Source organism: Devosia ginsengisoli (genome assembly GCF_007859655.1).
In the GTDB taxonomy this organism is placed as follows: Bacteria; Pseudomonadota; Alphaproteobacteria; order Rhizobiales; family Devosiaceae; genus Devosia; species Devosia ginsengisoli.
Map to the genome: position 1 here is coordinate 2792501 of NZ_CP042304.1, position 56959 is coordinate 2849459.

The 56959-nt window shown below is 63.9% G+C and carries 49 protein-coding genes and 1 pseudogene; 18 read left to right on the top strand and 32 right to left on the bottom strand.

Annotation, left to right across the window (positions count from 1 at the left end; genetic code table 11):
* The first annotated feature begins 688 nt into the window (after positions 1-688).
* A complete protein-coding gene (locus tag FPZ08_RS13585) occupies positions 689-2656 on the top strand; it encodes a M23 family metallopeptidase (protein WP_186767001.1) in 1968 nt (655 codons plus the stop codon).
* On the opposite strand, the gene FPZ08_RS13590 is transcribed toward FPZ08_RS13585, so the two are convergent.
* The 9 genes from FPZ08_RS13590 to FPZ08_RS13630 form a co-directional block, all read right to left on the bottom strand.
* Positions 2653-4122: an MFS transporter gene (locus FPZ08_RS13590; protein WP_246132652.1), complete on the bottom strand. Its 1470-nt coding sequence runs from the start codon at positions 4120-4122 to the stop codon at positions 2653-2655. The two genes, FPZ08_RS13585 and FPZ08_RS13590, sit on opposite strands and share 4 nt — an antisense overlap.
* A gap of 30 nt (positions 4123-4152) precedes the next feature.
* The gene (locus tag FPZ08_RS13595; protein ID WP_146290510.1) at positions 4153-4491 is read right to left on the bottom strand and encodes a VOC family protein; all 339 of its coding nucleotides are present in this window, start codon (positions 4489-4491) and stop codon (positions 4153-4155) included.
* Positions 4492-4585: 94 nt separating this feature from the next.
* The gene (gene clpB / locus FPZ08_RS13600; protein ID WP_146290511.1) at positions 4586-7201 is read right to left on the bottom strand and encodes an ATP-dependent chaperone ClpB; all 2616 of its coding nucleotides are present in this window, start codon (positions 7199-7201) and stop codon (positions 4586-4588) included.
* Positions 7202-7988: 787 nt separating this feature from the next.
* Complete coding sequence (locus FPZ08_RS13605) at positions 7989-8723, bottom strand: DUF4167 domain-containing protein (protein ID WP_146290512.1); 735 nt, start codon at positions 8721-8723, stop codon at positions 7989-7991.
* 339 nt (positions 8724-9062) lie between these two features.
* Positions 9063-9986, bottom strand: coding sequence for a N5-glutamine methyltransferase family protein (locus FPZ08_RS13610; protein ID WP_210246802.1), 924 nt, complete (start codon positions 9984-9986; stop codon positions 9063-9065).
* Between the two features lie 44 nt (positions 9987-10030).
* On the bottom strand, positions 10031-11107 hold the full coding sequence (gene prfA, locus FPZ08_RS13615; RefSeq protein ID WP_146290513.1) for a peptide chain release factor 1: 1077 nt from the start codon (positions 11105-11107) through the stop codon (positions 10031-10033).
* Between the two features lie 199 nt (positions 11108-11306).
* The gene (gene ptsP / locus FPZ08_RS13620; RefSeq protein ID WP_146290514.1) at positions 11307-13574 is read right to left on the bottom strand and encodes a phosphoenolpyruvate--protein phosphotransferase; all 2268 of its coding nucleotides are present in this window, start codon (positions 13572-13574) and stop codon (positions 11307-11309) included.
* 67 nt (positions 13575-13641) lie between these two features.
* Complete coding sequence (locus FPZ08_RS13625) at positions 13642-14907, bottom strand: aspartate kinase (RefSeq protein WP_146290515.1); 1266 nt, start codon at positions 14905-14907, stop codon at positions 13642-13644.
* Positions 14908-15010: 103 nt separating this feature from the next.
* Positions 15011-15568, bottom strand: coding sequence for an AAA family ATPase (locus tag FPZ08_RS13630; RefSeq protein ID WP_246132653.1), 558 nt, complete (start codon positions 15566-15568; stop codon positions 15011-15013).
* A gap of 133 nt (positions 15569-15701) precedes the next feature.
* On the opposite strand from FPZ08_RS13630, the gene ubiG reads away from it, so the two are divergent.
* On the top strand, positions 15702-16442 hold the full coding sequence (gene ubiG, locus FPZ08_RS13635) for a bifunctional 2-polyprenyl-6-hydroxyphenol methylase/3-demethylubiquinol 3-O-methyltransferase UbiG (protein ID WP_210246803.1): 741 nt from the start codon (positions 15702-15704) through the stop codon (positions 16440-16442).
* Here the strand turns inward: ubiG and FPZ08_RS13640 are convergent.
* Complete coding sequence (locus FPZ08_RS13640) at positions 16439-17161, bottom strand: DNA alkylation repair protein (protein ID WP_146290517.1); 723 nt, start codon at positions 17159-17161, stop codon at positions 16439-16441. The two genes, ubiG and FPZ08_RS13640, sit on opposite strands and share 4 nt — an antisense overlap.
* A gap of 173 nt (positions 17162-17334) precedes the next feature.
* Between FPZ08_RS13640 and ilvD the strand changes: the two genes are divergently transcribed.
* Positions 17335-19188, top strand: a complete 1854-nt coding sequence (gene ilvD, locus FPZ08_RS13645) for a dihydroxy-acid dehydratase (protein ID WP_146290518.1) — start codon at positions 17335-17337, stop codon at positions 19186-19188.
* A 15-nt stretch (positions 19189-19203) separates the two neighbouring features.
* Here the strand turns inward: ilvD and FPZ08_RS13650 are convergent, their stop codons facing one another.
* The 6 genes from FPZ08_RS13650 to FPZ08_RS13675 form a co-directional block, all read right to left on the bottom strand.
* On the bottom strand, positions 19204-20214 hold the full coding sequence (locus FPZ08_RS13650; protein WP_246132654.1) for a hypothetical protein: 1011 nt from the start codon (positions 20212-20214) through the stop codon (positions 19204-19206).
* Between the two features lie 320 nt (positions 20215-20534).
* A complete protein-coding gene (locus tag FPZ08_RS13655; RefSeq protein WP_146290519.1) occupies positions 20535-21404 on the bottom strand; it encodes an aldo/keto reductase in 870 nt (289 codons plus the stop codon).
* 174 nt (positions 21405-21578) lie between these two features.
* Positions 21579-22001 (bottom strand): DUF1178 family protein, encoded by a 423-nt coding sequence (locus FPZ08_RS13660; protein WP_146290520.1) that lies wholly within the window; start codon positions 21999-22001, stop codon positions 21579-21581.
* Positions 22002-22061: 60 nt separating this feature from the next.
* Positions 22062-22892, bottom strand: a complete 831-nt coding sequence (locus FPZ08_RS13665) for a carbon-nitrogen hydrolase family protein (RefSeq protein ID WP_146290521.1) — start codon at positions 22890-22892, stop codon at positions 22062-22064.
* A gap of 6 nt (positions 22893-22898) precedes the next feature.
* Positions 22899-23153 (bottom strand): glutaredoxin 3, encoded by a 255-nt coding sequence (gene grxC / locus FPZ08_RS13670; RefSeq protein ID WP_146290522.1) that lies wholly within the window; start codon positions 23151-23153, stop codon positions 22899-22901.
* Positions 23154-23188: 35 nt separating this feature from the next.
* Positions 23189-23908 (bottom strand): ComF family protein, encoded by a 720-nt coding sequence (locus FPZ08_RS13675; RefSeq protein ID WP_246132655.1) that lies wholly within the window; start codon positions 23906-23908, stop codon positions 23189-23191.
* Between the two features lie 120 nt (positions 23909-24028).
* Here FPZ08_RS13675 and FPZ08_RS13680 point away from each other — a divergent pair, with 120 nt between their 5' ends.
* Positions 24029-24877: a class I SAM-dependent methyltransferase gene (locus FPZ08_RS13680; RefSeq protein WP_146290523.1), complete on the top strand. Its 849-nt coding sequence runs from the start codon at positions 24029-24031 to the stop codon at positions 24875-24877.
* A gap of 136 nt (positions 24878-25013) precedes the next feature.
* Here FPZ08_RS13680 and FPZ08_RS13685 read toward each other — a convergent pair whose 3' ends face one another.
* The 6 genes from FPZ08_RS13685 to FPZ08_RS13710 all read right to left on the bottom strand — a co-directional run bounded on the left by FPZ08_RS13685 (position 25014) and on the right by FPZ08_RS13710 (position 32589).
* Positions 25014-25583 (bottom strand): CarD family transcriptional regulator, encoded by a 570-nt coding sequence (locus FPZ08_RS13685; RefSeq protein WP_186767002.1) that lies wholly within the window; start codon positions 25581-25583, stop codon positions 25014-25016.
* Between the two features lie 698 nt (positions 25584-26281).
* Complete coding sequence (fdxA, locus tag FPZ08_RS13690) at positions 26282-26620, bottom strand: ferredoxin FdxA (protein WP_146290525.1); 339 nt, start codon at positions 26618-26620, stop codon at positions 26282-26284.
* A 121-nt stretch (positions 26621-26741) separates the two neighbouring features.
* A complete protein-coding gene (locus FPZ08_RS13695) occupies positions 26742-27245 on the bottom strand; it encodes a GNAT family N-acetyltransferase (RefSeq protein WP_146290526.1) in 504 nt (167 codons plus the stop codon).
* A 128-nt stretch (positions 27246-27373) separates the two neighbouring features.
* Positions 27374-27778, bottom strand: a complete 405-nt coding sequence (locus FPZ08_RS13700; protein WP_246132656.1) for an RNA-binding S4 domain-containing protein — start codon at positions 27776-27778, stop codon at positions 27374-27376.
* A gap of 3 nt (positions 27779-27781) precedes the next feature.
* Positions 27782-30757 (bottom strand): helicase-related protein, encoded by a 2976-nt coding sequence (locus FPZ08_RS13705; protein WP_146290527.1) that lies wholly within the window; start codon positions 30755-30757, stop codon positions 27782-27784.
* Between the two features lie 1037 nt (positions 30758-31794).
* Positions 31795-32589, bottom strand: a complete 795-nt coding sequence (locus tag FPZ08_RS13710; protein ID WP_186767003.1) for a DUF3108 domain-containing protein — start codon at positions 32587-32589, stop codon at positions 31795-31797.
* 198 nt (positions 32590-32787) lie between these two features.
* On the opposite strand from FPZ08_RS13710, the gene rpmB reads away from it, so the two are divergent.
* Both rpmB and FPZ08_RS13720 read left to right on the top strand, forming a co-directional pair.
* Positions 32788-33072: a 50S ribosomal protein L28 gene (rpmB, locus tag FPZ08_RS13715; RefSeq protein ID WP_146290529.1), complete on the top strand. Its 285-nt coding sequence runs from the start codon at positions 32788-32790 to the stop codon at positions 33070-33072.
* 328 nt (positions 33073-33400) lie between these two features.
* A complete protein-coding gene (locus FPZ08_RS13720; RefSeq protein WP_146290530.1) occupies positions 33401-34036 on the top strand; it encodes a VUT family protein in 636 nt (211 codons plus the stop codon).
* A 171-nt stretch (positions 34037-34207) separates the two neighbouring features.
* Here the strand turns inward: FPZ08_RS13720 and FPZ08_RS13725 are convergent, their stop codons facing one another.
* The 4 genes from FPZ08_RS13725 to FPZ08_RS13740 all read right to left on the bottom strand — a co-directional run bounded on the left by FPZ08_RS13725 (position 34208) and on the right by FPZ08_RS13740 (position 39073).
* On the bottom strand, positions 34208-35200 hold the full coding sequence (locus tag FPZ08_RS13725; RefSeq protein WP_146290531.1) for an esterase-like activity of phytase family protein: 993 nt from the start codon (positions 35198-35200) through the stop codon (positions 34208-34210).
* Positions 35197-37086, bottom strand: coding sequence for a cobaltochelatase subunit CobT (gene cobT / locus FPZ08_RS13730; RefSeq protein WP_146290532.1), 1890 nt, complete (start codon positions 37084-37086; stop codon positions 35197-35199). The genes FPZ08_RS13725 and cobT overlap by 4 nt, the downstream gene beginning before the upstream one ends.
* A gap of 135 nt (positions 37087-37221) precedes the next feature.
* Complete coding sequence (cobS, locus tag FPZ08_RS13735) at positions 37222-38205, bottom strand: cobaltochelatase subunit CobS (protein WP_146290533.1); 984 nt, start codon at positions 38203-38205, stop codon at positions 37222-37224.
* 241 nt (positions 38206-38446) lie between these two features.
* Positions 38447-39073, bottom strand: a complete 627-nt coding sequence (locus tag FPZ08_RS13740; protein WP_146290534.1) for a J domain-containing protein — start codon at positions 39071-39073, stop codon at positions 38447-38449.
* A gap of 44 nt (positions 39074-39117) precedes the next feature.
* On the opposite strand from FPZ08_RS13740, the gene FPZ08_RS13745 reads away from it, so the two are divergent.
* The gene (locus FPZ08_RS13745; protein ID WP_146290535.1) at positions 39118-39393 is read left to right on the top strand and encodes a BolA family protein; all 276 of its coding nucleotides are present in this window, start codon (positions 39118-39120) and stop codon (positions 39391-39393) included.
* Between the two features lie 151 nt (positions 39394-39544).
* Here FPZ08_RS13745 and aroB read toward each other — a convergent pair whose 3' ends face one another.
* Positions 39545-40672, bottom strand: a complete 1128-nt coding sequence (aroB, locus tag FPZ08_RS13750) for a 3-dehydroquinate synthase (protein WP_146290536.1) — start codon at positions 40670-40672, stop codon at positions 39545-39547.
* A gap of 7 nt (positions 40673-40679) precedes the next feature.
* Positions 40680-41264: a shikimate kinase gene (locus tag FPZ08_RS13755; RefSeq protein WP_146290537.1), complete on the bottom strand. Its 585-nt coding sequence runs from the start codon at positions 41262-41264 to the stop codon at positions 40680-40682.
* A 202-nt stretch (positions 41265-41466) separates the two neighbouring features.
* Between FPZ08_RS13755 and FPZ08_RS23045 the strand changes: the two genes are divergently transcribed.
* The 5 genes from FPZ08_RS23045 (at position 41467) to FPZ08_RS13780 (ending at position 45859) form a co-directional block, all read left to right on the top strand.
* Positions 41467-41679: a histidine kinase gene (locus FPZ08_RS23045; RefSeq protein ID WP_425457545.1), complete on the top strand. Its 213-nt coding sequence runs from the start codon at positions 41467-41469 to the stop codon at positions 41677-41679.
* Positions 41676-42587, top strand: a complete 912-nt coding sequence (gene xerD, locus FPZ08_RS13765) for a site-specific tyrosine recombinase XerD (RefSeq protein WP_146290538.1) — start codon at positions 41676-41678, stop codon at positions 42585-42587. Before FPZ08_RS23045 ends, xerD begins: the two co-directional genes overlap by 4 nt.
* A 271-nt stretch (positions 42588-42858) precedes the next feature.
* Entirely contained in the window at positions 42859-43812 is a 954-nt protein-coding gene (locus FPZ08_RS13770) for an acetyl-CoA carboxylase carboxyltransferase subunit alpha (protein WP_146290539.1), read from the top strand.
* A 290-nt stretch (positions 43813-44102) separates the two neighbouring features.
* Entirely contained in the window at positions 44103-45128 is a 1026-nt protein-coding gene (locus tag FPZ08_RS23050; protein ID WP_186767004.1) for a L,D-transpeptidase family protein, read from the top strand.
* A 119-nt stretch (positions 45129-45247) separates the two neighbouring features.
* Positions 45248-45859: a hypothetical protein gene (locus FPZ08_RS13780; RefSeq protein ID WP_146290540.1), complete on the top strand. Its 612-nt coding sequence runs from the start codon at positions 45248-45250 to the stop codon at positions 45857-45859.
* 226 nt (positions 45860-46085) lie between these two features.
* Here the strand turns inward: FPZ08_RS13780 and secA are convergent.
* A pseudogene (gene secA, locus FPZ08_RS13785) lies at positions 46086-48870 on the bottom strand (preprotein translocase subunit SecA).
* Between the two features lie 387 nt (positions 48871-49257).
* On the opposite strand from secA, the gene FPZ08_RS13790 reads away from it, so the two are divergent.
* Positions 49258-50193, top strand: coding sequence for a peptidylprolyl isomerase (locus FPZ08_RS13790; protein WP_146290541.1), 936 nt, complete (start codon positions 49258-49260; stop codon positions 50191-50193).
* Between the two features lie 144 nt (positions 50194-50337).
* Here the strand turns inward: FPZ08_RS13790 and FPZ08_RS13795 are convergent, their stop codons facing one another.
* Positions 50338-50949 (bottom strand): TetR/AcrR family transcriptional regulator, encoded by a 612-nt coding sequence (locus tag FPZ08_RS13795; RefSeq protein WP_146290542.1) that lies wholly within the window; start codon positions 50947-50949, stop codon positions 50338-50340.
* 100 nt (positions 50950-51049) lie between these two features.
* Here FPZ08_RS13795 and FPZ08_RS13800 point away from each other — a divergent pair, with 100 nt between their 5' ends.
* From FPZ08_RS13800 to FPZ08_RS13820, 5 genes are all read left to right on the top strand, one after another.
* Entirely contained in the window at positions 51050-51289 is a 240-nt protein-coding gene (locus FPZ08_RS13800) for a putative antibiotic biosynthesis monooxygenase (protein ID WP_146290543.1), read from the top strand.
* A gap of 194 nt (positions 51290-51483) precedes the next feature.
* Positions 51484-52716 carry a bifunctional glutamate N-acetyltransferase/amino-acid acetyltransferase ArgJ gene (gene argJ / locus FPZ08_RS13805; protein WP_146290544.1) on the top strand — a complete coding sequence of 411 codons (1233 nt, stop codon included), beginning with the start codon at positions 51484-51486 and terminating at the stop codon, positions 52714-52716.
* Positions 52717-52850: 134 nt separating this feature from the next.
* Positions 52851-53600: a GNAT family N-acetyltransferase gene (locus FPZ08_RS13810; protein WP_146290545.1), complete on the top strand. Its 750-nt coding sequence runs from the start codon at positions 52851-52853 to the stop codon at positions 53598-53600.
* Positions 53597-54004 (top strand): 8-oxo-dGTP diphosphatase MutT, encoded by a 408-nt coding sequence (gene mutT, locus FPZ08_RS13815; RefSeq protein ID WP_146290546.1) that lies wholly within the window; start codon positions 53597-53599, stop codon positions 54002-54004. Before FPZ08_RS13810 ends, mutT begins: the two co-directional genes overlap by 4 nt.
* Before the next feature lie 78 nt (positions 54005-54082).
* Positions 54083-54286, top strand: a complete 204-nt coding sequence (locus tag FPZ08_RS13820) for a Flp family type IVb pilin (protein WP_146290547.1) — start codon at positions 54083-54085, stop codon at positions 54284-54286.
* Between the two features lie 37 nt (positions 54287-54323).
* Here the strand turns inward: FPZ08_RS13820 and FPZ08_RS13825 are convergent, their stop codons facing one another.
* Positions 54324-55787: a M48 family metalloprotease gene (locus FPZ08_RS13825; RefSeq protein WP_186767005.1), complete on the bottom strand. Its 1464-nt coding sequence runs from the start codon at positions 55785-55787 to the stop codon at positions 54324-54326.
* A 23-nt stretch (positions 55788-55810) separates the two neighbouring features.
* Entirely contained in the window at positions 55811-56620 is an 810-nt protein-coding gene (locus FPZ08_RS13830; RefSeq protein WP_246132657.1) for a thermonuclease family protein, read from the bottom strand.
* Positions 56621-56959: the final 339 nt, after the last annotated feature.

The window sequence follows — 56959 nt, forward strand, 5'->3', positions numbered from 1 at the left end:
GGCTTGACCCGAGGGCTCTGCACTTGCGGTGCGTAGGGTAAGTGAAGTGTCCTCGGGTCAAGCCCGAGGATGACGATCTATGGAAGTGGCACGATGTTGCCCCACCCTCGATGTCATCCCGGCCTCGAGCCGGGACCCATCTCGAGATCACGCCGCCGCCGCAAGGTGGATCGTGCAACCACCGAATATGCCCACCATTTCAGGATGGATCCCGGCTCAAGGCCGGGATGACACCGTGGTTGGGGAAACGACAGCGAACCTATCCATCTTATCCCCCTCCCCAAAACCGAGCGTATCATCCTCCCATCCCTCCGCATGGGCGGCCTGCAGGCGAACAGTGGCGGAAGGAGCCGGGTGCGGCTTCGCTGCTCGCACAGGTCCGAGTCCGGGCGGAAGCGTGTGCGCGACTCCCCGTGCTGCTCCAAAAACCGGCACCCCGAGACGGTGAGCGTCTCACTAATAAAATTACTCAGGGGCGTAAGCCGTCTCGGGGTCCGCTCGTCTTCGATACCCGCATTACAGGCGGCGCTTGTGCACATCTGCACCTCCCCCCGCAGTTTTGCCGCATTTTTTTTGGATCAGCGCAGTTGATTGATATAGAACTCCGCGCGCGCAAGCCACGAGCTGCATGCGCAGCCGGCTGCAAGACCGGAACGGGGACTGCCGTGACACATCAAAGGATGAGGCGTTGAACGCAGCGCAGAGAAACCGTCATGCCGCGCTGCTCAAGGCCACCGGCTTCGAAGACAGCCCCGCGCTGACGGTGCAGTCGACCGACGGTGAAATTCCCCATGGGCGCGAGCTGAGCTTTGCCTGGCTGAGCGGCACTGTGATGACCGGCCTGACCAGCGTGCTGCTGATGGGTGCGGCGCTTTATGTCTCCTTCCAGGGCCAGGACACTTTCTCCACCGCCTATGAGGCACTGCAGCTTTCGCGCCCGGAAACCGAGGCGCTGACCCCGACCGATCTTTCCGCCAAGTCGTCGCGCCTGCGCCCGGTCACGGCCACCCGCTCGGACCTTGAAGTCATCGAAGCCTCGATCCGCGAGACGGTCGATGGCCGCGACATGATCCGCAACCAGCCGTTCGTGCGCATCCGCGCCACGCTGGCCACCGCCCCGACCTCACTGTCCGAGGGCGTTCCCGATTACGATCCGGTGGCAATTCTCAATGCCACCCAGCCGATCCCGGCAACCGCCAATATCGACGTCAACACTGATGTCTATGGCGCCGAGGTGGAAGGCGAAGTGGCCGTTCGGCTGGCCGCCATGCCGATGACCCTCGTGCCGCCACGCGCCATTTCCGATCAGTCGGCAGCCGAATATGTGCGCAGCGTCGTCGAGGCGACCTTCTTCAGCGACAGTGCGCCGACCATGGCCTATGCCGCGCTCGGCCCCAGTATCCGCGACCTGGGCCTGGTACCGGGCAGCAATACGCTGGCCGGCGTCGCCGAAAACGTCACCGTCGTGCCCCAGACCACAAGGGCAGCCGATGCGGCCCTCGGCCGTTCGGAGCGCTTCCTCACCCTGCGCGAGGCGGCCAGCCTCGATGAGGTGCTGGGCAAGAACGGCTTCTCTCCCAATCAGGCGATCCTGGTCACCGACGCGCTGCGCAATGTTCTGCGCAGCACGGATCTGGCGGCCCTCACCCGGTTGCGCATTCTCTATGGCCCGCTCAGCCACGAAGCGACCAGTCTCGTTCCCTATCGCCTGAGCCTTTATCTGCCGCGCAGCGATGGCAGCTACGAATACAAGGCCACCGTGGCCCTGACCGATACCGGCCAATATGTGCTCGGCATCGAGCCCGACTTTGTCGAATTCCCCGAAGGGGACACCGAAGAGGTCAACGTCGCCAACCTGCCCAGCGTCTACCGCTCCATCTGGGAGACCGGTCGCAAGCATGACCTGGACGATGCCACGATCGAGCGCATCATCGGCATGTATGCCTATGACGTCGACATGACCAAGAAGATCGCGGCCGGCGATTCCATCGAGATTCTGGAAACCACCCCGGATGCCGAAGGCCGCACCGAGCTGCTCTATGTCAGCCTGACCCTGGGCAGCACGACTCGCCAGCTCTATCGCTTCGCCACGGCGGACGGCGTGATCGATTTCTATGATCCCGATGGCGAAACCGGCAAGCGCTTCCTCACCCGCCGGCCGCTCGAAGGCGGCGGCACGCTGCGCTCGCGCTTCGGCTATCGCGTCCACCCCATTTTCAAGACGCGCAAGCTCCATACCGGCGTCGATCTGGCCTCCCGTTCGGGCACGCCAATCTATGCTGCCGGCGACGGCGTCATCAAATATTACAAATGGCAATCGGGCTACGGCAACAAGGTCGAAATCCAGCACGTCAACGGCTACGAGACGGCCTATGGCCACATGTCACGCTATGCCGATGGGCTGGGCGTCGGCAGCCATGTGCGCCAGGGCCAGATCATCGGCTATGTCGGCTCGACCGGCCAGTCGACCGGCCCGCACCTGCATTTCGAGATCAAGATCAACGGCAATCTGGTCGATCCGCTGAGCGTGAAGCTGCCCAAGGACAATGTCCTGCCCCAGCAATATGAAGCCCAGTTCGCCCAGACCATGGCGCAGATCAATGACCTCATGGCCCGCGATCCCGCCCCGATCACCGTCGCCGACGTCAACCACTAAAATTTGCGCTCCAGCGTGAGCCAGGCAACCGCGGCGGAAACCACGCTGAGCGCCGCGGTGATATAGGCGACCGCGGCAAAAGCCGCATCGGTCGCCGCCAGTCGCAGCGCATCTTCCTCGCCGCTCAGCCCGTCGGTGACCACGCCGAAAAATATCGGCAGTTCCGCCGCGCTATCCAGGTTCTGCTCGAACACCGAAGCCACCACCGCCCCGAGCAGGGCCACCGCCACCAGTCCGGCGACCCGGGCCACCGCGTTATTGACCCCCGAGGCGACGCCGGTATCGCCATCGTCCACCGACGTCATCACCGCCGCCGAGAGCGGCGACACGACCAGCCCCATGCCCAGCCCCAGCAGCACGATCGAGGGCAGCACAGCCAGCCACGGATCGTGCAGCGGCGCGGTCAGGCCCAGCGCGGCAAAAGCGGCAGCCACCAGCAGGGAACCCGCTGCAATCAACGGCGCGGGCCCGAACCGGTCGGCCCACTTGCCGCTCAGCGATGACAGCAGTGTCAGGCTGATCCCCAGGGGCAGCAGCACCAGCGATACGGTAGCCGGGGATTCTCCCCAGCCGCCAATCATGGTCATGGGCAGGTAGAACATGGTGCCGCCAAGCGCGAAATAGAGCGCGAAGGTCAGGGCGTTGGCGCCGGAAAAACCGATATTGGCGAAAAGCCCGAGCGGCAGCATCGGATGGGGGCTGCGCGCCTCCCAGACGATGAAGCCCGCGGCCAGCACCAGCCCGCCCCCGCACCACAGAATAGTGTGCGACAACGGCGGTACGCTTTCGCTGCCATCGCCGGTAAGGCCATAGGCGATAAGCATCAGCGCCAGCGTCGCCAGCACCGCCCCGATTACATCGAGCTTCCGCCCCACTTCCGGATGGTCCGGCGCCACGCGGAACCACAGCAGCGCCAGGGCCAGCAGGCCCAGCGGCAGATTGATGGCAAAGACCAGCCGCCAGCTCCAGTCGCCCAAAGCCGTCAGCACGAAGCCGCCGATGATCGGCCCGGCGATCGTGGTCAGTGACGAGGCGGCCGCCCACATGCCGATGGCCTTGCCGCGCTCTTCGCGCGGATAGGCCTTGGCGATGATGGCCAGGCTCCCCGGCACCATGAAGGCCGCGCCTATGCCCTGCACCGCCCGCGCGATGACCAGCACCAGCGGCGTCGGCGCCAGCGCGCAGACGATGGAAGCCGCCACGAAGACCGCAATGCCCAGCCCGAACACATTGCGCAACCCGAACCGGTCGCCCGTGGCGCCGCCCAGCAGGATCAGCGCCGAGAGGAACAGCAGATAGCCATTGCTCACCCATTGCGCATCGGCCAGCGTCGCCCCGAGATCGGCGCGAATGGCCGGAATGGCGATTGATATCACCGAGCCATCGATGAAGCCCATGCTCGAAGCGAGAATGGCGGCGACCAGCACGAAGCGCCGGCTTTGCGGGGCAGCGATATCCTGGGTCATGATGGGTCCAGCAGCGGTTTCCCGGCGAGATTATTCTTTCGCTACATAGACCGCCATCTCATTTCCGCCCGGCTCGCGGAAGTGAAACCGCCGTCCACCCGGAAAATCATACTGCGCCCGGGTGATCGAGCCGCCGGCGGCAATCACCCGGCGCTCGGCGCCATCGAGGTCATCGGTGCGGATCACCGCCATGGTCGCGGCCACCTTGCCCTGGCTCTGATCGATGCCGCCATCGATGCCGGCATTTTCGATGCCATCGTAATCAGGCCCATAGCTGGTAATGCCCCAGCCGAACGCGGCGCGGAAGAAAGCGCTTGTCGTCGCGCGGTTGCTGGACGGGAACTCCACATAGTCGATCTTGTCGGTCATCGCTTCACCTCAATGTTCTCTTTTTGTTCTAAACGATCGAAATCGGCGGTGCAATGAAAAAGGCCGGTCCAAGGGACCGGCCTCCGAAGAGAAGTTATGCCGCCGCTTCGGCTTCTTTCTTGCCGTCAGGCAGCAGCACGATGCCATCGTCATTGGCATCGACCACCACGTTGGAACCATCGCTGACGCGGCCGGCCAGGATTTCCTCGGCCAGCTCGTCCTGCACGGTCCGCTGGATCACGCGCTTCAGCGGCCGGGCGCCATAGGCGGGATCATAGCCTTCATTGGCCAGCCACTCGCGGGCGCGCGGCGTCAGTTCGAGACTGATATCGCGATCCCGCAGCAGCTGCGTCAGCCGGCCGAACTGGATATCGACGATGGAACCCATATGCTCGCGGCCCAGCCGGTGGAACAGCAGGATTTCGTCGATCCGGTTCAAGAATTCCGGCCGGAAGGCCGCCTTGACCATATCGAGCACCTTGCCGCGCACCAGTTCGACCGATTCCCCATCCTTGAGCTCGACCAGATATTCGGCGCCCAGATTGGAGGTGAGGATGATGACCGTATTGCGGAAATCGACCGTGCGCCCCTGCCCGTCCGTCAGCCGCCCATCATCGAGCACCTGCAGCAGGACATTGAATACATCGGGATGCGCCTTCTCGATCTCGTCGAACAGCACGACCTGATAGGGCCGGCGCCGCACCGCTTCGGTGAGCACGCCACCTTCGTCATAGCCGACATAGCCCGGAGGCGCGCCGATCAGGCGGGCCACCGAATGCTTTTCCATGAACTCGCTCATGTCGAGCCGCACCATGGCGGTCTCGTCATCGAACAGGAACTGGGCCAGGCTCTTGGTCAGCTCGGTCTTGCCGACGCCGGTTGGCCCGAGGAACATGAACGAGCCGATCGGCCGGTTCGGATCCTGCAAGCCGGCACGCGAACGCCGCACCGCCTTGGCCACCGCGGCCACCGCCTCGGCCTGCCCGATGACGCGAGCGCCGAGCGAGTCTTCCATATGCAGCAGCTTTTCACGCTCGCCTTCCAGCATGCGGTCGACCGGAATGCCGGTCCAGCGGCTCACCACCTGGGCGATGTCGCTCGAATCGACGGTTTCCTTGGCCATGACCGGATCGGGCTTGCCGTCGCCACCGACATCGTCGGCCGCCTTGAGCCGCTTTTCGAGATCGGGAATGACGCCATAGGCCAGCTCGCCGGCCTTGGCCAGATCACCCTGCCTCTGCGCGATTTCGAGCTGGCTGCGCGCGGCATCGAGCTCTTCCTTGACCTTCTGGCTACCCTGCAGGCGCTCCTTCTCGGCCAGCCACTTGGCCGACAGAGCCTGTGCCTGGTCTTCGAGATCGCCCAGTTCGGTTTCGAGCCGCACCAGCCGCGTCTTGGAGCCGTCGTCCTCTTCCTTGCGCAAGGCCTCGCGCTCGATCTTGAGCTGCATGATGCGGCGATCGAGTTCGTCCAAAGCCTCGGGTTTGGAATCGACGGCCATGCGCAGCCGCGCCGCCGCCTCGTCCATCAGGTCGATGGCCTTGTCAGGCAGGAAGCGGTCGGTGATGTAGCGATTGCTGAGAGTCGCCGCACTCACCAGCGCCGAATCGGAAATGCGGATGCCGTGATGCAGCTCGTATTTTTCCTTGAGCCCGCGCAGGATCGAGATCGTGTCTTCCACGGTCGGCTCGTCCACAAAGACCGGCTGGAAGCGCCGCGCCAAAGCCGCGTCCTTCTCGACATGCTTGCGATATTCGTCAAGCGTCGTCGCGCCCACGCAGTGGAGTTCACCGCGCGCCAGAGCAGGCTTCAGCAGATTGGACGCATCCATGGCGCCATCGGCCTTGCCGGCGCCGACCAGGGTATGCATTTCGTCAATGAACAGGATGATCTGTCCCTCGGCCGCCGTCACTTCCGACAGCACCGATTTCAGGCGTTCCTCGAACTCGCCGCGATATTTCGCGCCGGCAATGAGCGCGCCCATGTCGAGCGACAAGAGGCTCTTGTTCTTGAGGCTCTCGGGCACGTCGCCATTGACGATGCGGATGGCCAGGCCCTCGGCAATGGCGGTCTTGCCCACGCCGGGCTCACCGATCAGCACCGGATTGTTCTTGGTACGGCGGCTCAGCACCTGGATGGTGCGGCGGATTTCCTCGTCGCGCCCGATGACCGGGTCGAGCTTGCCCTCGCGCACATCCTCGGTCAGGTCGCGCGCATATTTCTTGAGCGCATCATAGCTGTTCTCGGCCGAGGCCGAGTCGGCCGTGCGACCCTTGCGGATGGCTTCGATGGCGGCATTGAGCGTCTGCGGCGTCACGCCGACCGAGGCCAGGATCTTGCCGGCATCACTGTCCTTTTCGACCACCAAAGCCAGCAGCAGGCGTTCGACGGTGACATAGGAATCGCCCGCCTTCTGCGCCGCGCTTTCGGCGGTGTCAAACACCCGCGCCAATTCGCGGCCCAGATAGAGCTGGCCGGCATCGCCGGACACGGTGGGGATTTTGGCGATCGCCGCTTCCACGGCCGCCCGCGCCGCCTTGGGATCGCCCCCGGCCTGACTGATCAGCCCATTAGCCATGCCCTGATCGTCATCGAGCAGGACTTTGAGCAGGTGGATGGGCGCAAATTGCTGATGCCCCTTGCCCAGCGCCATGGTCTGCGCGCTCTGGATGAAACCCCGGGCCCGCTCGGTATATTTCTCGATATTCATGCAACTCTCCTTGTCTCGCCCGCTGTCCGGCCCATCGAGGCACCTGAACATGCGGCGGAAGCGTCGTCTGGTGGAACGCCTGACACGCAGCACTGCTCCATCACGAGCAGTATATGGGGAGCATTTGGCGAGGGAAAAGAGGGCGTGCGCAAGCGCCGCCTGCAACGCGGTTGCCGATAGACGAACGCATGCCAGGACTGGCAGCGAGCGGATCCCGAGACGGCCTTCGCCTCTGGTAAATTTAATAATGAGACGGAAGCCGTCTCGGGATGCCGGGACTTGCTCGGACGGCGCGATCGCAGACCCTAGCGGTTAGCCGTAGCACCCCACCCAAACGCCTCGTCCGCTCGACCCGGAGCGGAGCGCGACCTCCACTCCCCCGGCTGGCTTCCGGACACCCGTCGCTGCAGCGCCGCCCGTATCCCGGAAGATGGGGAGGATGATACGCGCGGTTTTGGCGAGGGGGATAAGATGGATAGATTTGTGCGTGTGGCTTACCCCCACCCTCATTCCCTCCCCACAAGGGGGAGGGAAGCCTGCTCCATGCTTGCGGAAACATTTGAGATGATCCTTGAGGGTCGCTCTGGCGCCTCCCTCCCCCTTGTGGGGAGGGACTGAGGGTGGGGGTGGTTTGGCCCCGATATCCGGCATGACCCATCCACCTTGCGGCTGTGGCGTGATCTCGGGATGGGTCCCAGCTCAAGGCCGGGATGACATCGGGGGCGGGGCGGGATCGTGCCGCCAGCGTCGACAAAAAGGCCGGACATTGCTGCCCGGCCTTGAAACTTTACTCGGCGGCGGTGCTGCCGGCCGTGAGGAATGCCGGCAATTCGCCGACATCGGGCTGATCGGCCCCGGCGAGATCGCCACTGTCACCCCCCGCCGGACGGCGGCGGCGCGGACGGCGCTCACGCGGCTTGCGGGCCTCGCCCTCGGCCTCGACCGGCTGCTCGCCGGACGCTTCGACCGCCTCGGTTGCCGCAACGGGCTGGGCTTCCTCGCTGGCAGAAACCGGCTGCTGGACTTCGCCTTCGGGGCGGAAGCGTTCGCGATTGCGCTGGCGGTCGCGACGATCACCGCGCTGCTGGCGCTCGCCATCCTGGCGCGGCTGGCCCTGACCCTGTTCGCCTTCGCCAGCCTGTTCCTCGCCTTCAGCCTGCACATATTGCTGCTGCGGCGGGGGCTGGGGCGAAGCGAAACGCGAGTTCATGTCGGGCATGTCGTCGTCGAAATCGTCGTCCTGACCTTCCGGCCGCTGGCCGTTCTGGGCCTGCTGGGCGCTGGAAACGATGCGGAAATAATGCTCGGCATGCTGGAGATAATTCTCCGCCATCACCGAATCGCCTGATGACTGGGCGTCGCGGGCAAGCTGGAGATATTTCTCGGCGATATGGGCCGCGTTGCCGCGCACCTTCACGTCGGGTCCATTGCTCTCGAAATTGCGGGACAACGGATTGACGTGCTTGCGCCCGCCGTTGCGGCCACGCTGCCGGTTCTTGTTATTCTGGTTGTTGGGTCTCATCTGGTCGCTTTATCTAACTCTAGAAAAATAAGCGTCACACTGCTGGCGGACCGGCTTACTGCCTGGTCGGGCCAATTCCGGAACAAAGCACTCTGGGCTCTCGAACCGGCTCTATCTGGCTTCATGAAGACCGAAACCGTCGAACGGCGCTCCGAACCTGTCCCGCGTCGTTCCCGCCTCTGCCGGAACCGCGCTGCGCATCGCAGCCAATGAATTTGTCGGGTGGCTAGTCGCCGTGGCGCTCATGAAGCACCGTTGACAGCGAGGCCAAACTATAACGTTCGGGTCGTCTTTGCCAGCATTAATTGCGATTTTCACCGCGTGATGCAGGGAACTGCCTTACAAATGGTGCGCGCCGACCACACGGTCAAGCCCGTTGAGATCACGATGCACCGCCACATCCTCGAACCCGGCTTCGAGGAACAAGGCGCTGACAGCGGCGCCCTGGTCATAGCCGATCTCGACCAGAACCCAGGCACCAGGCTTCAGCCAATTGGCAGCCTGGGTGGCGATGACCCGGTAGGGGGCAAGGCCATCCGGCCCACCATCGAGGGCCAGGCGGGGGTCGAAATCCCGCACCTCGGGCGCCAGCGTTTCGACCACGGCCGAAGTAATATAGGGCGGGTTGGACACGATGAGGTCGAAGAATGCCGCATCAGACCTCATCCTGAGCTTGTCGAAGGACGAGGTCGTGGCGCTATCGGCGGCACGCCCTCGTTGGTTCCCGGTGCGCAACTTGCGCACCTGAACAGGCTCACCATGAGGGCTGTCATTGGTCAGTGGCTCGAACCAGCTCCCAGGCAGCAAGCTGAGGCGGGTGGCCACACCATGGCTGATGGCATTGGCCTGCGCCGCTTCCAGCGCCAGCGCGCTCAAATCCACCGCGACCGCTGTCGCGTCGGGCTGATTGGCCAGGATGGCAATCGGGATGCAGCCGCTGCCGGTGCCCAGATCCAGCAGGCGCCCGCCCGCCGGCAGCGCGCCCAGGGCCATATCGACCAGCAATTCGGTTTCCGGTCGCGGTTCCAGCGTGGCGGCATTGAGCGTGAAGCCCAGCCCGTAGAATTCCCGGATACCGATGATCCGCGCCACCGATTCCCCGGTCATGCGCCGTTGCAGCAGTTCGGCCACGCGCGTCGCGGCGTGGCCGTCGACAGGCTCATTTTCCCGCACGGCCAGGTCCAGCGCGCTCAATCCCAAGGCATGCCCGGTGAGCAATTTGGCGTCCAGCGCCGCGCTGTCGAAGCCGAGCCGCCCCAGCACATCGCGCCAGCCGCGCCAGAGGGCGCCGATGGTGGGCGCCTGGGTCAGTTGCCCGTCTCCATGGCCGCCAGCTGCTCGGCCTGGCTGGTGGTGATCAAGGCCTCGATCAGCTCATCGAGCGCTTCACCCGATATGACCTTGTCGAGCTTGTAGAGGGTGAGGTTGATGCGGTGGTCGGTCACCCGCCCCTGCGGGAAATTGTAGGTGCGGATGCGCTCGGAGCGGTCGCCCGACCCCACCTGGCCCTTACGCTCGGCGGAACGAGCACTGTCGCGCTCCTCGCGCTGCATCTCGTAAAGCCGCGAACGCAGCACCAGCATGGCCTGCGCCCGGTTCTGGTGCTGGCTCTTCATCGCCGAAGTCACCACCAGCCCGGAGGGAATATGGGTGATGCGCACCGCCGAATCGGTGGTGTTGACGTGCTGGCCGCCGGCACCCGAGGCGCGCATCGTGTCGATGCGGATATCCTCGTTGCGGATTTCGATGTCGATATCTTCCACCTCCGGCAGCACGGCCACCGTGGCAGCCGAAGTATGGATCCGGCCCGACCCTTCGGTTTCGGGCACGCGCTGCACCCGATGCACGCCGCTCTCGAATTTCATGCGGGCATAGACGCCCTTGCCCGCCACATTGGCGATGATTTCCTTGAAGCCCCCCATTTCGCCGGGGCTTTCTTCCATCACGGTGACCTTCCAGCCGCGATTGGCGGCATAGCGCTCATACATGCGGAACAGGTCGCCCGCGAATAAAGCCGCTTCATCGCCGCCGGTGCCGCCGCGGATTTCAAGGATGATCGATCGCTCGTCGGCTTCGTCCTTGGGCAGCAGCAGGACGCGGATGGACTGGAACAGCGTCTCGATCTTCTCGTCGAGCTCGGCGATCTCCGCCTCGGCCATTTCGGCCATGTCCTTGTCGCCGCTCTTGAGCAGGTCCTCGGCCTCGGCGCGGTCGCTCAGCGCCTTGTTATAGGCCCGGATCTCCCCGACAATCGGCGCCAGTTCGGCATGTTCCTTGGAGAATTTGACGAATTCATCCGGCCCGGCCCCACCCGACAGCGCCGCCTCGACATACTGGAACCGCGTCTCGAGCGCGTCGAGCTTGTCCTGGGGAAGAGATGCCATGGTCGAGTCTTTCGGGTCTGGAAGAGGCACGCTTTAGGGATAAGACCGCAAAACCGCAAGGGTTGGCACAGACACCAGCCCATCCACCGGCGCCTCCCCCGGACTTGATCCGGGGGTCTCTCGCCACTTGTACCGTGTTGAGAGTGACCCGCGGATCAAGTCCGCGGGAGGCGATTGTGGGTGGGGAATCATTCCGGCCTTAAACCGGCAGGTTCTGCTTTTCGATCCATTCCTGCAGCAGGGCGCGGATCGTCACCCCATTGGCCCCATCGCTCAACGCCGCGCCGACCGATTGCTGGATCGGCTTGAGGTCGAGATTGAGCACCAGTTCCTTGATCGGCCCGATCGAGGCCGGCCCCATGGAGAGCCGGGTCATGCCCACCGCCATGAGGGCGAGTGCCTCAAGGGGTTTGCCGGCCAGCTCGCCGCACATGGTGATCGGGATATTGTAGCGCCGCGCGGCATCCACCACCATGCGGATGGCGCGCAGGCGCGGCATGCCGATGGGGTCGTAATTGGTGGCAACGCGCGGATTGGCCCGGTCCGATGCGGTCAAAAACTGCACCAGGTCATTGCTACCGATGGAGACGAAATCGGCCTGGGGCAGTAATTGGTCGAGTTCGAACAGCAGTGAAGGCACTTCGACCATCACGCCCAGTTCCAGCCGGCTCGGCAGGGGCTTGCCCTGCCGCCGCAGCCGCTCGACTTCCTTCTGCACTACCATCCTGGTCTGGGTGAATTCGAAGGTCTCGGTGACCATCGGCACCAGGATCTTGAGCGGCCGCCCGTTCGCCGCCAGCAGTAGCGCCCTGATCTGCGTGCGCAGCAGGCCCGGTCGCTCCAGCCCCAGCCTGATCGAGCGGAAGCCCATGGCCGGGTTTTCCTCGGTCATCGAGCGCTGATAGGGCAGCACCTTGTCGCCGCCGATATCGAGCAGGCGGAACACCACCGGCCGCCCCCCGGCAATCTCCATGGCCTCGGCGTAAAGCTCCTGCTGCTCCTGCAGGCGCGGGAGCTTGGAGGCGATCATGAACTGCAATTCGGTGCGGAACAGCCCGACGCCCGACGCCCCGGTATCGTCGAGCATGGGCAGGTCGGCCACTAGCCCCGAATTGTGCAGCAGCGTGATTTCGACGCCGTCTTTGGTGACGCTGGGCTTGTCCTTGAGCGCTGCATAATGCGCCCGGCGCCGCGCTGAAACGCGCACCTTGTCGACATAGGCCTGCTCGATATCGGGCGTCGGCCGCAGATGCACCACCCCGCTCGGTCCATCCAGAATGATGTCGTCGCCGGTTTCGCTCATCGAGACGATGGACTGCGCCTGCCCCACCGCCACAATGCCGAGCGAGCGCGCGACAATGGCCACATGCGCCGTCGTGCCGCCCTCTTCCAGCACCACGCCGCGCAGCTTCTTGCGGTCATATTCCAGCAGTTCCGCCGGCCCCATATTACGGGCCACCAGAATGGCATTGTCCGGCAACGCCTTGCGGGCCAGCGCCTGCCCGTCTCCGGTCAGCACGCGCAGCAGCCGGTTGGCCAGATCGTCCAGATCGTGCAGGCGGTCGCGGATATAGGGGTCGGTCTGGCGCAGCATGCGGGCGCGGGTATCATTCTGCACCCGCTCCACCGCCGCTTCGGCCGAAAGCCCGTTGTCGATTGCCTCGGCCAGCCGGTTCACCCAGCCCCGGTCATTGGCGAACATGCGGTAGGTTTCGAGGATTTCGCGATGGTCGGTGCCACCAACCATGTCACCATGGTCGAGCATGGCGTCGATGGAAACGCGCATCTTTTCCAGCGCCGTTTCCAGCCGCACCTTTTCGGCGTCGGTATCCTCGGCGATGAAGTTGGACACCACGACGCGCGGGTCATGCAGCACCACCGTGCCCAGCGCGATGCCGTCGGTAAAACTTACGCCGTTGAACATGCGGGGACGCCTGAGGTCGATGTCGGAACCAGGCTTGATCAGATTGTCGAAGTCGCTGGTGGCGATCATCTCGGCCAGGATTGTGGCCGTTGTCAGCATGGCCTCGGTTTCATCCTCGCCATAATGGCGGCGCTCGGCATTCTGCACCACCAGGACGCCCAGCGTCTGGCCGGCCCGCAGCACCGGCACGCCGAGAAAGGCATTGTATTTTTCTTCGCCGGTTTCGGGGCGATAGACAAAGCCGGGATGACTGGGGGCGTTTTCGAGGCTGAGCGGTTCGGCTTCCGCCGCGATGAGGCCGACCAGGCCCTCGCCCAGCCGCAGCGTCGTCATATGCACGGATTCGGCGGCTAGGCCCCGGGAGGCAAACAGTTCCAGCGCGCCGTCATCGCGCAGCACGTAGAACGAGCACACATCGGCGCGCATGTTGTCGGCGATGAGGCCGACAATCTTGTCGAGCCGCTCCTGCGAAGCCAGCGGCTCCGCCATTGTCTCACGTAACTGCCGCAGCAGCACTCTCGGGCCGCCGATGCTCGTGACCATACCCCTTTAGACGGCCGCCACAGCCGCCCCCCTTTCCTGAGGAGCGACCAGGACCGTCCGAGCGGTCCTAGGCGTCCTTCTTGTCCAACCCGTAATAAGTATGGAGAGCGCGAACCGCAAGCTCAGCATATTGCTCATCGATCAACACCGAGGTCTTGATTTCCGAGGTGGTGATCAGCTGTATGTTGATGCCCTTGTCGGCCAGCGCCTTGAACATCGAGCTCGCGACGCCCGCATGGCTGCGCATGCCCACCCCCACGACCGAGACCTTCGCCCCGCCCTTGGAGCCGGAAAGCCGCGCGTATTCGATGCGGTCGCCGGCATTTTGCAGCGTCTTGACCGCCTTGTCATATTCGCTGTCGGGCACGGTGAAGGTGATGTCGGTGGTCGCGCCGTCATCGGCAATATTCTGCACGATCATATCGACGATGATGCCCTGATCGGCCAGCGTGCCGAAAATGGCCGCCGCCACGCCCGGATTGTCCTTGACGTCGCGCAGGGTGATCTTGGCCTCGGCCTTGGCGAGCGTCACGCCCGAAACGATCTGCTTTTCCACGATCTCATCCTCATCGCAAACCAGTGTGCCGGGCACGCCCGGCGTCCCGTCGGGCGCCACCTGCAGCGCATCGGGGTCATCGAAACTCGAGCGTACCAGCAGCGGCACTTTATAGGCCATTGCCATCTCGACCGAACGGATCATCAGCACCTTGGCGCCGAGCGAAGCCATTTCCAGCATTTCCTCGAAGGAAATCCGGGTCAGCCTTTGCGCCTTGGGCACGATGCGCGGGTCGGTGGTATAGACGCCATCGACATCGGTATAGATATCGCAGCGGTCGGCCTTGACCGCCGCCGCCACGGCCACCGCCGACGTGTCCGAGCCGCCGCGGCCCAAAGTCGTCACCCGGCCACTGGGCGAAATGCCCTGGAAGCCGGTAATGACAGGCACCCAGCCATCCGCGAACCGCTTGTTGAGCTCGGTCGGGTCGATCTCGGTGATCCGCGCCGCGCCATGCGCGCCGTCGGTGCGGATCGGCACCTGCCAGCCCGAAAAGCTCCGCGACTGGATGCCCATTTCTGATAGCACGATGGCCATCAACCCGGCCGTCACCTGCTCGCCCGACGCCACCACGGCATCATATTCGCGCGCATCATGCATGGGGCTGGCTTCATTGACCCAGCCGACCAGCTCATTGGTCTTGCCCGACATGGCCGAAACCACGACGGCCACTTCATGGCCGGCATCGACCTCGCGCTTCACATGGCGCGCTGCCTGGCGGATACGCTCGACACTGGCCACCGAAGTGCCACCGAACTTGACGACGATACGGGCCAATTTCTTCCCCGGAACCCCGCCGAACCCGGCGGTACGCTTTTGTTGAGCGGGGACATGCCACAAAGGCGGGGCGGGATCAATGGGAATGGCATAGCTGGAGCGGTTAGGCCGCTCCAAGCACCGAAGTTATCATTTCCACGCGCTGGGCTCGGGGGCCTGTCACTTCGAGAATGCGCGGCCCGTCATGCAATAGCCCCAGATCGTCCTCGCGGAGCATGGTCTTGAGGCGCCGGTCTACGCGGCTCCGCAATCGGGGAAGTTCGATCCGGATCGGGATGTCATCGGGAGACGTGAGCGGGACAAAAACCACCATATCAAGCGTGGCGAGAGCCTTGCTTACGTCCATCAGTTGGCGGCTGCTCGGCAGCCACTCAAAGCCTTCGCTGGCACTGACGACCTCCAGATAGGCGAGAAAATCGAGCGGGCAGCGGTCAAAGATCACATCACGGTCACCGCCATGATTGAGGATCAGCCGGCAGCTTGCGACAAGCTGCTCTTCAAGGTCGTCTACCGTTGCGACATTGGCAAACGGCACGCCTTGCTGATCGAGCAGCCAATAGGGCTCCGGCACGCTTTCATGGGCCCGTTGGACGGCAATGAAATCGTCGATCAGCGTCGTCTTGCCGCTGCCATGCGTCCCTGTCACCGCAATGCGCATCATGCCCTCCCGTCCAGGACGCATCTACGACGACGACCCTGCCCCGACAAGACAATCCCTACAGGCGAATGCGACAGCTCGCGCCTTGCTCCCGCCGCCCTGCTGCAGTCATATGGCCCAACTCTGGAGCCGAGCCATGACCGCTACCACGATCAACGACGCCGAAATCGCCAAATTCACCGCGATGGCCGAGGAATGGTGGGACCCCAAGGGCAAGTTCAAGCCGCTGCACAAGTTCAATCCGGTGCGGCTTGGCTATATCCGCGAGCATCTGCTGGCCCATTTCGGCCGCGACGGCACGGCCATGCGGCCTTTCGAGGGCTTGACCATTCTCGATGTCGGCTGCGGCGGGGGCCTGCTCTGCGAGCCGCTGACCCGGCTCGGCGCCACTGTCACCGGCATTGACGCCGCCGAGCGCAATATCGCCATTGCCCGCATTCACGCCGAAAAATCGGGCCTAGCCATCGACTACCGCGCCACATCAAGCGAAGCCCTCGCTGCCGAAGGCGCGCAATATGACATGGTACTCAACATGGAAGTGGTGGAGCATGTCGACAATGTGCCGCTCTACATGAAGAGCTGCGCCGACCTGGTAAAGCCCGGCGGCCTGGCGCTGACCGCCACGCTGAACCGCACGCTCCGCGCCCGCGCCTTTGCCGTCTTCGCCGCCGAACACATCCTGCGCTGGCTGCCGGTCGGCACGCATGACTGGAACAAGTTCCTGACGCCCGACGAGATCAAGACCCTGCTGACCCGCAATGGCCTGCGCGTCATCGGGGAAACCGGCGTGGTCTTCCACCCGCTGGGCGACGAATGGCGCCGCTCGCGCGACATGGGCATCAACTACATGGTCATGGCCGAACGGCCCAAGGCCTAGCGCGCCTTCCGCCCCAGCCAGCCGGTCCGTTCCTCGGGCGGGAAATGTTCGATGGCGTAGCGCAGGGCCGTGCGCGGCATGGTCGCGGCGTGGCGGGCAAGGAAGGCCTCCACCAGCGGCTTGTCATGCATGGCGACGGTGCGCAGCATGCCGCCGACCACCTTGTTGATGAGGTCCTGCGGATCATCGACCAGTATTTCGGCGATGGCCATGATGTCGTCGAACTGGCGCAGCCGGATGAATGCCATGGTGGCGAACATGGCCGTTCGCCTCTCCCACAGCATGTCCGAGCGGGCCAGTTCGTAAAGCACGGCGCGATCCTTGTCGCGCAACCAGGCGCCCAATACCTGTGGTGCGCCGAGATCGACCAGGTCCCAATTGTTGATCCGGTCATGCCGGCGCAGATAAAGCGCGGCCAGTTCTCCGCGCCGCGCCTCGCTGGTTTTCTTCAACCCATATTGCTTGGCCATGATCGAGACGGCGCCGGCTCGCGCCTCGTGGATGTCGCTTTCCAGCAGCGTCTCGATCTCGTCCGGCGCCATGGCGACAAACTGCTTGGCGAGCTGGAACACCGTGCCCATGCGCACGCCGATGAAGCGGTCGCCCTCGCCATAGTCGCCCCTGCCGGATTTGAAATAGCGCCCGATCTTTTCCAGCTCGATATCGGACTGGTTGTCCCACAGCGCAGCGATGAAGGCTTCGGCGGTCAGCTCGCTCATGCCCGCAGGCTGCGGGGATCGCAACGCGCCGTCAAGCCGGAGCGGTAGCTGCAAATCTCCGTCCAGTACCGTACGGTACGGTACGCATTTTGATTGATCCCGTTCTGGAATGGGTCTAAGAAAGATCAACCGCGCTTGTGCAACGGGCGCAATGACTTCCGAGGATATTCGCCATGCCAGCCTATCGTTCCCGCACCACTACCCATGGCCGCAACATGGCCGGCGCGCGTGGCCTCTGGCGCGCGACGGGCATGAAGGACGGCGATTTCGGCAAGCCGATCATCGCCGTGGTCAACAGCTTCACCCAGTTCGTGCCCGGCCATGTCCATTTGAAGGATCTCGGCCAGCTCGTAGCCCGCGAAATCGAGGCAGCCGGCGGCGTCGCCAAGGAATTCAACACCATCGCGGTCGATGACGGCATCGCCATGGGCCATGACGGCATGCTCTATTCGCTGCCATCGCGCGATATCATCGCCGACTCGGTGGAATACATGGTCAACGCCCACTGCGCCGACGCCATGGTCTGCATTTCCAATTGCGACAAGATTACCCCCGGCATGCTGAATGCCGCCATGCGCATCAACATCCCGGTCGTCTTCGTGTCGGGCGGCCCGATGGAAGCCGGCAAGGCCATGCTCAAGGGCAAGCTGCAGGCGCTCGACCTGGTCGACGCCATGGTCATCGCCGCCGACGACCACTATACCGACGCCGAAGTCCAGGCCGTCGAGGAAGCCGCCTGCCCCACCTGCGGCTCCTGCTCGGGCATGTTCACCGCCAATTCGATGAATTGCCTGACCGAGGCTTTGGGCCTCTCCCTGCCCGGCAATGGCTCGACCCTGGCCACCCACTCCGACCGCAAGCGTCTGTTCCAGGAAGCCGGTCACCTGATCGTCGACCTGGCCCGCCGCTGGTACGAACAGGACGACGCCTCGGTGCTGCCGCGCTCCATCGCCACCAAGGCGGCGTTCGAAAACGCCATGAGCCTCGATATCGCCATGGGCGGCTCGACCAATACGGTGCTGCATATCCTGGCCGCGGCCTATGAAGGCGGCGTCGATTTCACCATGGACGATATCGACAAGCTGAGCCGCAAGGTGCCGGTCCTTTCCAAGGTCGCGCCGGCCAAGGCGGACGTGCATATGGAAGACGTGCATCGCGCCGGCGGCATCATGGCCATTCTCGGCCAGTTGGACCGCGCGGGCCTGATCAATCGCAAGGAACATACGATCCATTCTGCCACGATGGGCGATGCCTTGGATAAGTGGGATATCTCCCGCACCAATTCGGAAGCGGTGCGCAATTTCTTCATGGCCGCCCCCGGCGGCGTGCGCACCACGCAGGCCTTTTCGCAGTCCAACCGCTGGGCCGAACTCGATCTCGACCGCCAGAACGGCGTGATCCGCTCGGCCGAAACCCCCTTCTCCAAGGATGGCGGCCTGGCGGTGCTCAAGGGCAATGTCGCCATCGATGGCTGCATCGTGAAGACGGCGGGCGTCGATGAATCCATCCTCAAATTCACCGGCCCGGCCCGCGTGTTCGAGAGCCAGGACGACACCGTCAAGGCGATCCTCACCAACCAGATCAAGGAAGGCGACGTGCTCGTCATCCGCTACGAAGGCCCGCGCGGCGGCCCCGGCATGCAGGAAATGCTCTATCCGACGAGCTATTTGAAGTCGAAAGGCCTGGGCAAAGCCTGTGCCCTCCTCACCGATGGCCGCTTCTCCGGCGGCACGTCGGGCCTTTCCATCGGCCACGTCTCGCCCGAAGCGGCGGAAGGCGGCACGATCGGGCTGGTGCGCGAGGGCGACACGATCGAGATCGACATCCCCAATCGCAGTATCACGCTGCTGGTGAGTGACGATGAGCTGACCCAGCGCCGGCATGATCAGGACAAGGCGGGCTGGAAGCCGGCCCATCCGCGCAAGCGCAATGTCACGACGGCCCTCAAGGCCTATGCGGCCTTCGCGACATCAGCGGCACGCGGTGCCGTGCGGGATACCGAGGCGATCGACAAGCTCTGGAACTGAGGCGGCGCCACCGCCTCACTGCGCCCAGTCGAACTTCATATCCCTGAAGTCGAGCTGGGCAATGCCGAAGCCGAAATTGTAACCCCCGAAGGCCTCGTCGAATTCGATGTAATAGGGGCTGAAATCGGGAATGGCCTGCGCTGGCATCATCGTGCCGCCGATATGGTTGCCGGCATGGCCCTTGGTCCATTTATGCCAGCGGAAGGTTTCGGCTGACGGCTTGCCCTCGTAGTAATAGGGCATCTGATAGGCGGTTTTCTTGCCAAAATATTCCTCGCGCGGCGGCACGCCGGCATTGGGGTCGTGGCGGCGCGGCTCCAGGCGGAGCAGCCGGTTCCAGCCGAGCCCTTTCTCGGGCATAGCGCCCATCAGGCCGACGAAATAGCTCGTTTCGGCCGCATCCACGCCGTCGGCCGACCCTTCGAAGGCAGCATAGGCATGCCCCGCACCCGAGGCCAGCCAGGCCGGTGCCGGCACATCCCGCAAATGGGGGTTGCCCGCAAGGTCGGGTGGCTGCGCCAGGCTGCCGGAAAGCTCCGTCTCGGTGAGCAGGATGACGGCATATTCGAGATCGAGAATATCGCGCATGCGATAGAGGCGCGGATGCGAATTTTGTCGTGCCGTCCAGAAAGCGAGAAGGTCGGGATCCTCGGGGCGCGTGTCATCCTGGGCATCGAATAGCGCCCGCACCGCCGGGGCCACCATCGGAGCGCCGTCATTGTGATCGAAGGCAGTGGAGAAAAAGCTCAACCCCACAATGTCATCGCCATGGACGCGATAGTCCGCGGGCAGCCTCATGGTGAAGCCATGCTGAAGCGGATAGCCGTTATTGGGATCGAGCGGCCACTGCGCCGTTGTGATCCCCGGCGGCAGGCCGAAAATCCAGCCATCGCCCCGATCGCCCTCGGCCATGCCGTGCTGCAAAATCTCGATATTGTAGGCGCGCAGGGGCGTTTCCGCACGAGCCGGCCCCGCCACGATAGCGGCACCGACAAGGCCCAGAACATGGCGGCGTGAGAAAAGCATACCGCATGGGCTACCAGCTTTGTGACAGGAAAACGACTGGGCGCCGCGCGGGCCCAGGCAAATTGCTTCGCTCAGCCATGCAGGGCACGCTGGCCGGCTTGGCGCACACCAGGACAGAGCGTGACAAGACTGTCATGGAGTGCTACAGCCGCGCCAGCCGCCCGGTGATCTGCCAAGGTTGCCGGTCCGGTCAGGTTCGATAGCGGGGATTCCACCCTCCCTATCGAACCGACCCTAATCCCCACTCATCGCAGACCTTGCAGCCGGCACCTGAGCCGGGGCGCTTCTTCACCTCTCCCCCAAGGGAGAGGTCAGAAAGATCAGCCTTTCCGACCGATCCGATCCAGCGTGGCGAAATCGTCATCGCTGAGTTTGATCGCGGCTGCCGCTACATTCTCTTCGAGATGCTTGACCTTGCCGGTACCCGGAATGGGCAGCATGACCGGCGAGCGCTTGAGCATCCAGGCCAAAGCCAGCTGGCTGGCCGAGGCGCCGTGCTTGTCCATGATCGCCTTGAACTCGGCGCTTGTGGATTCGAGGTTCCCGCCATCGATGGGACGCCAGGGAATGAAGCCGATGCCATTGGCTTCGCAATAGTCCAGCACATCCTCGGCCCGGCGATTGACCAGGTTGTACATGTTCTGGACGGTGGTCACCTTGAAGTATGTGCTGGCTTCCTTGATGTCGGCGACGCTGACTTCGCTGAGGCCGACATGGCGGATCAGCCCATCCTGCTGCATCTGCGCAATGGCGCCGAACTGGTCCTCCCGCGGCGTCCCGCTCTCGATGCGGTGCAACTGCCAGAGATCGATGACGTCGAGCTTGAGCCGGCGCAGGCTCTGGATGGCGCCCTGGCGCAGGAATTCCGGGCGACCGAGCTGGTGCCACTGGTCCGGCCCGGTGCGGGTCAGCCCGCTCTTGGTGGCGATGATCGTGCCCTGCGCATAGGGCGCCAGCACCTCCCCGATCAGCTCTTCGCTGACATAGGGGCCATAGCTTTCCGCCGTGTCGACAAAATCGACATTGAGCTCGGGCAGGCGGCGCAGCGTCGCCTTGGCTTCTTCCGGATTCTCGGGCGGACCCCATATGCCCCGACCGGTAATGCGCATGGCGCCGAAACCCAGCCTGACGACCTTGAGGTCGCCGCCAATGGCAAACGTGCCCGAAAGGGCTGCGTCGAGTGTGGTCATCTTAATATCTCCGTTTGGTCGCGCCGGGAACGGCGCTCGGAACTAGTGGGGACAGAACGTCCCCTGAGGGCACGACCTCGTGGTTCGACAAGCTCACCATGAGGTCTACTTTGAATTCGGTCTTTCAACAGACCTCATCCTGAGCGTGTCGAAGGACGAGGTCGTGGCAAGATTTCAGTTGTCGTCGGCGACGTCGGGCAGCGGCAGGAAATCCACGCCGTCATCGAGCAGGCCGGCGACTTCGTCGCGCGTGGCTTCGCCATAGATGCCGCGGGCTTCCACTTCCTCGAAATGGATCTTGCGGGCCTCTTCTGCGAATTTATCGCCGACATAATCGGCTTCGCTGGTCACCTTCTGGCGATAGGCGCGGACCATTTCGCGGAATTTCGCCGCATCGGGATGGGCCGAACTGAGCGAAACCTTGTCGCCATCGGTCCGCGCCACCGCTGGCGCCATCGGCGCTTTCTCGATTGCCCCATCGCCACAGACGGCGCAGCTCACGATGCCGCGCGCCTGCTGCTCATCAAACGCGGCGGCGCTTTTGAACCAGGCGTCGTAGGTGTGGCCCTTGGAGCAATGGAGGGAATACTGGATCACGGCAAAACGTTTCTGGGGCCTGACGGCCCGGTTGGTTGCACAAGGATATAGGGCGATTGCCTAAGGCTGCAACGCCCCCGGCAGGGCAAAGTTTCGCGCATTGGCCAGAGCGGGGATGCGCTGGCGTGCGTCGGCGACCTGTTCGGGAGCAATCTCTGCCACGAGCACGCCGGGCCGATCATGATCGAGCTCGGCGACGATCCGCCCCCAGGGGTCGATGATGAGCGAATGGCCATAGGTGGCCCGCCCATTGGGATGCTGGCCGCCCTGCGCCGCCGCGATGACCCAGGAGCCGGTCTCGATGGCCCGCGCCCGCAGCAGTATATGCCAATGCGCCTGTCCCGTGGGCACGGTGAAGGCGGCGGGGACGGCAATGAGGTTGGCTCCGGCATTGGCCAAGGCATTGTAAAGCCTGGGGAAGCGCATGTCGTAGCAGATCGACATGCCCAAAGTAAACGGGCCGAGATCGGCCGTCACCGCCACGTCGCCACCGGCATAGGTGGCGCTTTCGCGGTAAGCGTTGAGCCCGGCAATATCGGCATCGAACAGATGGATCTTGTCATAGGTCGCGACCTGGCGCCCATCCGGCCCGAACAGCACCGACCGGTTGGCAAAGCGCCCGTCGGGCAGCGGCACAGCGAGCGAGCCGATATGGATATGCATGCCATGCTGCCTTGCCAGTTCGCCCACCCGCGCCAATTGCGGATGGCCCTCGAACGGGGCGGCGGTGCTGCGCAGCTGGTCCCGGTTTTCCGGAAAGATCATGGTGACTTCGGGCGTCAGCGCATAGGAGGCGCCGGCCGCGGCAGCCTCGGCCAGCATGGGTTCGAGCGCGGCGAGATTGGCCTCGGGATCGAGCCCCGACCGCATCTGGATGGCAGCAATTTTCATAAGAATTTACCGCGCCAGCAGCGGGTCGAGCCCGCCGCGGCGGTCCAGCGCCGCCATATCGTCATAGCCCCCGACATGGGCATCATCGATGAAGATCTGCGGCACCGTGCGGCGGCCATGGGCGCGCTCGGTCATGGCCTCCCGCACATCGGGATCGAGCGCGCTGATCTCGGTATAGTCTACACCCTTGTCGGCCAGCAGCGACTTGGCGGCATGGCAATAGGGACAGGTCGGCGTGGTGTAGATCTCGATCTTGGCCATCAAAATTTCTCCAATGGGAACAAGGTATTTATCCCTTATATGGGCAAGTCCGCCCCAATGACAACGCGGGCGAAGGTCACGACGTCGATAGCCTCGACCCCGGCCTTGCGCAGGGTACGCGTCAACGCCTTGACGGTGGCGCCGGTCGTGTAGACATCGTCCACCAGCACGATGCGCCGGCCCCCGAGGCGCAGGGCAATATCGGGGTGGGTGGCGAAGGCGCCGGCCACATTGCGTTGCCGCCCGCTGCCGCTCAGGCCCACCTGCTGGCGGGTGCGACGGGTGCGTTGCACCAGCGAGGGATCGACCTTGAGCCCGGTCAGGCGCCCCAGCGCCTGGGCCAGTTCGGCCGACTGGTTGAAGCGCCGCTCGCGCTGCCGCGCCGGATGCAGCGGCACCGGCACGAGGACCGGATTATCAGCCCAGAGCTCGTGTCCGGCCCCGGCCATCAGCCGGGCGCAGAAACCGGCCAGTTCGGGCCTGTCACCATATTTGAGGCGCGACACCAGGGTGGCGGCGACATCGCCATAGACCACGGCCGCCCGCGCCCGCCCAAATGGCGGCGGATCGGCCAGTGCCTCAGCCGATAGCGTGCCGGGGCCTAGCGAAGCGGCAAAGGGCAGGCCAAGCACCGGGCAGAGCGGCGCAGTTATGGGACGTAAGGTATTGAAACAACTGGAACAAAGCGCATTCGGCACTGCCGTCGGCGCCTCGCAATTGAGGCAGACCGGCGGATAGGCCAGGTCGAGCACCATTCCGCCCAGACGCCTGATACTGCCGGCAATGTGCCGGCGCCATATCCCGCTTTTGACAAGCCCCGCGACGCTCTCCATAAGGCCCATAGTGTCACACCGCCGTCAGGCCGCAAGACCATCATGAGCCAGCCGCCCGCCATTTTCGACACCGCCCTGATCGCCCGTCACCTGTCCCGTCGGACGGGGATAAGTGATTTCGTCACTGACCTGGTGCTGGACGATCTCGATGACCGGCTCGGCGCGCTGCTCCGCGAGTTCCCCAAGGCCGCCATTATCGGCCCCGACGTGGATAAGTTGCCGCGTTTCGGCCAGACGGCCAGTGCCCGCTTTCCCTTCCAGCGCCATGCTGCTTTCGGCGGCCATGATGACATGCCCGAGCTGGACGGGGATAACTTCAACCTCATCGTCTCGCTGCTGCACCTGCAGGCGATCAACGACGTGCCGGGCTATCTCGCCCGCCTGCGGGCTAAGCTGGCGCCCGATGGGCTGCTGATGATCGCGGCCTTGGGCGGCGAGACACTGACCGAGCTGCGCGAGGCGTTTCTCGTGGCCGATGCCCAGGTTTTCGGCGGCGCTTCGGCCCGGGTGGCGCCGATGATCCAGGTTCGCGACGGCGGCGGATTGCTGCAGCGGGCGGGGCTGGCTTTGCCGGTGGCCGATGTGGAAACGCACATCGTGCGCTACGCCAATCCCTTCGCCTTGATGAGTGAGATTAAGGCTTTGGGCGCTTCAAACCCGCTGGCCGACCGCCCGCGCCGCCTGGCGACGCCAGCTCTGCTGGCCGCGGCAGCGCAGGCCTATGCCACACGCGACAGCGATTCCGATGGCCGCATCCGCGCCACGCTGGAAATCATCTGGCTCTCCGGCTGGGCCCCACATGAAAGCCAGCAAAAGCCGCTGAAACCCGGCAGTGCCACAACGCGCCTGGGCGACGTTCTGGCGCAGCAGACGGGCGGCAAAAAACCGTAGCATCAGCCCCACTAATGTTAGCACACTGTTAGCATTGACGCGTTGGATGCGTGAGTAGAGGGCGCGCTTCAACCGGCCCCAAACAAAAAGGCCGGCATTGCTGCCGGCCTTTCATAGTTCTGTCTGAAACCGGCCCTTAGGCGGCGGCTTCCTCGTCGCTTTCGGCGGCGTCGGCCTTGGTGCGCTTGGGCGACTTGGCCAGGTTCTTTTCGATGAGCTGCACGGCTTCGGTCAGCGTCAGCTTGTTGACGGCACCGATCTCGCGGCTCATGCGGTCCATCGCCTGCTCGAACAGCTGGCGTTCCGAATAGGACTGCTCGGGCTGCTCTTCGGAGCGATAGAGATCGCGCACGACTTCGGAAATGGCGATCAGGTCGCCCGAATTGATCTTGGCTTCATATTCCTGGGCACGGCGCGACCACATGGTGCGCTTGACGCGGGCCCGGCCGGTGACGGTGGTCAGCGCCTGGGTGACCAGATCTTCCTCGGCCAGCTTGCGCATGCCGACGGACTTGATCTTGGCGACGGGCACGCGAAGGGTCAGCTTGTCCTGTTCGAAGCTGATGACGAACAACTCAAGGGTCAGGCCCGCGACTTCCTGTTCTTCGATCGAGACGATCACACCAACGCCATGCGCCGGATAGACGACATACTCGCCCGTCTTGAACCCAAGCCGTGTCTGTACCTTCTTGGCTACCATATTCATGGAACTCCTTGTTGACGCCCCAAATGGACAGTTCCCTGCGGGAAGGACCGTCCATTCCTACTCTTCGTTACTGGCGCCCAAAATGGACGCCGCGCGCAGCAAATAACCCCATGGCCATCCGGTTCCGCTTTCCCGGAGGGTCAAGTCATCCGACAATGTTGTCAAAAAAATCGTGCCTTAAGGCACGGGCTGGGTGACGGGCTCAACTGCATCTGAAGAGACCATAGCACAAAATTTCAGCAAAATCAAAAACTACGAATCAGGTCGGAATTTAGCGCCAGCGCAATGGGGCATGGATGTGGCTGGACGCCGGACCCGACTTTTGCGCCGACTTGCCCACAGGCTGTCCACAGCCACATTGGACCTTCTCATTGATCTGGTTCGTGTGGTCCACCCCCGCCCTTGATCGCTCCCCACAAGGGGAGCGTTTACTTTGGGGGCTTGGGGTTCTTCACCTTCTCCCCTTGTGGGAGAAGGTGCCCGAAGGGCGGATGAGGGGGTATCAAGGGATGCCGCGAACATTGGAGCATGGGATAGCGCAGGCCCCCTCACCCGGAAATCCGCTGGACGCGGATTTCCACCCTCTCCCACGAGGGGAGAGGGGCAACCGCCCATATATCAGGGCTAAACATCCCCCACCTTTGATCCCTCCCAGCAAGAGGGAGGGTATCGACTGAGATGCTAAGAGATCGAAGAACTCAGTCGCCTTCGCCGGGCTCTTCGGAGAAATACTTGGCCAGCTTGCCCTCTTCACCGTCCTTTTCCTTGGCTTCGGGCAGCGGGTCGCGGCGCTCGGTCAGGTTGGGCCACATGGAGGCGAATTTGGTGTTGAGGGCCAGCCATTCGTCGAGACCGCTTTCGGTATCGGGCTTGATGGCTTCGGCCGGGCATTCGGGTTCACACACGCCGCAGTCGATACACTCGTCCGGGTGGATCACCAGCATGTTTTCGCCCTCGTAGAAGCAATCCACGGGGCACACTTCCACGCAATCGGTATACTTGCAGGCAATGCAATTGTCGGTGACGATATAGGTCATATCGGGGCGGCAGTCCGGCAGGTCTCAACGAGTCCGGTGCTAAACCGTTTTCGGCACCGCCGCAAGGCTGCCGGGGCGCACCTTTTGGCGCAGGCAGGCCCCATTGGAGAACACTGTTTCGCTAGCGGCCGGGCTGATGGCGAAACACCACGTCCTCAGGGTCCTGCCCCGTCGCCGCGGGGTCGCGCACCGCACCCAGCCGCTCGGCCACGGCGATGGAGCGGACATTGCCCGGGTCGCAATAGCTGACCAGCGTGGTCAATCCGCCTGATGTGAAGGCCCAATCACGCAAGGCCCGCGCCGCCTCGAGGGCATAGCCCTGGCCTTCATGGCCTTCATAGAGCAGCCAGCCCAGCTCCTTTTCGGGGAAGAGCGGTCCGTGATTGATGCCCACCTGGCCGACGCATTGGCCGGTCTCGGTGATGTCGATCATCAGCGCGCCATGGCCGAACAGATGCCATAGCGCCACGTCATGGCAGAACATGCCCCAGGCGGCTGAGATGTCGAAGGGGCCGCCCATATGGATGGAGCGGGGTGAGGCCATCAACGCGGCATAGGCCGGAAAATCGGCATAAACAGGCGGGCGCAGTGTCAGACGGGGTGTGGTGAGGGTGGGGATGGTCATAGTGCGCCCATGCCAAAGCAGCCCTCATGGTGAGCCCGTCGAACCACGAGGGCGTGGCTGGATAGCTCCACTCGCGCGACCTCGTGGTTCGACAGGCTCACCATGAGGTCTCTGTCAATTTCATCGCCCTAGTCATCCCCGCCCCGCAGCTTGTCCGTCTCGCGCCGTTGTTTCTTGGTCGGGCGCCCTGCTCCGTCGTCGCGTTGCGCGATGGCGGCGTCATAGGGGGATTGCTCGGCTTTGGGCAGAGCGGGCGGGGACAGGTCTTCGTAGAGCGCCTGCGCTTCGGGCGCGGGGCCGCGGCGGGTACCGCAGTCGATTATGCGCCAGACGACGATCCGGCCATGCAGGCTCATGGTGAGCACGTCGCCCGCCCCGACCTTATGGTCGGAACGGGTGCTGCGTTCGGAATTGACTCTGATAGCGCCGGTTTCGATGAGCTTTTGCGCCAGCGTGCGCGACTTGAGCGCGCGCGAGAAGAACAGGAACCTGTCGAGCCTTTCCTTGCGGATGGGTTCGGTGGTTCCTGCCAAGGCCTACTCCGCCTTGCGGTCGCGCAGGGCCGCCAGCTTGGCGAAGGGGCTGTCCGGATCGAACGCCTTTTCCTTGCGCGGCTCGATGGGCCGCTCGAAACGGGCGCGCTCGCCCTTTTCGCTATCCGGCCGGCGATTATCGTTGCGACCCTTGCCCTCGAACTTGACCTTCGGATTGAGATGGCGGGCCTTGGACAGATCCTGCACCTCGCCCTCGGGGCGCCGCTTGGCGGCCGGGCGCTGCCGGTCGGGACGGGCCTGCTGGCCCTCGCCTTCCGGACGGCGGCGATGTTCATGCCGGCTACGGTCCGGCCGCTTGCCTGAGGGAGACCACACTTCGTCGAATTCGGGCTCGGCGGGCGCTGCCGGTTCGGCAGCCTCTGCAGCAGCGGCCGGTTCGGCGGCTGCGACCTCGGCGACTTCAGTCGGCGCGGCTGCTTCTTCCGGCGCGGCTTCGACAATGGTGGTGGCCGGAATATCGGCTTCGAGCGCCGGGGCAGCGTCCGGCACGGCTTCGACCGGCGCCGCATCCACCGGATCGATGGTGGCGGGATTTTCGGTCAGCACTTCTTCCAGGGCCGGGGCTTCGGCGCTGGCTTCCGCCGCGGCGGCCGGAACCGGCATCTTGGGCGTGCGCTTCACGCGATAGCCCAGCGAATTGAGAATGGACGAAAAGTCCTCGCCCGAGCAGCCCAGCAGCGAGGTCATTTCCACGGTGACGCGGAAGCCATTGCCCTCGGCAGCGCCGGCCGGCAATTCGCCCTGGTGACGGGTCGGATCGAGCGCGATCAGCGGGCGGATGATATCGGCCAGGCGCTCGAGGATATCGACGCGCACGGCGCGCTTGCCGGCCACCTTGAAGCCGGCGATTTCGTAAAGCCGCGTATCGACCTCAGGGTCGACCACGAAAGAGGTGCGGCCGCTAAGCACGATATGGGGAATGTCGGTGACGCCGGGCTGGCGCACGCCGCCATTCTTGAGGGCAAACAGAATCAGCGCCAGCTCGCGCGGGGCGGGCTTGAGCGATAGCGGCAGATAGATGTGATAGGCGCCGAACTTGATGCCCAGCTTGCGCATCTTGCCGCGCACATCCTGGTCGAGCGCCTTGACCTCGTCGGCGACCTGGCTCCGTGGCAGCAGGCCGAGATGCTCGAACAGCTGGAAGGCAATGCCGCGCGCGGCGCCTTCGAGATCAGCCGGCGCTTCGAGCGCCATGACGCCTTCGAGCACGGTATTGATATGGTGGCGCAGCCAGAGGCTGAGCCGATCCTGTACGCGTTCGAGATCGGGGCCGGTGAGGCTTTCATCGGCCAGGATCAGGATGCGCGGACGATAGAGCGCATCGCCCTCGACCAGTTCGGCGACGATATCGCCCTTCCAGCGCAGGCGGCCATCGGTGGCCAGCACGAATTCCTCATTGGGCGCGCCCGCCAGGCGGTCGGCGCGATTGTGGATTTCGGGCGCCACCACCTGATCGGCGGCCGCGCGCAACCCCTTGATGTCGGCATCGCCATCATTGCGCGCCAGGGTGAAGCGGAAGCCTTCGAGCGTGCCGATGAGATGGCCTTCCAGCCGCACTTCGCCACGTTCATTGATCTCGGGAGATACCATACGTTTGTCTTTCAGATGACGCAGCAAGACGCTGGTGCGCCTATCGACGAATCTCTGGGTAAGCCGCTCATGCAGCGCATCACTCAGGCGATCCTCAATGTCTCGGGTCTTTTCGCGCCAATGTGAAGGGTCTGCAAGCCAGTTTTTGCGGTTCGCGACGAAGGTCCAAGTCCGTATCTGCCTGATCCGGTTGCTCAAAGTATCGATGTCGCCACTGGCATTGTCGCAAAAGCGCACCTGCTCGGCAATCCAGTCCTCGTTGACATGGTGGCGCTTGACTAAGTCCGAGTAAATTCGCGTGACGATTTCGCCATGATTGGCCGGCGAAATGCCCTGATAATCAGGGATCTGGCAGCATTCCCACAACAGCCGCGCCCCATCGAGACCCCGCGCCAATTGCCCGGCCTCGTTGCGCGAAACGAACTCCAGCGCATGCTGGTCGGTGGCCACAGGGACGCGGGTCAGGCTGCGGTGTTCGGGCACCATTTCGAGGCTGTCGCGCAGCGCATTGATGGATGAGAAATCCAGCCGATTGTTGCGCCATTGCAGCACTTTGACCGGTTCGAAATCGTGCGTTTCGAGCGCCACGACCATTTCCTCGTCAAACCCTTCGGTGCCACCTGTCACGCCGAACGTGCCGTTTCGTGCATGGCGACCGGCCCGCCCGGCGATCTGGCCGAGCTCGGCGGCGGTCAGGGGACGACTGGTATGGCCATCGAACTTGCTGTCGTCGGCAAAGGCGACATGGTGGATATCGAGGTTGAGCCCCATGCCGATGGCATCGGTGGCAACGAGGAAATCCACATCGCCATTCTGGTAGAGTTCGACCTGGGCATTGCGGGTGCGGGGGCTGAGCGCGCCCATGACCACGGCGGCGCCACCCCGCTCGCGGCGGATCAGCTCGGCAATGGCATAGACCTGCCGCGCCGAGAAGGCGACGATGGCCGAACGGGCGGGCTGGCGCGAGATTTTCCGCGAGCCGGCATAGGTGAGCTGGGAGAAGCGCGGCCGGTCGACGATATCGGCATGCGGCAGCAGCCGGCGGATCACCGGCTCCATGGTGGCCGAACCGAGCAGCAGGGTTTCGCTCATGCCGCGCGCATTGAGGATGCGGTCGGTGAAGACATGGCCGCGATCGAAGTCGGTGGCGACCTGGATTTCATCGATCGCCACGCAATCGACGCGGATATCCATGGGCATGGCTTCGACGGTGCAGACCCAATAGCGCGGCTTGGGCGGCACGATGCGCTCTTCGCCGGTCACCAGCGCCACCGCCTGCTCGCCCACCCGCTCGACGCAGCGCTGGTAGACCTCGCGGGCCAATAGCCGGAGCGGCAGGCCGATCATCCCGGAGGGATGGGCCAGCATGCGCTCGATGGCAAAATAGGTCTTGCCGGTATTGGTGGGGCCAAGAATCGCCTTGACCGACTGGGGGGCGCGAAAGTCATTTCGGGCAATGTAGGAGGTCAGCGCGGCACTTGCGAGAGCGGTTCCGCATTGTCCCGGGAAAGGACAGGCGCTGCGGTGGTTTTGTCACAATGTTTAATACACGGAACAGGGCGGGAACGAAACAGCACCGAATCGGCGCGATCCGGTGAATCCCGCTTCGTTCTCCACCATGTCTGGTGGGTGGCGCGGGGACGAGCCACTAGACGGGGCAGCGCTGGCCGGGAAAGCCGCCCGGCAGGCCCGGAACCGTTCAGCTTCGTTGCGAAAGGGTAAATTCTGGGTGCGAATCAGGCATTCGTGAACGATGGGTAAATGATTGTTTTGCAAAGATTTTTGGCGGATTTATGACGGTGTCGCGGCGGAGCGGGGGTGGCCCGGGCGTAAATTGAGGAAGGGGACGCTTGACCGTATCGGGATGGGACAGGGGGTGGTGAGATTTTGCGAGGGGATACCCCCTCCTAACCTCCCCCTGATAGGGGGAGGAATCCCATCGCGTTTTTGGCACGATCTGGCCCCAACCACAGCGCGGTTCCTCCCCCTTTTCAGGGGGAGGTTAGGAGGGGGTATTCTTCCTTCCACTTCCCAAACCGGCACACATCGACCTGTCTGGCGGACACCCCGATTAACCCCTGAACCAAACCCGGAACGAACAGGGACAGAATCGGGCCAGGTGTCGGAATGTGGCTTTGTTCACGGCCATATCTGGTGGTGACGCAGCGGCGGAGCCACTATCGCCGCCGCACAGGCAGCGCCGGAGCCCGAAATGGCTTGAAACGGCTTCATCTTGGTGACCAGAGGGTAAATTCGGCGCCCTGGCGGCCGAATCTCACCGGAACCTTGCACGAACATTTTTCGCGATAGCGAGCGGCGTTAACGCCTGCCGGCCCGTGCCGCGCCGTTTTGGCTGCGCGATCTTGAGGAAAAAGCGTTTGACCGTCCCAAGGCGGGACTCGGTTCTAAAACCGCATATTGGTCAGCACCATGGAGAGATCGCCCATATTGGTGCCCAGCAGCACGCGATAGGGGATGAAATAGCCGGTTTCGCCGAGCGGGGCATACCAGATGACGATGCGGTCGCTGTCGGCCAGGTAATTGGTGATTTCAGAGCTGGTGAAATGGCCCGAGACCGGGTCGTAATCCACCGTGCAGAGCACGACGGGACCCTGATAGCCGGTGCGCGCCGAGGTCGCCTGGTCTTCGCCGGCATAGCTCATGGTGATGTTGAAGCGCTCGACGCCGGTAAAGATATTAGCCTTGCGCTCGCAGAGGCTCTTGTCGAGCCCATTGCCCTTGAGCACGAAGGCGGAGAGGAAATCGCCCACCCCGGTCAGGTGGCGGCGCTCCAGCGGCACCCGGTCGTAATTGTCGATGATGGGCGGGTTGACCTTGAAGGCCGGGACATCGCGGCCGGCAAAGGAGACATCGACCGTGAACGTCTCGCCATTGGCGCGGGTTTCGAGATCGAATTCCTGCGACTGCAGGGCGGCACCAGACGAGCGCCCTTCCGAGGTCGCCTTGGCCGTGCCGCTGGCCACCAGCGTGCCCAGTCCGGCCACATTGGCCGACAGATCGAGCCGGTACTGGCTGCCATTGTCGTCCAGATCGACCTTCATGGCCGCAATATTGATGCCGCCCAGCGTCAGTACATAGCTGGCCGTGGCATCAACCTCGGCGGCGCCGGCCGGTTGGCTGAGCAACAGTGCCAGGGCGGCCAGGGAAGCGAACGGGCGGGCGAGACGGAACTGGATCAAGACGGCGGTTCTCTGCAATGGGCGGGAGGCGAATCAGCGCCAATGTCAAAATTGCCTGCGCGATATGGCCCATGCAAGGCGCTCGGCTTGACGGGAAGGCCCCTTTTCTCTAAAGAACCGCCAGATTTCATGACAATCGAGGCCCGTCGCGGGATTTCCCGCCACGCAGGACCTTTACACAAATAGGATATCTCCCAAATGGCACGTCGCTGCGAACTCACCGGCAAGGGCGTTATGGTTGGCAACAACGTTTCGCACGCCCTCAACCGCACCCGCCGCCGCTTTCTCCCCAATCTGCTGAACGTGACGCTGATCTCGGATGCGCTCAACCGCCCGGTCAAGCTCCGTATCTCGGCTGCGGCGCTCCGCACGGTCGAGCATCGCGGCGGTCTCGATGCCTTCCTGCTCAAGCAGAGCGATGCGGACCTGTCCCCGCTCGCCCAGGGCATCAAGAAGGAAATTCGCGCCGCCCTCGCTGCGTAAGCAGTAGACCGGTTTCAGATTTGACCGCGTGGAGTTCATGCTCCGCGCGGTTTTGTTTTTGGGGGCGAGCTGCAAAGTTCGCGCTTGTGGCTCCACCCCACCCTCAATCCCTCCCCATCAAGGGGAGGGAAGCGCAGGTTGCGATGGCTGTGTTCATCGCCTCCCTCCCCCTTGTGGGGAGGGATTGAGGGTGGGGTACTGCGCGCCCCCCAAGTGAAGAGCCCTCGGGTCGAGCCCGAGGGTGACGTTCGGTGGGTGGGGTGATACCTATCCATAATCCTGCGCCCCGGTCTTATGCCGGATCGCGCTCATAATGAGGTGCATTCTGATGCTTGCTCGTTTCCTGGCGGCTGTTGCCGCCATGGTCGCGGTTGTCGCCGCGTCCAATTTCCTGGTGCAATACCCCGTCGCGGTCCAGCTCGGCCCGGTCAATCTCGGTGATATCCTCACCTGGGGCGCTTTCACCTATCCGGTGGCCTTCCTCGTCACCGACCTCACCAACCGCGCCTTCGGCCCGGCCCGGGCGCGCCTCGTGGTAGTGGCCGGCTTTGCCGTGGCGGTGATCCTGTCGATCTATCTGGCCACGCCGCGCATCGCCATCGCCTCGGGCACGGCTTTCCTCGTGGCACAATTCCTCGACATTTCCATCTTCCACCGGCTGCGCCATGGCGCCTGGTGGCAGGCGCCGATGTTCTCCTCGCTGGTCAGCTCGGCGCTCGATACCGCGATCTTCTTCTCGCTGGCCATGGCCCCGGCCTTTGCCGGCATCGACGCCTTTTTCGGCATGGACGATTCCTCGCTGGCCTTCCCGGCGCCGCTGCTGGGCGTGGGGCCGGAGGTGCAACTGTGGGTCTCGCTGGGGCTGGGTGACTTCCTGGTGAAGCTGGCGCTCGCGGTGATCCTGCTGGCGCCGTACAAGTCGCTGCGCGGGTGGCTGGCTGGGCGGGGCGCGGTGGCGATTTAGGGCAACTTACCCTCTCCCCTTGAGGGGAGAGGGTGGTTCTGCCGCGTTCAGCGGAAGAACCGGGTGAGGGGTCCTGCGCTCTCCCATGCTTCTGTGCGTGAGGAAAGTTCGACACCCCTCATCCGCCCTTCGGGCACCTTCTCCCTCAAGGGGAGAAGGGGAAAAGCGGCATCATTCCGGCAGGGCGAATTCCAGCAGCAGGGTGCGCTGCCAATCGTTGAAATTGTTGTCCGAGCCGATGAGGATGCGCAGCTCGCCATTGGGGGCGGTGTGGACGGCGACCGATTCCATGTTGTCGATGCTGCCGCCAGTGGCCGAGAGCAGCAATTCGCCGGCCATGATGGTGTTCGGGCGCACGTCGGCGGCAGGGACGCGGCGCAGGTTCATCACGAAACTCAGCATGGAAACGCCGCGCTCCAGCACCAGCAGGTCGCCATTGGGCAGGAAGGCGCAATCGGTGGGGTTCACCACCGGGCTGTTCTGGTAGCCGATGGGACCCTTGTCGTTCTGGCCGAGCAGCCAGCCGCGGTGATTGCCGTCCTCATCCAGCGCTTCTTCGGTCAGCAGCAGCGTCGACCCCGCAATGGGCGAGGCCGGCGGCGCGATGCACAGCGATTCGAGACTTTCATTGGTGCGTAGGTCGGTGAGCCAGTCGGGAATGGCCACTTCGCGCGCCGGGCCGCCCGGCAGGCCGTCGGTCAGCGCGAAATCGGCCACCCGCGTCAGGTTCTCGAAGCCGACACGCACCGCCACCGGCTCGCCATTGCGATAGACGGTATCGACGCTTTCGGCATCCTTGGCATATTGGCGCGGCAGCAGGTCGCCCTTGGAATTGCGCATCGGCTCGACCCAGGCGCCGATAAAGCCGAACAGCCGCCCCGCATCGTCATAGGCCAACTGCCCGGAGACGAAATTGCCGCGATCGCTGACAAAGGTCGCCTGCTGGTCCGGCCCGGTCATGGTGAGGCTGGAGAGGCCCCCGAATGTGTCATTCTGGCTGACCATGGCGATGCCGCCACGAAAGATCAGGCCATCGACCTGCTGGTCGAGGCCGCTATCCCTGAACTGGGTGATCGGACTGGCGCTGACGCTCACCTCGACGGCCATGGCGGGAAAACTCCCCGCCAGCATCGCCGTGGCTATGGCGACGCGCCACAGGGTCATCCCCGCCCTCGCCTGCGCGACTGGGCCGGCATTTCCTCGTCGAACAAGGCCGCCAGTTCGTCGGTCAGCGCGCCGGCCAGCTCCTCGGCATCGAGCAGCGTGACGGCGCGACGGTAATAGCGCGTCACGTCATGGCCGATGCCCACGGCAACGAGCTGGATGGGCGAGCGGGTCTCGATATCCTCGATGACCTGGCGCAGATGGGCTTCGAGATAATTGCCGGCATTGACGCTCTGGGTGGAATCATCGACCGGCGCGCCATCGGAAATCACCATCAGGATGCGCCGGGCTTCCGGCCGCGCCATCAGGCGCTTGCGCGCCCATTCGAGCGCCTCGCCGTCGATATTTTCCTTGAGCAGGCCCTCGCGCATCATCAGGCCGAGATTGCGCCGCGCATGGCGCCACGGCTCGTCGGCAGCCTTGTAGATGATGTGCCTGATATCGTTGACGCGGCCCGGATTGGCCGGGCGATTGGCTTCGAGCCAGGCTTCGCGGCTCTTGCCGCCCTTCCAGGCGCGGGTGGTGAAGCCGAGGATTTCGACCTTGACGCCGCAGCGCTCCAGCGTGCGCGCGAGAATATCGCCGCAGATCGCCGCAATGGTGATCGGCCGCCCGCGCATCGAGCCGGAATTGTCGATCAGCAGCGTCACCACGGTGTCGCGGAAATCGGTGTCGTTCTCGACCTTGAAGGACAAAGCCTGCATCGGGTCGGTGACGACGCGCGTGAGGCGCGCGGTATCGAGCAGGCCTTCCTCGAGGTCGAACTGCCAGCTGCGATTCTGCTTGGCCATGAGGCGCCGCTGCAGCTTGTTGGCCAGCCGCGCCACGGCGCCGGCCAGGTTTTCCAATTGCTTGTCGAGCAGGCCCCGCAACTGGTCGAGCTCGTCGGGCGGGCACAGTTCGGCCGCCTTGACGATCTCGTCGAACTTTGACGTGAACACCTTGTAGTTGAACTGGTTGGACAGCTGGTTGCCGTCATCCTTGGCGGGCGGGGGCATGGGCGCGTCTTCGCCGGCTTCGGCGGCCGCGTCCTCGTCGGTATCGGCCATGTCCGATTCCATGCCCTCGACATCGCCGGTCTCTTCGCTGTCGCCGGCCTGCTCGTCCTGCTGACTGTCCTGGCTGTCGTTCTCGCCCTCGCCCTGTTCGGGCGCCTTGTCGGAGCTGTCGCCCTGTTCGGGGTCCTGGTTCTCGCTCTCGTCCTCGTCGGAAGAATCAGGATCGTCCAATTCGCTTTCGGGCACGAGGTTGAGGTCGCGCAGCAGCGCCTTGGCGGCCCGCGAGAACTCGTCCTGGTTTTCGTAGCGCGTGAGCAGGTCATCGAGCGACTTGCCGCCCTTGTCCTCGATCTCCTTGCGCCACAGATCGACCAGCGCATGGCCCGAGGGCGGCACCGGCACGCCGGCGAGTTTTTCGCGCAACAACAGGCCCAAGGCCTCGGCAATGGGCGCATCGCCCTTGTTGTCGACCTCGGCAAAATTAGCGCGGAACAGGCGATCTTCCAGCATTTCGCCGATATTGCCGACCATGCCGGGCATGCGCACGCAGCCCAAGGCCTCGACGCGGGCCTGTTCCAGCGCGTCGAAGGCAGCGCGGGCCGTGGGGTCCATGGGGGAGCGCTTGCGATGGGTATCGGGATCATGGCTGGCCAGGCGCATGGCCATGGCATCGCCCTGTCCGCGGGCAATGGCGATATCGCGCCGCGTCGGCAGGCGCGGCAGATTGGCCAGACGCGCCTTGTCGGAGGTGAGCAGCGGCCGGTCGGAGGTGAAGGTCACTTCCAGCTCGGGCTTGCCGCCGATGGCACGCACCGTCGCACCCATGGCCGATTTGAAGACCTGGGTCTGGTCAGGCTTGTTGGCTTTGCTGCGCGGTGATTGTGCCATGATATCGTGCCACGACCTCGTGGTTCACGGCGCGCAACTTGCGCGCCTGAACAGGCTCACCATGAGGTCTACTTAGTTCGCAGAACGCATAGTAGGCCTCACCCTGAGCCTGTCGAAGGGCGAGACCGTGGCTTGTTACGCCGTCACGGCCAGGTTGGCCGAGCTTTCCGGCAGGTCTTCGCCGAACACGCGCTGATAGAATTCGGCCACGACGGGGCGTTCGAGTTCATCGCACTTGTTGAGGAAGGTCAGGCGGAAGGCAAAGCCGACATCGCCACCGAAAATCTGGGTGTTTTCGGCCCAGGTGATCACGGTACGCGGCGACATGACGGTACTGAGATCGCCATTGATGAAGGCCGAGCGCGTCAGGTCCGCCAGGCGCACCATGTTGGCGATGAGCTTCTTGCCCTTGTCATTCTCGCCATAGGCTTTGTTCTTGGCGAGCACGATGCCGACTTCCTTGTCATGCGGCAGGTAATTCAGCGTCGTGACCAGGCTCCAGCGGTCCATCTGGCCCTGGTTGATCTGCTGGGTGCCGTGATAGAGTCCCGACGTATCGCCTAGACCGATCGTATTGGTGGTCGAGAACAGGCGGAACGCCGGATGCGGCACGATCACGCGGTTCTGGTCGAGCAGGGTCAGCCTTCCAGCCACTTCCAGCACGCGCTGGATCACGAACATCACGTCCGGGCGGCCGGCATCATATTCGTCGAACACCAGCGCGACATTGTTCTGCACCGCCCATGGCAGGATGCCGTCGCGGAATTCGGTGACCTGCTTGCCATCCTTGAGCACGATCGCGTCCTTGCCGACGAGATCGATACGGGAGACGTGGCTGTCGAGATTGACGCGGACCAGCGGCCAGTTGAGGCGCGCCGCGACCTGCTCGATATGCGTGGATTTGCCGGTGCCGTGATAGCCCTGCACCATGACGCGGCGATTGAAGGCGAAGCCTGCCAGAATGGCCAGCGTGGTATTGCGGTCGAACAGGTAATCGGGATCGACGGGCGGGACATGGCCACTGGCCTCGCGATAGCCCATCACCTTCATGTCCGTATCGATGCCGAACAGCTCCCTTGCCGAATATTCGGTGTCGGGCAGATTGGTATACTCAGTCATGACGTGGCTCTTGGCGGAAGGATTTGAGGCAAGGAAGTCGCGGGCTCTATAGCAGCATTGTGACGGGGACGGTAGGCATTGCGACCGCAATAGTCGCAGTGGCTGTGCCACGCCCTCGTGGTTCGAGGCGCTGAAGAAGCGCACCTCACCATGAGGGCTACTTGAACTCAGCGCTGCCAGTAGCCCTCATGGTGAGGTGCGAGCCCTTCGCGAGCCTCGAACCACGGGGGCGTGGCACAAGTCACTTTGCCACAAACCCGGTCTTCTTCAGGTGGCTATAGGCCGCGATGATTGTGCGCAGGCGTTCTTCGCTGGCCTTGTCGCCGCCATTGGCGTCGGGGTGGTGGATTTTGACCAGGGTCTTGTAGGCGCGCTTGATGTCGTCGGATTTGGACTGGCCGATCAGGCCCAGCGTTTCGAGCGCCCGCCTGTCCTGCTCGTGCAGCGGCTTGACCCGCTCGGCCGCCGGCTTCTGCGCCTGGCGGTGGCGATAGCGCGCGAAGACGCCGAACGGATCGCCGAACTTGTCACCCGGCCGCAGGTTTTCCCTTGCCGCGCGCGCGCCGCGCATATTGGGATTGCCGGTGGCAAAGCTCGACCGCGACTCGGCCTTGGGCGGGGAATGGAGCGCATCCTCCAGCTCGTCCTTGTCCATGCCGGCGAAGAAATTGAACGCGGTATTGTAGTGGCGGACATGCTCGAGGCAGAAATGGTGATACTGGCCCTCGCTGCGATGGCCCTTGGGCGCGCGGAACTCCCCGGCCAGTTCGCACCCTTCCCAATCGCAGACATGTTCGACCGGCGCGGGCTTTTCTTCCCGGCGTGGCTTGATGCGGATGGTATCGAAGAGCTTGGATTGCAGTTTCATTGCGCCTAGTTACGTGCCTAAACCAGATAGAAAGCCTCGCCCTCATGAGTGCCACAGACACCATCAAAGCCAAGCTCGCCGCTCAATTCGCCCCCGCTTTCCTCGATGTGATCGATGAATCGAACAAGCATTTCGGTCACGCCGGGTGGCGGGAGGGTGGTGAAACCCATTTTCGTGTCAGAATCGCGACCCGGCATTTTGACGGGATGAGCCGCGTGGCGCAACACCGCGCCGTCATGGACGTTCTCGACGCCGAACTCAAGGACAAGGTGCATGCCCTGGCGATCGAGGTGCTGCCGGCGGATGGGCCTTGGGAGTAGCAGCGAGGTTTGATCTCTTTCTTCCTTCTCCCCTTGAGGGAGAAGGTGCCCGAAGGGCGGATGAGGGGTTGTATCCGCAAGCATTGAAGCATGGGATCGCGCAGGACCCCTCACCCGGTTTTCCGCTGAACGCGGAAAACCACCCTCTCCCTCAAGGGGAGAGGGGTAGAGCCCGCATCTCGTTCAAGAACTCTGCCACCGCGGCGCCATCCACATTCTTCTCGATGAACGCCTGCCCGATCCCCCGCGTCAGGATGAAGGTCAGTGCGCCGCGCGACACTTTCTTGTCCTGCGCGATGGCGGCCATCAATGTTTCGGTGGAGCCCAGTTTTCCCGGGATATCAGCCAAAGTGGTGGGCAGGCCCGATTTCTTCAAGTGCTGGGCAATGCGGCCGCTGTCCTGGCTGGGCGCCAGCCCGAGCCGGGCGGAAAAACCGTGTGCCAGCACCATGCCGATGGCGACGCCTTCGCCATGCAGCAGGCGGTCGGAATAGCCGGTATCCTTTTCCAGCGCATGCCCGAATGTGTGGCCCAGATTGAGCAGGGCGCGAACGCCGAGTTCCTTTTCATCTTCGATGACGACGCGCGCCTTGTGGGCGCAGCAGCGGGCGATGGCCTCGCCGCGCGCCGGACCACCGGCAAAGATTTCGGCCTGATGCTCTTCGAGCCAGAAAAAGAAATCCTCGTCGTCGATGAGGCCATATTTGACCACTTCGGCATAGCCCGAGGCGAACTGGCGAGCATCAAGCGTATCGAGGGTGGAGAGATCGGCCAGCACCAGCCTTGGCTGGTGGAAGGCGCCGATGAGATTCTTGCCATGGGGCGAATTGATGCCGGTCTTGCCGCCGACCGAACTGTCGACCTGCGCCAGCAGCGAAGTCGGCATCTGCACGAAATCCATGCCGCGCCGGGCGATGGCGGCGGCAAAGCCCGCAAGGTCCCCGATAACGCCGCCACCCAGGGCGATGACGAGGTCGCCGCGTTCGAGGCGGGCGGCGAGAATGCCTTCCACGGCCTGACCGAGATAGGCCCAGGACTTGGTGGCTTCGCCTGCCGGCAGCACGATTTCGGTATGGCCGAGCCCGGCCGCATCCAGCGACTTCAGCAGGCGCGGCAATTGTGCCCGGGCCACATTGTCATCGGTGATGATGCCGTAGCGGCGGCCGGGAAAGCGCTCGGCCAGGATCGCGCCCGCGTCGTCGAGCAGGCTGTCGCCGATCAATATGTCATAGGCGCGATCGCCGAGGGCGACGTGAACGGTATGGGCAATATCGGCCATCAAAATATCAGTCCTGGCGCTTGAGATAGCCGAGCACGGCATCGATCACATCGCCCGCCACCACATCCTGCGGCACGTCGCGCGAAACGACCGTGACATCGGCTTCGGCATAAATGGGATAGCGGTCCTCGATCAGCTTTTCGAGGGTGGCGCGGGGATTGGCGGTCTTGAGCAGGGGGCGGTTGGAGCGGCGCGACACCCGCTCGAACAGGATATCGACCTCGGCCTTGAGCCAGATGGAGAGGGCCTCCGCCTTGACCAGTGCCCGCGTATCGGCATTGACGAAAGCCCCGCCGCCAGTGGCCAGAACCACGCCCTGGTCCTTGAGCACGCGGGCGATAACGCGGGTTTCCCCGGCGCGGAATTCGGGCTCGCCGCGCTGCTCGAAAATCTCGGGAATACTCATCTGCGCCGCCTTCTCGATTTCCTCGTCGCTATCGAGAAACTGGCGGTTGAGCCTTGCGGCGAGGCGGCGACCCACCGTGGTCTTGCCGGCGCCCATCATGCCGACCAGCACCAGCGGCCGGCCGGCAAGCCGCTCGGCCAGATGTTCGGCGCGGGCCTGCCGCGATGCCGCGTCGGGTCGGTTCAAAAAAGGCGCTCCCCAAAGCGTTTTCAGGCGAAGTGGCCACCGGTTCGCCGCCCGGAAAACGCTACAAACAATGCAGCCGCTATGAACCTGCCGCCGCCGCGCCTGTCAAGAACTTGCAGTTGGCGAGGCGAGACCGCACTATGCCTACGGAAACGAAACCTTTTGCTGGCAAATTGCGCAAAAGCCGACAGCCGGACCGCCAATGCCCACTCTGATCCGCCTCATCATCACGCTGCTTTTCCTGGCCGGACTGGTCTATGCCGGCATGTTCGCGCTGGTCGCCTTTGTCGAGCCGACGCCCAAGGAAGTGACCATCCGCATTCCCCAGCGCGATCTGCTGTCGGGTGGGCAGCCGGCTTTGCCCGGGCAGGCGCCGGCCGTTGAAGAACCGGCGGCGGAGCCGGCCACGCCATGAGCGGCGGCCACCTGATCGGCGCCTTTCTCGAAATGATGAGCGCCGAGCGCGGCGCGGCCAGGAACACGATCGCGGCCTATCGCCGCGACCTGGCCGACTATGCCGGCTATGTCGCGGGCCGGCAGCAGACGCTGCTGGACGTGAACCGCGACACGGTCAACGCCTTTCTCGACCGGCTGAAACATGACGGGCTGTCGGCCTCGTCCTCGGCGCGGCGGCTTTCGGCGATACGGCAGTTCCACAAATTCCTCTGTGCCGATGGCATGCGCGGGGATGACCCGACGCGCATCGTGCCCAGCCCCAAGAGCCGGCGAGCGCTGCCGAAAGTGCTGTCGCTGGCCGAGGTCGACACGCTGCTCACCACGGCGGAAACGGAAGCCAGCAAGGCGGCCTCGCCGCAGAAGCAGGCAACGGCTCAGCGGCTCTACGTGCTGCTCGAACTGCTCTATGCCACCGGGCTGCGCGTCAGCGAGCTGGTGAGCCTGCGCCGCTCGGCTGTGATGCGCGATGCCGGTTTCCTCACCGTGGTGGGCAAGGGCAGCAAGGAGCGCATCGTGCCGCTTAACGACCGGGCGCGCGATGCCGTAAAAGCCTATGCCGCAACGCTTGAAAAGGACGAGGTTTTCCTGTTCCCGGCAGCGGGGGCGGAGGGCTATCTGAGCCGGCAGGTTTTTGCCCGTGATCTCAAGCAGTTGGCCATGGATGCCGGCATCACGCCATCCCGCGTTGCGCCACACGTGCTGCGGCACGCCTTTGCCAGCCACCTGCTGGCCGGCGGGGCCGATCTGCGCGTGGTGCAGATGCTGCTCGGCCATGCCGATATCTCGACCACCCAGATCTATACCCATGTGCTGGACGAGAAACTGCGCACGCTGGTGGAGACGCATCACCCGCTGGCGGAGGGGTGAGCATGGTGCCACGCCCTCGTGGTTCGAGGCTCGTAAAGAACTCGCACCTCACCATGAGGGCTACTGGTTGCTCGCTTTTTCATAGTAGCCCTCATGGTGAGGTGCGCCGTTTGGCGCCTCGAACCACGAGGGCGTGGCACAATGTTCCTGTGCCTCGCGACCCACAAGCCTTGACTTGGCATTGCGCCATCGCCACTTTCCGGCCACTTTAGAGCGCAAGAGCAGCGACCCATAATCCAGGGTCCCCAGATAGACCCGAACGGGCAGGTTGATGCAGTCTTATCTCGATTTCGAAAAGCCGGTTGCCGATCTTGAGGGCAAGATCGCCGAACTCAAGGCCATGGCCACCAGCGACCAGGCCGTGAGCATTGACGAAGAGGTCAACCGGCTCTCCAGCCGCGCCGACGAGGCGCTGGTCGAAATCTACAAGAAGCTCACCCCCTGGCAGAAGACGCAGGTGGCCCGCCACCCGCAGCGCCCGCATTTTTCCGACTATGTCGGCAAGCTCATCACCGAATGGACGCCGCTGGCCGGCGACCGCAAATATCGCGAAGACGCGGCCCTGCTGGCCGGCTTCGGGCGCTTCAACGGGCAGGCCGTGGCCATTCTCGGCCAGGAAAAGGGCAGCTCGACCGAAACCCGCCTCAAGCACAATTTCGGCATGGCCAGCCCCGAGGGCTATCGCAAGGCCGTCCGCATCATGGACATGGCCGACCGCTTCAACATTCCGATGATTTCCTTCGTCGATACGGCCGGCGCCTATCCCGGCATCGGCGCCGAGGAGCGCGGCCAGGCCGAGGCCATCGCCCGCTCGACGGAAAAATGCCTTGAGCTGGGCGTGCCCAATATCGCCATCGTCATCGGCGAAGGCGGCTCGGGCGGCGCCATCGCCATCGCCGTGGCCAACCGCGTGCTGATGCTGGAAAACGCCATCTATTCGGTGATTTCGCCTGAAGCGGGCGCCTCGATCCTGTTCCGCGACGCTGCCAGGGCGCAGGACATGGCGACGGCCCAGAAGATCACCGCGCAGGACCTGCTCGGCTTCGGCGTGATCGACGGCATCATCCCCGAACCGGCCGGCGGCGCCCACCGCCACCACGAAGCCATCATGGATGCCACCCGTGGCGCCATTGCCAAGTTCCTCGGCGATTTCGAGGGCAAGGGACGGCTGGAAACGCGCGAGCATCGCCGCGAGAAATTTTTGGCCATCGGGACGACGCTTTAGGATTAGGGGATACCCCTCCTAACCTCCCCCTGATAGGGGGAGGAACCGTGCGGTGGCTTGGGCGAGATCGTGCCATATCCTCGATCTGCTCCTCCCCCTATTAGGGGGAGGGTGGGAGGGGGTATCTACGAAGAAACCCCCACACGCTTGCGTGATATTGCCCTGCTTCCAGCCAATTATGCGGCGTGCTAACGCTTCGTTCACCAGCAAAACTCATGCTGCGGTAACCACCGGGCCCTATGGGTCACCGCTTCAACACGTCCTTTGAGCTGCCGACCTTGACCGCCACCATGCTTCGCAAAATTTCCTCGGCGCTGATCCTGCTCTGGGTCGCCTTCGGGCTGGTCGCCTGCGGCGGTTTCCTGCCGAAATCCAGCGACAATCGGCATAACCAGCCGCTGTCCAGTGTGGTGCAGGCAGGGTTGCGCAATATGGGCTCGTCGCCCGGCGAAGCCATGCTCGTGCGCATCTTCAAGGAGGAAAAGACCCTCGAAGTGTGGAAGCGCACCACATCAGGCTCGTTCCGACTGTTCAAGACTTACGAGATCTGCGCTTATTCCGGCGATCTCGGCCCCAAGATCAAGGAAGGCGACCGGCAGAGCCCCGAGGGCTTCTACACCATCACGCCTGGCCTGATGAATCCGCGCTCCAGCTATTACCTGGCCTTCAATACCGGCTTTCCCAACAAGTTCGACCGCGTCTGGGGCCGCACCGGCACCGACCTGATGGTGCATGGCGACTGCTCGTCGCGCGGCTGCTACGCCATGACCGATGACGGTATTGCCGAGATTTATGCCCTGGCCCGCGAAAGCTTCAAGGGCGGCAACCAGAGCTTCCAGCTGCAGATCTTCCCGTTCAAGATGACCGCCGCCAAGCTGGCGCAGAAGGCCTCGAGCCCGCATATCGGCTTCTGGAAGGACATCAAGGAAGGCTATGACCTGTTCGAGCTGACCAAGACGCCGCCGGCCTGGGATGTCTGCGAGCGCCAGTATATCTTCAACGCCGTTGGCGGCGGGGCACTCAACCCGCTGGGCCCCTGCCCCGCCGTGGTGCAGAATGCCGCGCTGACCGAACGGCAGCAGGCCGACGACATCGCCTATGCCGCCGCTGTGGAAAGCGAAGCGCAGAAGGCGGCGCGGCTGGCGGCGGAAGCCGAACGGCAGGCCGCTGCAGAAGCGGCGGCCAAGGCGCGCGGCGAAGCCATTGGCGGCTTCTTCAGCGGCATCGGCAACATGTTCGGCGGCAAGGATGCCGATATCGTGCCTGTCATGTCAGGCCAGCCCGCGCCCCGGCCGATGCCACCGCTGGTGCGGTAGACGTTACAAAGCCCTCATGATGAGCCTCCTGAGGTCTACTGGTCACTGAGAATTGCGATACCATATCCAGGCCGCAATCTGCGCCGATGGACGCGGCAGCCAGTATGGAGACACCAGCGGTGGAAGAGTCAGCAGCGGTCACTGTCCAGGGTGAGACCAGGCCCGTGCCGGCCGAGCGCCGCAAGGGCATGCCGCTGGCCAATGTACTGAGCTTCGTGGTCGGGCTGGTGGGTATCGCGGCGATCGGCGCCAGCGCCTGGTTCTACAGCGAAACCCAGCGCGAGATCGTGCGGCTCTCCACCGATATCGCCCAGTTGCGCGTCAGCCTCGAACTGTTCGGCCGCCAGCAGGGTACGCCATCGGGCACCGACGCGGCAAATCTGACGGACCTGGCCAATCGGCTCGCCATTCTGGAAGAGAGCTGGCGCAGCGCCCCGGCACCGGCCACCAGCCTGCCCGCGGTTCCCGCTGCGGCACCCGCAACGGCGCAGGGCGGCGATTGCCTGCCCACCGGAACGCGGTTCCTGGTCGGAGCCGGCGACAGCTACCCGCTCTGCGACGTGGCCGGCACGGTCGAGATCGGCGCGGTGGATAATGGCTTCATTTCACTGAGCGATGGCACGGTCATCGCCGCCGGCGGCAATATCGGCCTGCCCGGCTCGGCCTGCATGATCGGCGTAGTCTCCGCCGGCGAGGTGACGGGATATGCCGAGATCAGGGTGACGTGCTGAGGGTGGGCACGCCCGATCGCCCTCTGTTCCTTTCAGCCTTCTGTGGCTCCCATCACCCCACCCTCTATCCCTCCCCATCAAGGGGAGGGAGGCGCCAGCTCAGAGGCCAGTGTTCATCGTCTCCCTCCCCCTTGTGGGGAGGGATCAAGGGTGGGGGTAGCCACACACACCGAACGACGGGAGACGGAAATGAAAAGGCCCGGATCGCTCCGGGCCTTTGCGCATTCTAGAATGCACCGTGACAGTGCTTGAACTTCTTGCCTGAGCCGCAGGGGCATGGGGCGTTGCGGGAGACGCCGACCAGTAGCTTGGGATCGATGGGCCGCAGGGACTTGTCGGCATCCTGCTCGTCGCCCCGCCCGTCGGCAAAGGGACCGGCGGCAAAGCCAGGGCCCGGCACGGTGCCGGACACATCGCTTTCCGCATCGTTTTCGCCCGTGGTCGGGTCGATATGGGTCTCGCGCAAGCGGCTGAGATCAGCCACCGGCGGCGCCACCGGGCGCGGCTGCAGCTCGACATGGCTGAGCTGGGTGGTCACCAGTTCGCGCAGGTTGACCAGCAGGCCCTGGAACAACTCATAGGCTTCCTGCTTGTATTCGTTGAGCGGATCGCGCTGGGCGATGCCGCGCCAGCCCACCACCTTGGAGAGGTGGTCGAGCGTCACCAGGTGCTCGCGCCACAGCCCGTCGATCGACTGCAGCAGGATGGATTTTTCCACCTGGCGCATCACGGTCGGATTAGGGGCGCCGGCAGCGGCCATATTGGCAATGGTGCGCTCTTCCTTGGCGGCGACCTGGGCATCGGCGGCGGCAATCAGCCGCTCGGTGACGATTTCGGGATCGATGCCTTCCTCGGCGGCCCATTCGGCCACCGGCACATCGATATTGAGATAGGTCTTGGCGGCAGCGGTCGAGCTGCTCGGCATTCCACTGCTCGGGATAGGAGCGCGGCGGGATGGCCTTGGCGACGATATTGTCGACCACGTCATGACGCATGTCGATGACGGTCTCGCTGACATCCTCGGCATCCATCATCTCGATACGCTGCTCGAAGATCACCTTGCGCTGATCGTTCATCACGTCGTCGTATTTGAGGATGTTCTTGCGGATATCGAAGTTACGCGCCTCGACCTTGCCCTGCGCGCGCTCGATGGCCTTGGTGACCCATGGGTGGGTGATGGACTCGCCCTGCTCCAGCCCCAGCTTGCCGAGCATGGAATCCATGCTGTCGACCGGGAAGATGCGCATCAGGTCGTCTTGCAGCGACAGGAAGAAGGCCGAATGGCCCGGATCGCCCTGGCGGCCGGAACGGCCACGCAACTGGTTGTCGATACGGCGGCTCTCGTGGCGTTCGGTGCCGATGACCATGAGCCCGCCGGCGGCCAGCGCTTTGGCCTTGTCGGCGGCGATGGTGGACTTGATCTCGGCGATCTTGGCCTCGCGGGCCTCGCCCTCAAGGCCCTCGGTCTCGCGCTGGATGCGCATTTCGAGGTTGCCGCCCAGCTGGATATCGGTGCCGCGACCGGCCATGTTGGTGGCGATGGTGATGGCGCCCGGCAGGCCGGCATCGGCGACGATGAAGGCTTCCTGCTCGTGGTGGCGGGCATTGAGCACGTTCATGCTGCCGACATTCTTCTTGCGCAGCAGATCGGCCAGCATTTCCGACTTTTCGATCGAGGTGGTGCCAACAAGCACGGGCTGGCCGCGCTCCTGACACTGCTTGATCAGATCGGCGATGGCGTTGAACTTTTCATCGGCGGTGCGGAAGATGGCGTCTTCGTCATCGACACGCTGCACCGGCACGTTGGTGGGAATGGTCACCACATCGAGCTTGTAGATGTCGGCGAATTCCTCGGCCTCGGTCGCCGCCGTACCGGTCATGCCGGCCAGCTTCTTGTAGAGGCGGAAATAGTTCTGGAAGGTGATCGAGGCCAGCGTCTGGTTTTCCGGCTGGATCTTGACGTGTTCCTTGGCTTCCAGTGCCTGGTGCAGGCCTTCCGAATAGCGGCGGCCCGGCATCATGCGGCCGGAGAATTCGTCGATGATCACGACTTCGTCATTGCGGACGATATAGTCCTTGTCCTTGCGGAACAGCTTGTGGGCACGCAGGGCCGAATTGGCGTGGTGCACCAGGGCGACGTTTTCCACGTCATAGAGAGAGCCGGTCTTGAGCAGCCCTTCCTCGGTCAGCCGGGCTTCGAGCTTTTCGATGCCCTGATCGGTGAAGGTGGCGGCGCGCTGCTTTTCGTCGAGGTCGAAATCGCCCTCTTCGATGATCGGCATCAGGCTGTCGATCTTGGTATAGAGGTCGCTGCGATCGTCGGACGGGCCGGAAATGATCAGCGGCGTCCGCGCCTCGTCGATCAGGATCGAGTCTACTTCGTCGACAATGGCGAAGGCATGGCCGCGCTGCACCATCTGGGCGCGGGTATATTTCATGTTGTCGCGCAGATAGTCGAAGCCGAGTTCGTTATTGGTGCCGTAGGTGATGTCGGCGGCATAGGCCGCCTTGCGCTCGGCATCGGTCAGGCCATGGACGATGACGCCCCAGCTGAGGCCGAGGAAATTGTAGATCTGGCCCATCCAGGCGGCGTCGCGCCTGACCAGGTAGTCGTTGACGGTGACCAGATGCGCGCCCTGCCCGGTCAGGGCATTGAGATACATCGGCAGCGTCGCCACCAGCGTCTTGCCTTCACCGGTCCGCATTTCGGCAATGCCGCGCTCGTTCATCACCATGCCGCCGATAAGCTGCACGTCGAAATGGCGCATGCCCAGCACCCGCTTGGACGCCTCACGCACCGTGGCGAAGGCCGGCACGATCAGATCGTCGAGGTCGGCACCGTTTTCGAACTGTGCCCTGAATTCGGCGGTACGGGCGCGCAGTTCGTCATCGCTGAGCTTTTCCAGTTGCGGCTCAAGCGCGTTGATCGCGTTGACCTTGGCCTGGAATCGCTTGACGTGGCGGTCTGACGGAGACCCGAATATCCGCCGGGCGAGCGAGGCAAGTGCCATAGATCAGGTCCTTTTATGACTCATCGGGGTGCGGCGGGGAAATTGCGGAATGGACCGTTGGGCCGCGTCGACGCGATGAGAAAGCCTTTCCGGCTTTGAATTTCTGGTGTCCCGCCACAGGGCGGAAAAAGCGCGTGAGATGTAAGAGCGGACCCCTGTCTTGTCAACGTCGCCGAAATGGGCGACACCTGCCTGCCCTGCCGGAAATCCCGGCAGAAACAGGATCTTCGGCTGTCGATCCCCTGCATGGCACGGTGCGGCACATTTTGGCCCCGGTGACATGCAAGGCAGGCCGGAGCGCCGCGCCGGACCGACGGGCGTGCCTATCGCCGACGACAACACGCCAGGACGCAATTATAGCAAGCGCCGGCCAAGGAGACCGACCCGATGAAATTTTCTCTTTCACGCCTCGCCCGTAACGCGAGCGTTCTTGCCCTGATGCTGGGGGCTGGCATGGCCGCCCCCGCCTTCGCACAGGACGCCGCGCCCGCCGAGGCCGCACCCCCGGCCGCCGAAGCGCCGGCCGCTGCCTCCCCCGACACCGTGGTGGCTACGGTTGGCGGCGAGCCGATCACCGAGGCCGACCTGAGCTTTGCCGCTGAGGACCTGACCCAGCAGTTGAACCAGATGCCGCCCGACCAGCGCCGGCCTTTCCTGCTGCGCGTGCTGATCGACACCAAGATGGTGGCCCAGGCAGGCCGGCAGGCCGGGCTGGCCGATGCGCCGCTGTTCAAGCAGCGCATCCACTATCTCGAGGAACGCGCCCTGCACAGCGCCTATCTGAGCGAAGCCTTCGTCAAGGAAGTGACCGAAGACGCCGTGCGCGCCGACTATGACAAATTCGTCGCCGATTTCGTGCCGGCGGACGAAATCCGCGCCAGCCACATCCTGGTCGAGACCGAGGAAAAGGCCAATGAGCTGAAGGCCGAACTGGATGGCGGCGCCGACTTCGCCACGCTGGCCAAGGAAAATTCGATCGATCCCGGCGCAGCCAATGGCGGCGACCTGGGCTTTTTCGGCAAGGGCATGATGGTGGCGCCGTTCGAGACCGCCGCCTTCGCGCTGACCGATGTGGGCCAGATCAGTGCCCCGGTGCAGTCCCAGTTCGGCTGGCACATCATCAAGCTCGAGGAAAAGCGCCAGACCACGCCGCCGGCCTTCGAAGAGGTCGCTGGCGAATTGCAGCAGCAATTGCTGGTGACGACCTATGACGCCACGCTGGATCAGCTGCGCGAGGGTGTGGAAATCGACATTCCCGACGCCACGCTCAAGGCTGCGGTCGATGCCCAGACCCAGCCGGCCGAAGCAGCGCCGACAGAGTAAGCTCGTCCCAGCCCCCCGGCGCATGCCTGGGCCTCCGAACGTCACCCTCGGGCTTGACCCGAGGGGGCTACACTTGCCGGACGATCGTTAAGTTCAGAGCCCTCGGGTCAAGCCCGAGGGTGACGCCGGTGAATTTACGCGGACTTAGGCGCCGCTCGCCTCCAGCCCCCGCACCATCTGCCTGGCCACCCGGCGCAATTGCCCGGGGTCGCGCTCGATGCGGCCGGTCAGCAGACGCTGCCAGATGAAGCCGGCCAGCATGTCGGCGCATAAACCAACATCGATATCGGCCGACAGCTCGCCCCTCTCGATGCCGCGCTGAAAGATTTCCCCGCTCTGGATGCGCCGCTCGGCGGAATATTCGAGCAGCGAGGCGGCGGCGGCCGCATCGCGCTGCGCCTCGGCAATGACGAAGCGGAACACCTGGCCGGCGCCGGTATCGCCCCAATGGGCGAAGACGCCGGTGAGGAAGGCGAAGACGTCGCCTTCGACGCTGCCGGTATCCATATGCACATTGGCCGGCTTGCGCCGATGATAGACATCGAGCAGCAGCGCGGTCTTGTTCGGCCACCATTTATAGATGGTCGGCTTGCCCGCACGGGCGCGCTTGGCCACCGCCTCGATGGAAAAGCCTGAAATCCCCACCTCGGCCATAAGGGCTTCGGCAGCCTCCAGGATGGCTTCCTCGGTCTCCGGATTGCGGCGCGCGCCGATGGACCGGCGGCGATCGTCGATATCGTCTGCAAGCTCGCTCATGGTGCCCAATATGGGTCAAAAAGATTCCGAAGGAAAGCACTTGAACGAAACGTGTCGTTCCGTTACATAACGAAACGTACCGTTTCAATGGAGTTTGCAAATGCAACCCTCTCTCGCGTCCAAACTGCGCATGGCCCTGGTGATGACGCTGGCCGTCTATCCCGTGGTGACGCTCTATCTCTATGTGCTGATGCCGCTGACCCCCGGCTGGGAAATGTGGCAGCGCAGCCTGCTGCTGGTGCCGGTCATGGCCACGACCATCGTGCTGCTGATCGTGCCGCTCATCGGCAGGCATTTCGGCGGGTTCATCGCCGGGAAGAAGAAAGTGGCGGCGGCTTGATAGCCTCTGTGCCACGCCCTCGTGGTTCGACAGGCTCACCATGAGGTCTACTCAAAAATCTCAGTAGACCTCATCCTGAGCTTGTCGAAGGACGAGGGCGTGGCTGGATCGCCATTCGGCACAGGCCCGTCTTGCGAATGCCTTAGGTTTCGGGCACACCGGGGGCCGAACTTGTCTCCATAAGGCTCACGCAGATGGCCCATCCGGTTTCCCCGCTCGCTCCCAAATCCTATCCCGACCTGCCCGCCATTGCGGGGGTGCGCTTTGCCACTGCGGAAGCCGGCATCAAGTATAAGGGCCGCACCGATGTGCTGCTGATGGCCTTTGACGAGGGCACCACCGCCGCGGGCGTGCTGACCCGGTCGAAATGTTCCTCGGCCGCGGTGGACTGGTGCAAGGCCAACCTGCCGGGCGGGGCAGCGCGCGGGCTGGTGGTCAATTCGGGCAATGCCAATGCCTTTACCGGCACCAAGGGCAAAAAGAGCGTGGAGCTGACGGCCGACTATGCGGCCAAGGCGCTTGGTTGCAAGCCGAGCGAAGTGTTCCTGGCCTCGACCGGCGTCATCGGCGAACCGCTCGACGCGTCCAAGTTTGCCGGCGTGCTCGACACGATGGCGACCCGCATGGGTGATGCGCCCTGGATGGATCCGGCCAAGGCCATCATGACGACGGACACTTTCCCCAAACTGTCGGGCGCCGTGCTCGATATCGACGGGGTGGAAGTCCGGATCAACGGTATCGCCAAGGGCTCGGGCATGATCGCGCCCGATATGGCCACCATGCTGAGCTTTGTGGTTACCGACATGCCCGTGGCCGCGCCGGTGCTGCAGGCGCTGCTGGCAAAACATGTGCAGACCAGCTTCAACGCCATTACCGTCGATAGCGACACCTCGACCTCGGATACGCTTCTGGCCTTTGCCACCGGCAAGGCCAACGTGGAGCCCATTGCCAGCCTCGACGATCCGCGCGCCGAAGTGTTTGGCGAAGCCTTGCGCGACGTGCTCTTCGACCTCGCCATCCAGGTGGTGCGCGACGGCGAAGGCGCCACCAAGCAGGTCTCGATCCATGTCGAGGGCGCCACCTCAGACGCCTCGGCCTTCCGCATCGCCAAGGCTATTGCCGACTCGCCGCTGGTCAAGACAGCCATTGCCGGCGAGGACGCCAATTGGGGCCGTGTGGTGATGGCCGTGGGCAAGGCGGGCGAGCCGGCCGACCGCGACAAGCTGGCCATCCGCTTCGGCGACCTGCTGGTCGCCAGGGATGGCGAGCGCGCGCCCATCTATGACGAGGCCGCCACCAGCTCTTACATGAAGGGCGAGGACCTCGAACTGACCGTGAGCCTGGGGCTCGGGGATGGCAGGGCGACGGTCTATACCTGCGACCTGACGCATGGCTATATCACCATCAATGGCGACTATCGGAGCTGACGCCGAATCCCTTCCTTCTCCCCTTGCGGGAGAAGGTGGCGCGCAGCGCCGGATGAGGGGTCTGCGATGGCGAAGAGAACCCCTCACCCGCCCTTCGGGCACCTCTCCCGCAAGGGGAGAGGGGGAGAAAGAAAATGACTGATCTGCCGACACCGGAAAGAATGGAACGTGCCGGGCTCGAGGCCTGGCCGGGCATCGAGGTGGAGTGGGACGGAAACTGGGTGCGCCGGGCGGCCGGCGGCTACACCAAGCGCGCCAATTCGCTGCAATGCTTCGACCCCGCTGATAGCAGCGACGCCGAAAAACGGCTGGCGGCTGGCGTGGACTGGTTCAAGGCGCGCGGCATTGCCCCCGTGGTGCGCACCACGCCGCTGGCCAGTTCAAGCCTCAATGCGGCGCTCGACGCGCAGGGCTGGGCGGAGATCGACCGCAGCCATCTCTATGCGATGGAACTGAGGCCGCAGGAGCCCGATGCCGAAGGCCGGACCACCGACCTGCTCGATCCCGGCTTTCTCGCTGCCCAGCAAAGCCTGCAGGGGCATGACGATGCGCTGATGGCCCGCATGCGCGCCTTGCTCGCGGTCATGGCCGTGCCGGCGGTCGGCATCGTGGTGGAGCGCGATGGCGTTGCCGTCGCCTCGGGGCTGATGGCTATCGCCGATGGCATCGTCATTACAGGCAATGTCATCACCGACCGGGCCCGCCGGCGGCAGGGGCTCGGCATGGCGATGATGCGCACCGGACTGGCCTGGGCGAAGGCGCAGGGCGCCACGGTCGCCGCGCTCAATGTGCAGGCGGACAATGCTGCCGGCATGGCGCTCTATGCCAGCCTCGGCTATCGCCACCAATATGACTATACCTATCGCATCCCGAGGCAGGCATGAGTGATTTCAAGCTGTTGCTCGTCGTCGCCGTGGCACTGATCGACGCCGACCGGCGCGTGCTCATCGCCCAGCGCCCCCAGGGTAAGCAATTGGCGGGCCTATGGGAATTCCCCGGCGGCAAGGTGGAGCCGGGCGAGAGCCCCGAGGATGCGCTGATCCGCGAGCTGGAGGAAGAGCTCGGCATTTCCACCAAGACGGCGTGCCTGGCTCCGGTATCTTTCGCTAGCCACTCTTACGAAAACTTTCACCTGTTGATGCCACTTTACGCCTGCCGGAAGTGGCAGGGCGAACCCCAGATGCGGGAACATACGGCCCTCAAATGGGTGCGCCCGCAGAAGCTGCGCGATTATCCCATGCCACCGGCGGACGAACCGCTGGTCGCCGCTTTATGCGATCTGCTCTGAACAAGGACCTGGAGCCCCGTTTCGCTTTTACCGGAATGGATCTGGCTCCAGCGCGTGGCAGAAGCCCGGGAGGCGCCTATGTTGGCTGAGACGATCAACAGATTCGTCGGCGACGAGACCGGCGCCACCGCGATCGAATACGGCCTAATCGCCGCGCTCATCGCCATGGCCCTCATCGCCACCTTCGTGAGCTTCGGCAATTCCCTGGTCAATCTGATGGGCGTGGGGGCCGGCGGCCCCGCCGACGCCATGGCCGCCGCGACCGCCGCGGTCAACAACTAGACGGTTTGCGGTTCGGAAACGCGCCCCGTCCCGGCCGCTACTGCAGCACCACGACCTTGTATTTCGCGCCGACCACGACCGGATCGCCCGGATAGAGGTCGTTGATGATGTAGAACAATTCGCTGCCGCGATTGAGCCCGGCCATCTGGCGGGCCAGCGAATCGGCGCTGTCGCCGGCCTTGGCGGTGACGACGCGCACCGCCACCTTGCGCACCTGGTTGAGGTCTGACGCCTCGGTGCGGCGGAAGCTCTTGAGCGTGGCTTCGGCCCCGGCCTTGAAGCGGGACGAATCGCCCTTGGCGGCGAAGATGAAGCGATAGACCTGGCCATCGAGCCGCATGACCGAGACGCGGAAGAACCACTGGTCGGTCTGGGCCAGGCCCGAGGCCATTTCGATGCCGTTATAGTTCTGCGTGGTGACGCTGTCGGCCTTGAGCCCGGCAATCCAGCCCGAACGCAGGTAATCGGCCAGCGGCACATTGGGCTGTACATCGGCGCTGTCGAAGCGCACCGCCTCGCCATCGCCGGCCACGCCCACGACAGCACTCTGCGAATTCTGCAGCGTATAGCCTTCGGGCACGGTGAAGGTGAATTTAGAGGCGGTGTGGATGAAGCGGCGGCCGACAATCGAGCCCTGGGCAGGGCTGTCGCCGAAGGTGAGGCCGGCAATCGAATTGAGATAGCCGTCGCGATCGGTTTCGCCCACCTGGGCCTGGCCGAACATGGTGCGCGCGGTATCCATGGCCTTCTGGATGCGGGCTGGCGTCGAGGGATGGGAGGACAGGAACCCGTCATCGCCCCCCTCGCCGGCCGAGAAGCTGGCAAAGCGGCTCATGACGCCGAGGAACCGCGCCGCGGCCTGCGGGTCATAGCCGGCCTTGCCGGCAAACTTGATGCCCTCGCGATCCGCTTCCAGCTCCTGGTTCTGGCTGAAGGCAGCCATGGATTCGCGGGTGCGGTTGGCGGTGGCATCGGTCGAGGTATCGCCGCCGAAGACGCCGGTAATGACGCGGTCGACGATTTCGGTAGTGCGGGTGCGGTCGGTGCGGGCGCGGGCGTGGCGCAGGGTGACGTGGGCGATTTCATGCGCCAGCACGGCCGCCAGTTCACTTGTATCCGATGCCAGCGCCAGGATGCCGCGCGTCACATAGATATAGCCGCCGGGCAGCGCGAAGGCATTGACCTCGGAACTGTCGAGAATGGTGACCTGGAACTGCGCATTGGGCTGGTTGGCCGCGGCCAGCAGGCGGCCAACGATGCGCGCCACCATGATTTCGGCCGGGCGATCGGAGTAGACCCCGCCATAGGCGGCGATGATACGCGGATGCTCGCGGCGGCCGATGACCACGTCTTCGGGGTCGGTGCCCTCGGGCACCACGGTCGGCGCCGGATTGTCGCCGGTCTTGCTGACGGCGATATTGCCGCCGACCAGGCTCGAACAGGCAGCCAGCGCCAGCAGCGACATGGCCAGAACGCCCGCGCGCAATGCCGGTCGCACCATTCCCGCAATTTGCCCCAAGCCCGTCATCGCGTTGCCAGAACCTCGATCTGCTCGGGATGGGTCACTTCGATGCGCGGACCATCCCGATCGTCCACCCATCCACGGATGCGCACCAGCGCATTCTCGAGCACCAGCGGATCGAGCCCAGCTTCGGCAAAGATCCGCAATGCCGGCGCCTCGATCACGGCGGTGAAGTCTTCCTTCCAGAACCGGCCGAAATTGAGATAGACGCGCCCGCCGGTCTTTTCGGCGAGCAGCACCCTGCCTTCGACAAGTTCATATTGGCCCGCGCGGGCGAGCAGGTCGCCCGGCTGGTCCGCCGCACGGATGCTGTAATAGGGATCGGCCCAGATGCCAAGCCTGCCAAGGCGTGCGCGGCCTTCGGCGGCGAACAACAAATCGAGACAGGCCCGATTGTCGGGGAAGGAATAGACCCGCGCCAGGCCCAGCCCGATCATGGCCTGCTGCGCCCAGATTTGCCCATCCGGGCCATCAATAAAGACATGCGCCAGCACGCGCCCGTAGCGATCGACGCTCTCCCCGCCGAAACCGAGCCGCACCGGCTTGTTGAGGGCAAGGGCTTCGAGCGCCGCCTTGGCTTCGGGCGCCAGCGGCCAGGGGTCGAAATCGGGGCGGTCGAGCGGCAGCTTGGGTGCCTGGGTGCCGATCATGCGCACAACGCGGCCATCGTCGAGGATGACGGTGTCGCCATCGGTGACCGAGGTGACCATGCCGCCCGGCTCCATGCGCAATTGCTCGCAGGCCAGGGCCGCGACCGAAATGGAACTGAGGGCCGCAAGCGCAGCAAGACGGACAAGACTGGCTTTGAACAATGATGGCCCCGAACAGAGACGATTCACTTTGCACGCAATTGCGGCAAAAAAGCATGAAGGATCGCGCAGCCGTGATCGGGCGGGGCCGGAATGCGGTGTGTGTGGCTCACCCCCACCCTCATTCCCTCCCCACAAGGGGGAGGGAGGCGCATGGGTCAGGTCAGTGGTCCAATATTACATCGTTCACAGAGCAGGCTTCCCTCCCCCTTGTGGGGAGGGAGTGAGGGTGGGGGGCGTTTGGGCACAACGCCCGTCATTAAGGTAAACGACATGTTGCGATGGCCGTTGGCCCGGAACCCTGCCTAATATCGGCTCGAGCCTGGCCCCGTGCCTGGAACG

Excerpts from the sequence above, each read along its gene's own strand:
- FPZ08_RS13590 (WP_246132652.1), bottom strand. The coding sequence starts at position 4,122 with ATGACCCAGGATATCGCTGCCCCGCAAAGCCGGCGCTTCGTGCTGGTC.
- FPZ08_RS13595 (WP_146290510.1), bottom strand. The coding sequence starts at position 4,491 with ATGACCGACAAGATCGACTATGTGGAGTTCCCGTCCAGCAACCGCGCG.
- clpB (WP_146290511.1), bottom strand. The coding sequence starts at position 7,201 with ATGAATATCGAGAAATATACCGAGCGGGCCCGGGGTTTCATCCAGAGC.
- FPZ08_RS13605 (WP_146290512.1), bottom strand. The coding sequence starts at position 8,723 with ATGAGACCCAACAACCAGAATAACAAGAACCGGCAGCGTGGCCGCAAC.
- prfA (WP_146290513.1), bottom strand. The coding sequence starts at position 11,107 with ATGGCATCTCTTCCCCAGGACAAGCTCGACGCGCTCGAGACGCGGTTC.
- ptsP (WP_146290514.1), bottom strand. The coding sequence starts at position 13,574 with ATGGTCACGAGCATCGGCGGCCCGAGAGTGCTGCTGCGGCAGTTACGT.
- FPZ08_RS13630 (WP_246132653.1), bottom strand. The coding sequence starts at position 15,568 with ATGATGCGCATTGCGGTGACAGGGACGCATGGCAGCGGCAAGACGACG.
- ubiG (WP_210246803.1), top strand. The coding sequence starts at position 15,702 with ATGACCGCTACCACGATCAACGACGCCGAAATCGCCAAATTCACCGCG.
- FPZ08_RS13640 (WP_146290517.1), bottom strand. The coding sequence starts at position 17,161 with ATGAGCGAGCTGACCGCCGAAGCCTTCATCGCTGCGCTGTGGGACAAC.
- ilvD (WP_146290518.1), top strand. The coding sequence starts at position 17,335 with ATGCCAGCCTATCGTTCCCGCACCACTACCCATGGCCGCAACATGGCC.
- FPZ08_RS13650 (WP_246132654.1), bottom strand. The coding sequence starts at position 20,214 with ATGCTTTTCTCACGCCGCCATGTTCTGGGCCTTGTCGGTGCCGCTATC.
- FPZ08_RS13655 (WP_146290519.1), bottom strand. The coding sequence starts at position 21,404 with ATGACCACACTCGACGCAGCCCTTTCGGGCACGTTTGCCATTGGCGGC.
- FPZ08_RS13665 (WP_146290521.1), bottom strand. The coding sequence starts at position 22,892 with ATGAAAATTGCTGCCATCCAGATGCGGTCGGGGCTCGATCCCGAGGCC.
- grxC (WP_146290522.1), bottom strand. The coding sequence starts at position 23,153 with ATGGCCAAGATCGAGATCTACACCACGCCGACCTGTCCCTATTGCCAT.
- FPZ08_RS13675 (WP_246132655.1), bottom strand. The coding sequence starts at position 23,908 with ATGGTGCTCGACCTGGCCTATCCGCCGGTCTGCCTCAATTGCGAGGCG.
- FPZ08_RS13680 (WP_146290523.1), top strand. The coding sequence starts at position 24,029 with ATGAGCCAGCCGCCCGCCATTTTCGACACCGCCCTGATCGCCCGTCAC.
- FPZ08_RS13685 (WP_186767002.1), bottom strand. The coding sequence starts at position 25,583 with ATGAATATGGTAGCCAAGAAGGTACAGACACGGCTTGGGTTCAAGACG.
- fdxA (WP_146290525.1), bottom strand. The coding sequence starts at position 26,620 with ATGACCTATATCGTCACCGACAATTGCATTGCCTGCAAGTATACCGAT.
- FPZ08_RS13695 (WP_146290526.1), bottom strand. The coding sequence starts at position 27,245 with ATGACCATCCCCACCCTCACCACACCCCGTCTGACACTGCGCCCGCCT.
- FPZ08_RS13705 (WP_146290527.1), bottom strand. The coding sequence starts at position 30,757 with ATGCTGGCCCATCCCTCCGGGATGATCGGCCTGCCGCTCCGGCTATTG.
- rpmB (WP_146290529.1), top strand. The coding sequence starts at position 32,788 with ATGGCACGTCGCTGCGAACTCACCGGCAAGGGCGTTATGGTTGGCAAC.
- FPZ08_RS13720 (WP_146290530.1), top strand. The coding sequence starts at position 33,401 with ATGCTTGCTCGTTTCCTGGCGGCTGTTGCCGCCATGGTCGCGGTTGTC.
- FPZ08_RS13725 (WP_146290531.1), bottom strand. The coding sequence starts at position 35,200 with ATGACCCTGTGGCGCGTCGCCATAGCCACGGCGATGCTGGCGGGGAGT.
- cobT (WP_146290532.1), bottom strand. The coding sequence starts at position 37,086 with ATGGCACAATCACCGCGCAGCAAAGCCAACAAGCCTGACCAGACCCAG.
- cobS (WP_146290533.1), bottom strand. The coding sequence starts at position 38,205 with ATGACTGAGTATACCAATCTGCCCGACACCGAATATTCGGCAAGGGAG.
- FPZ08_RS13740 (WP_146290534.1), bottom strand. The coding sequence starts at position 39,073 with ATGAAACTGCAATCCAAGCTCTTCGATACCATCCGCATCAAGCCACGC.
- FPZ08_RS13745 (WP_146290535.1), top strand. The coding sequence starts at position 39,118 with ATGAGTGCCACAGACACCATCAAAGCCAAGCTCGCCGCTCAATTCGCC.
- aroB (WP_146290536.1), bottom strand. The coding sequence starts at position 40,672 with ATGGCCGATATTGCCCATACCGTTCACGTCGCCCTCGGCGATCGCGCC.
- FPZ08_RS23045 (WP_425457545.1), top strand. The coding sequence starts at position 41,467 with ATGCCCACTCTGATCCGCCTCATCATCACGCTGCTTTTCCTGGCCGGA.
- xerD (WP_146290538.1), top strand. The coding sequence starts at position 41,676 with ATGAGCGGCGGCCACCTGATCGGCGCCTTTCTCGAAATGATGAGCGCC.
- FPZ08_RS13770 (WP_146290539.1), top strand. The coding sequence starts at position 42,859 with ATGCAGTCTTATCTCGATTTCGAAAAGCCGGTTGCCGATCTTGAGGGC.
- FPZ08_RS23050 (WP_186767004.1), top strand. The coding sequence starts at position 44,103 with ATGCTTCGCAAAATTTCCTCGGCGCTGATCCTGCTCTGGGTCGCCTTC.
- FPZ08_RS13790 (WP_146290541.1), top strand. The coding sequence starts at position 49,258 with ATGAAATTTTCTCTTTCACGCCTCGCCCGTAACGCGAGCGTTCTTGCC.
- FPZ08_RS13795 (WP_146290542.1), bottom strand. The coding sequence starts at position 50,949 with ATGAGCGAGCTTGCAGACGATATCGACGATCGCCGCCGGTCCATCGGC.
- FPZ08_RS13800 (WP_146290543.1), top strand. The coding sequence starts at position 51,050 with ATGCAACCCTCTCTCGCGTCCAAACTGCGCATGGCCCTGGTGATGACG.
- argJ (WP_146290544.1), top strand. The coding sequence starts at position 51,484 with ATGGCCCATCCGGTTTCCCCGCTCGCTCCCAAATCCTATCCCGACCTG.
- FPZ08_RS13810 (WP_146290545.1), top strand. The coding sequence starts at position 52,851 with ATGACTGATCTGCCGACACCGGAAAGAATGGAACGTGCCGGGCTCGAG.
- mutT (WP_146290546.1), top strand. The coding sequence starts at position 53,597 with ATGAGTGATTTCAAGCTGTTGCTCGTCGTCGCCGTGGCACTGATCGAC.
- FPZ08_RS13820 (WP_146290547.1), top strand. The coding sequence starts at position 54,083 with ATGTTGGCTGAGACGATCAACAGATTCGTCGGCGACGAGACCGGCGCC.
- FPZ08_RS13825 (WP_186767005.1), bottom strand. The coding sequence starts at position 55,787 with ATGGTGCGACCGGCATTGCGCGCGGGCGTTCTGGCCATGTCGCTGCTG.